This is a genomic window from Caenimonas sedimenti, from assembly GCF_007833165.1.
In the GTDB taxonomy this organism is placed as follows: domain Bacteria; phylum Pseudomonadota; class Gammaproteobacteria; order Burkholderiales; family Burkholderiaceae_C; genus Ramlibacter; species Ramlibacter sedimenti.
The window spans coordinates 1-57,004 of record NZ_VOBQ01000004.1 but is presented as its reverse complement, the minus strand read 5'-3'; the positions used below and the strand labels follow the sequence as shown (position 1 = coordinate 57,004).

Sequence of the window (57,004 nt, the reverse complement as noted above, 5' to 3'; positions counted from 1 at the left end):
GTTTCAGGCCGGCGATGTCGCTTTCGTTGCGCGTCATGTTCGCCTTGAGCTCGGCGACGCGGTCCAGGTACTTCTGGTGGTTGCGGTGCTCGGGGCCCATTTTCTCGGGCTCGCCGTTGTTCCACTCCTTCAGCAGCTCTTCCTGGCGGGCTTCCGCCTTCTTGAGTTCGGCTTCGAGGATGGTGCGGGCTTCGCCGTCGCGCGTGCGCTGCTCGGTGGAGTCGATGCGCGGCGGGGCCGCGGCCACGCGCACACCGGGCGCGGCGGCCGGGGGCGCTGTGGTGGCGACCGGTGCGACGCGCGTGCCCGTGACGACAGTGACGTTGCCGCCTTCGACGAGCTTGCAATTCTTGGCGGTGGCTTCCGCCTGGTCGTTCGTGTAGGCGTTGCCGTTGCAGCGCCAGATCGGCTTCTGCGCGAAAGAACTTGCGGCGAACAAGAGCGCCGCGGCAGGGACAAGGTAAGCGAGTTTCAAAAGCGTTCTCCTAGCATCATGGATGCGCAGGACGGTCTTGCAGTATGACCCAATCTCTCCGGAATGCCAATTAACCCATTGATTTAAAAAGGAAAGGGGCGAAAAATTCGCCCCTTGGATACGCTACCGCTGTATTTTTTTACAGTCGAATGACGCGTGTCGCCGCAGGGCGACCGCGTGATCGTCCGTTACAGCGAGTAGTACATGTCGTATTCGACCGGGTGCGTCGCCATGCGGAAGCGCGTGACTTCGCCCATCTTCAGCTCGATGTAGGCATCGATCATGGAGTCGGTGAACACGCCGCCCTTGGTCAGGAAACCACGGCCCTTGTCCAGGTAGTCCAGGGCCTGGTCGAGGCTGTGGCAGACGGTCGGGATCTTCGCGTCTTCTTCCGGCGGCAGGTGGTACAGGTCCTTGGTGGCGGCTTCGCCCGGGTGGATCTTGTTTTCCACGCCGTCCAGGCCCGCCATCAGCAGGGCCGAGAAGCCCAGGTACGGGTTGCACAGGGGATCCGGGAAGCGCGCTTCGATGCGGCGGCCCTTCGGGTTGGACACGAAGGGGATGCGGATCGAGGCGGAGCGGTTCTTGGCCGAGTACGCCAGCTTCACCGGGGCTTCGAAGCCGGGCACCAGGCGCTTGTAGCTGTTGGTGCCGGGGTTGGTGATGGCGTTCAGCGCGCGGGCATGCTTGATGATGCCGCCGATGTAGTACAGCGCGAACTCCGACAGGCCGGCATAGCCTTCACCGGCAAACAGGTTCTTGCCGTCTTTCCACACCGACTGGTGCACGTGCATGCCCGAGCCGTTGTCGCCGACGATGGGCTTGGGCATGAAGGTCGCGGTCTTGCCGTAGGCGTTGGCGACGTTCTGCACCACGTACTTGAGCAGCAGCGTCCAGTCGGCGCGCTGCACCAGCGTGCTGAACTTGGTGCCGATCTCGTTCTGGCCGGCGCCGGCCACTTCGTGGTGGAACACTTCGACCGGAATGCCCAGCGATTCGAGGATCAGCGCCATTTCGGCGCGCATGTCCTGCGTGCTGTCCACCGGGGGCACGGGGAAGTAGCCGCCCTTGACGGTCGGGCGATGGCCCTTGTTGCCGCCTTCGATCTTCTTGCCGCTGTTCCACGGCGCTTCGTACTCGTCGACCTTGAAAAACGAGCCGGACATGTCGTTGCCCCAGCGCACGTCGTCGAAGATGAAGAATTCCGGCTCCGGGCCGAAGAAGGCCTGGTCACCCAGGCCGGAAGCCTTCAGGTAGGCCTCGGCACGGCGGGCGATGGAGCGAGGGTCGCGGTCGTAGGCCTTGCCGTCGGTGGGATCCAGCACGTCGCACGAGAGAAACAGCGTCGTTTCCTCGTAGAACGGGTCGATGTTGGCGGTGTTCGGGTCCGGCATCAGCAGCATGTCGGAGGCTTCGATGCCTTTCCAGCCGGCGATGGACGAACCGTCGAACGCGTGGCCGGAAGTGAACTTGTCCTCGTCGAAGTGCGACACGGGCACGGTGACGTGCTGTTCCTTGCCGCGGGTGTCGGTGAAGCGGAAGTCGACGAACTTGACTTCGTTTTCCTTCACCATCTTCAACACGTCTGCGACGCTCTTGGCTGCTGCCATCAGGTTTCTCCTGGGGGATGGTTGTTGATCAATAAGGCGTTTGCTGGAATGCAGTTTCTGTGCCAAAGCTGGTGCATGGACTGCGGCGCAAAGCCCGGCGATTGTCGGCGAAAGTTCGCTGCTTTCCCTACCGGAGCCTTGCGTTTTCGGATGAGCACGGCACCATCCTGGTGCAAACCAGGATTTGCACCTGATCGGTGCAATGCTAATTCCGCACCAATTCAGGGCCTAACTTGACCCCGAGGGCCAGCAGTCCGGCCCGCAGGACGGGGAACGCGGCCTCCACATCCGCCGGCGCGCCTTTGACCCCGAGATCGATGTGGCGTCCGTATTCCGGATGGTCGACGCTGGGCAGGCTGAAGACCTTCACGCCCGGGTAGGCGCGCTCCATGTCCTCCATCAGCGGCGTGAGGGTGGCTTCCATCGACCCGAAGACGATCACCGACTTCTCGACGTAGGCGCCGCGCTGGAACAGGTGCGCATGGCGTTCGTCCAGCGTGTTCTCGATCATCGGCCACGCCATCACCGGGAAGCCCGGGACGAAGTGGACCGTGCCCACGGTGAAGCCGGGAATCTTGTTGTAGGGGTTGCGGATGATGTCCGCACCCTGCGGGAACACGCCCATGTTGAGGCGGTGGATGTTGTCCGGGCGGTCCGGCTCGTAGGTGGTCCCCTGCTCCCGGGCGACGTCCTGCATGCGTTCGCGGATCAGCGCTTCCGCGAGCGGATGCAGCGCGAGATCCCGTCCCAGCGCCCGCGCCGCGCATTGCCGGGTGTGGTCGTCCGGCGTGGCGCCGATGCCGCCGCACGAGAACACCACGTCGCCGGAGCCGAATGCGCGCTTCAGCACGGCGGTGATGCGGTCCGGCGAATCGCCGACGTACTCGGCCCAGGCCAGTTGCAGGCCGCGCGCCGTGAGCAGTTCGATCACCTTCGGCATGTGCTTGTCGGCGCGCTTGCCGGAAAGGATCTCGTCGCCGACGATCACGAGGCCAAAGTCAGGGCGGGCTTGGGGGGTGGTCATGCGGCAATGCTAGCCGCACCGGGGCCCAAGCGTCAGGCGCCCGCGACTTCGCGCTACGCGCGCCCGAACAGCCGCTTCACTCCCAGCCACTGCTGCGACCAGAAGCCGCGGCCGTAGTCGCGCGCACCCTCCACCTGGTCGCGCACGCCGGTCGGGTCGTACCGGTCCTCGAAATTCGCGGTGCCGAACAGCACGTCCCACCAGGGCAGCAGCACGCCGAAGTTGTGGCCGCCCAGCGCCGGGCTGCGGCCACGCCGCAGGAGTTCACCCTGCGGCTGGGTTTCGTGGCCCAGGCCGATGCTGTGGTGCAGCCGGTGGAAGCGCGGGCTGATCCAAAGACGCTCGCCGAACCGGCCGAACGCCAGCTTGAGGTTGGCGTGCTGCAGGCTCTCGCTCAGCTGCGTGATGGCGACGATGGCCACGAACTGCCCGGGCCCGACGCCGATCATCTGGCCGACGACCACCAGGACCGCGTCACGCAGCAGGTCGTCCAGCAGGTGGTTGCGGTTGTCGCTCCACATCGTCATCTGCCGCTGCGAATGGTGCAGGGAATGCAGGCTCCACCACCAGTCGAAGGCGTGCTGGCCGCGGTGCATCCAGTAGTCGACGAAGTCGAAGATGACGAGGTAGATCAGGAAGCTGACCCAGGGCAGGTCGGTGACGCCAGTCCAGACCTGGTCGAGGTGCCAGGTGCCGACGCCCGCGACCCGCAACACGCTGAACAGCTCGTCGAACAGCGGCTCGACACTGAAGAACAGTGCCACGCGGAAGAGTCCGAGCCGGTGGATCAGCGTGTAGAGCACGTCGGTGCGGATGGTGGCGCGGTCGACCACCGGCTCCACCGGGCGCCAGCGCTGCAAGGGACCGATGATGGCCAGCAGCACGGCGATCTGGAGCACGCCCACGATCAGCCAGCCCGTGGCCGTGTAGCCGTCTTCCAGCAGGTGGCCCTGGCCCAGGGCGAACATCACCGGCTGCACGGCCGCCTCGAACAGCCATTGCTGCACGCGCGAAAAGAATTCTTCGATCCAGTCCATCTCGAGTTACTTCGTCTGCGCGATCCAGGCGCGCCATTCAGGATGATCCCGCAAGGTGGCGAAGCAGAAGCCGCGCTCCTTCAGCCCCGCGATCAGCGGCTCCAGCACGGCTGGCGCCCACGGATCCTTGCGCGACCAGATGCCGAGATGCGCGACCAGGATGTCGCCGGTGCGGATGTCACGCAGGGCCTTGGCCAGCAGTTGCTGGTTGCTCACGGACTCGCTGGGCAACTCGTCGCCCAGGAAGCCGGCGGGCGCCCACCCGACGTGGCGCCAGCCGCAGGCGCGAGTGGCCGCGAGGAAGCGCGGTGAGGTCTTGCCGCCCGGCGCGCGGAACAGCGGCAGGGGCTTGCGACCCGTGAATTCCTGCAGGCGGTCCGCCGCCTTGGCGATCTCGGCGCAGTATTCGGCGGCGGTCCAGGTACGGTCCTGGCCGGCGGCCGGGCCCGAGGAGGCCCGCACGCGGAATCGCACGGGCTCGCCCGGCAGGTCGGCGCGCCAATAGGTGTGGTCCCAGGTGTGGGAAGCGAACTCGTGGCCCTCGGCCGCGCGCGCCTTCCACCAGCCGGCCCAATGCGCACCCAGGCTGCCGTCACCCTCCTTGGTTTTTTCATTCGCCGCGAAGAAGGTCACTCTGACCTGCTGGCGCTGCAGCACCTCGGCCACCAGCGGCGCCACTTCCATGTGGCCGGTGTCGAAGGTCAGGTACACCGGCTTGGTGCAGGCCGGCTGCGCCAACGCGGCGGGCACGGCCACCGCGAGCAGCAGCGTCGCGATCAGGCGCTTTCCCATGGCCTTCAGCGCGGCGCGTGGTCCAGCGTCCAGACCCCGTGCGGCGATTTGCCGACCTTCACCTGCCGCACGACCTGCTTGGTCTCGAGGTCGATGACGGTCAGCTTCTTGGCCCAGCGTGAGGTGGTCAGCAGCAGCTTGCCGCCGGCCAGGATTTCCATGCAGTCAGGACCACCGGGCGCCAGGTACGTGTCCACCACCTGCAGGGACTGCAGGTCGAGCTTGCTGATGGTGTTGGCCACGCGGTTGCTCACATAGACGAAACGCTTGTCGGCGGCCGCCCGGAAGGCGTGCGCGCCCAGGCCGGTCTTGATCTTGCGCACCGGGCGGGCCGGGCCGTCGCTCACGTCGAAAACCTCGACGCTGTCGCTGCCCGTCAGCCCCACCATCACCAGGCGGTCGTCCGCGGTGCCATAGACGTCGGCCGGGAGAGCGCCGGTCTTGACGCGCCACTTGAGCTGCTGGCTCGCGAGATCGACGGCGACCAGTTCGTCGCTGTCCTGCATCGTGATGTAGGCCGTGGTGCTTTTGCTGTCGATCCAGATGTGGCTGGGCGTCTTGCCGGTGGGAATGCGCTTGGCGAGTGTGATGTCCTTGCCGTCCCAGCGGTACAGGTCGACGTGGTGCAGCCGGTTGCCCGCCGTCACCAGCCATTTCATGTCGGGTGAAAAGCGCAGGTGATACGGGTCGAGGATGCCGCGGATCGTGCGCTGGATCTCGGCCGTGCGCGGATCGATGAAGGTCAGGGAGTCGGCGCCGGCATTGGCCACGATGACGGACTTCTCGTCGGGCGTCAGGTATAGGTGGTGCGGTTCCTTGCCGGTGGGCAGGCGCCGCACCTCGCGCCAGCTCACCGGGTCGATCACGCTGACATCCGCGTCGAGCGAATTCAGGACGAGGATGGGTGCCGCACCCGGCGCGGGAGCCGGGGCGGCGGGCTGGCCGTACCCCGCCAGGGGAACGGTGAGCAGGAGGCCGGCCAGCAGCCAGGGCTGGCGGAGGAAGGAGAGATTCACGGAGACGGATATTCCTGGGAGAAACGGGTTCGGCGGCTGCGCTCGCCACTGGGTAACATGCCGCGATGGAGCGCCTGTTGGTACGCGGTGTCCGGCTCGAAGTTCAACGCATCGCCCTTCCGGGTGGAGGACGCGGCGCACCGCTTATTTTCCTTCATGAGGGGCTCGGTTCCGTGGCGATGTGGCGCGATTGGCCGCAAAAGATGTGCGAAGCGACGGGACGAGACGGTTTTGTCTACTCCCGGCGGGGCTACGGCGGCTCGGAGCCGGTGCCGGAGGTGCGCGGCACGGGGCGGCTGCGGGCGGATTACCTGCACCGCGAAGCCTTCGACGTGCTGCCGGAGCTGCTGAGGCAGCTGGGCGTGGCGCGGCCCGTGCTGGTGGGCCACTCGGACGGCGGCAGCATCGCCCTGCTCCATGCCAGCCGGTTCCCCGTGACCGCCTGCGTCGTGATGGCGCCGCACGTGATCGTGGAAGATGTGTCGGTGCGCTCCATCGCCCAGGCCCGGGAGGCCTATGAAACCGGCGGGCTGCGCGCCCGGCTGGAGCGCTACCACGCCGACGTGGACGTGGCCTTCTGGCAGTGGAACGACATCTGGCTCAGCCATGAATTCGGCAGCTTCGACATCCGTCCCGATTGCAAGTCGATTTCGGCGCCCGTTCTGGCCCTCCAGGGAGAGGACGACCCCTACGGGACGCTGCGGCAGATCGATGAGATCGGGCCCACGCAGGGCCCGTTCGAGCGGGAGGTGTTGCCGCAGTGCGGTCATTCGCCGCATCGCGACCAGCCCGGGCGCACGACCGCGCGCATCGCCGCGTTCCTGCAGCCGTTGCCCTGAAGGTTCAACGCTTCGCGACCGCCGCGAGTTCCTCCGGCGTCAGCCAGCGCCACTGGCCCGGCTGAAGCTCCGGCGGCAACGGCAGGCTGCCGATGCGCGACCGGTGCAGGCCCTCGACACGGTTGCCCACCGCCGCCAGCATGCGCTTGACCTGGTGGTACTTGCCTTCGGTCAGAGTCAGTTGCAATGAATGCTCACCGGTGGCGGTGCAAGCAGCCGCGCGGACGGGGCGAGGATCATCGTCGAGCACGACGCCCTCCAACAGGCGGCGCACCTGGGTGTCGTCCACCGGGTCGGCGGTCGTCACCTCGTAGACCTTGGGCACGTGGTGCTTGGGAGACGCCATGCGATGGATGAAGGCGCCGTCGTCGCTCAGCAGGAGCATGCCGGTGGTGTCCTGGTCGAGCCGGCCGATGGCCTGCACGCCCGGCTGGATGCTCTTGTGCGGCCGCTGCCGCAGCGGCGCCGGCAGCAAGGTGTAGATGCTGGGCCAGGCCGACGGCTTTTGCGAGCACTCGGTGCCGGCCGGCTTGTGCAGCACCAGGTACGCCTTGGCGTGGAATGCCCAATCCTGGCCGTCCACGGTGAACTCCAGGCCTTCGGGCTCGAACTCGGCGTAGGGGTCGGTGACGGGTTGGCCCTGGACCGTGACGTGCCCAAGCTGGACCAGGCCCAGGCAGACGCGGCGGTTGCCGAAGCCCTGGGAATAGAGGATGTCGTGCAGTTCCATGGGGCGCGCAGTATCGCACCGCGGCCCATGGCCCTGGGATGAATGGTGGAGCTGGCGGGAATTGAACCCGCGTCCGCAAGCCTTCGCCGAACAGTTCTACATGTTTAGCGGTCTGATTTGGATCTCGCCAACCGGGTCGCGCAGTCGCACGCTACCTGGCCAGCCAGTGCCCTATTTTCTCGTCCCGACCCAAGGCACCCGGATCCGGACCAGCCGATGAAGATAACTCTACAGTTCGGGGCTTGCGCCCCTCACCCGGCCCATCGGCCTGCCGTTGTAGAGCTCACGCGCAATTAAGCGGCGAGGGCGTACGAAGAATCGTTCGCAGTTGGTTTGTTTCAGATGGATTTACGAGGTGACTGATCCTCGACATGCCCTGCTGCGGGTCCGAACCCACGTCGAAACCGGTGCAGCCCCAGGAACACGTATCTTACGCCTGCGGCCGGAAATTCAAGAGGGGCAGCAATTCGAGCGGTGCGCCGATGTGGGTATCCGCGCCCCAGCGGCCCACGTCGCTCTTGCCGAGGTAGCCATACGTCGCGGCCACGGTCGGCATCCCGGCCGCCTTGCCGGCCGTGATGTCGCGCTCGTCGTCGCCGACGTAGATGCAGTCTTGCGGCGGCACACCCAGTTGCCGCGCGGCTTCGAGCAGCGGATCCGGGAACGGTTTCGCCCGCGGCGTTGAATCGCCGCCCACGATGGCCCTCGCCGTCGCGAAGAGCGGCATGCCCTGCGTCAGCGGCCGCGTGAAGCGCATGGCCTTGTTGGTCACGACCCCCCAAGGCAGGCCGCGCTCCGCCAGCCCCTGCAGCAGCTCGACGACACCATGGAAGATGACGGTCTTCTGCGTCATGCAGCGCTCGTAGTTGACGAAGAATTCCTCCCGGAGCTCCGGAAACTTCGGATCCTCCGGCGTCACGCCAAAGGCGATGCCGAGCATTCCACGCGCGCCGGCACCGGCCATGGGCCGGTACTGGATCAGCGGCAACGGCGCCAGGCCGCGGTCGGTCCGCATCTTGTCCGCGGCGGCGCCGAGGTCGGGTGCGCTGTCGATCAGGGTGCCATCGAGATCGAACAGCACAGCTTTTGCCTTGGAGAACATCAGACCTTGCGGGTGCCCATCAGATAGTTAACGCTGGTATCGCCACTCAGCCAATAGCGGCGGGTCAGCGGGTTGTATTCCATGCCGCGCGCCTGCACCAGCTGCAGTCCCGCGGACCTCGACCATGCCGCCAATTCGCTGGGGCGGATCAGCTTGAGGTATTCGTGGGTGCCGCGCGGCAGCAGGTTCAGCAAATATTCCGCGCCCACGATGCCGTAGAGAAACGCCTTCGGATTGCGGTTGATCGTGGAGAAGAACACCCAGCCGCCCGGCTTGACCAGCCGCGCGCAGGCCTGGACCACCGATGACGGGTCGGGGACGTGCTCCAGCATTTCCATGCACGTGACCACGTCGAACGATTCCGGCTGGGCGGCGGCCAGCGTTTCCGCGCTGGAGAGCCGGTACTCGACGTTCTCGGTGCCGGCTTCCATCGCATGCAGTTGCGCGACGCGCAAGGCCTTGTCGGCCAGATCGATCCCGAGCACCTGTGCGCCTTTGCGGGCCATCGAGTCCGCCAGGATGCCGCCGCCGCATCCGACATCCAGCACCTGCTTGCCGGCGAGCCCGGCCAGGCCGTCGATCCATTGCAGCCGCAACGGATTGATGTGGTGCAGCGGCCCGAATTCGCTGTCCGGGTCCCACCAGCGGTGGGCCTGCTCGGAAAACTTGGCCAGTTCGGCCGGGTCGGCGTTGACGGTTTGGCTCATGGGGCCTGGATTGTCGCGCGCCGAAATGAAAAAAGCCGCGCAGGGCGCGGCTTTTTTACTCACCGTTGCCGGTGCTCCAGGCTGGAGATCAGCGGTTGGCGCGGGTACCGACCACTTCGATTTCCACGCGGCGGTTCTTCGCGCGGCCTTCGGCGGTCTTGTTGTCGGCGACGGGCTGCTTCTCGCCCTTGCCTTCGGTGTACACGCGGTTCTTCTCGATGCCCTTGGTCACCAGGTAAGCCTTGACGGATTCGGCGCGGCGAACCGACAGGCGCTGGTTGTAGGCGTCCGTGCCCACGGCGTCGGTGTGGCCGACGGCGATGATCACTTCGAGGTTGATGTCCTTGATCTTGCCGACCAGGTCATCCAGCTTGGCACGGCCTTCGGCCTTCAGGACCGACTTGTCGAAGTCGAAGAAGGCGTCAGCGGCGTACGTCACCTTCGTGGTGGACGGGCCAGCAGCGGCGGGTGCCGGCGCGGGCGGACGGGCGGCCGGTGCGGCGGCCGGGGGAGCGGCCGGACGGGGCGCGGCAGCCGGGGCGGGCGCCGGAGCAGCCGTCACCAGGGCACCGTCGCAACCGACGGCCGCAGTGGCGGGCGTCCAGTTGGCATCACGCCAGCAAAGCTCGTTCGTGCCGTTGCGCCACACGTACTCGCCGGTGCCGTTCTGCCAGTTGTCGATCACGTTGCCACCGTTGGCAGCGGTCACGCGGGTCTGCGCGCCCGCGGCCGTTGCCAGCGCAGCGGTGGCGAACATCAGCGCCACTTTGTTCAGTTTCTTCATGGTTCTCCTCTTGGGGAAAAAGCCGCAGCTGCGCTGCGTCAACACTACGTCTTAGGTGACCAATTCACCAAATACGTCCAAAGGATTGTGCCACACGTCCTTACACAAGCAACCGTTGGCCCAGCGGCACCACGTAGGACGAAACCGCATTACCCGCTTCTGTTGCTTGATCGCGACAGGGCTGCGCGAAAGTAAAATCTTGGGTTTCGCCTCGCGCCAAGACCGACCGGGATGACTGGACCTGCATGACCTCCTTCGCCAAAGAAACCCTGCCCGTCAGCCTTGAAGAGGAGATGCGCCGCAGCTACCTCGACTACGCCATGAGCGTCATCGTGGGCCGCGCACTGCCCGATGCGCGCGACGGCCTGAAGCCCGTGCACCGCCGCGTCCTGTACGCGATGCACGAGCTGAGCAACGACTGGAACCGCCCGTACAAGAAGTCCGCGCGCATCGTGGGCGACGTGATCGGCAAGTACCACCCGCATGGCGACCAGTCGGTGTACGACACCATCGTGCGGCTGGCGCAGGACTTCTCCATGCGCCACATGCTGGTGGACGGCCAGGGCAACTTCGGATCGGTCGACGGCGACAACGCGGCGGCCATGCGCTACACCGAGATCCGCCTGTCCAAGATCGCCCACGAGATGATCGCCGACCTCGACAAGGAGACGGTCGACTTCGGGCCCAACTACGACGGCAGCGAGAAAGAGCCGCTGGTCCTGCCCAGCAAGCTGCCCAACCTGCTGGTCAACGGCTCCGGCGGCATCGCGGTGGGCATGGCCACCAACATCCCGCCGCACAACCTGAACGAGGTGGTGGACGCCTGCCTGCACCTGCTGAAGAACCCGGAAGCGTCGATCGACGAGCTGATGGAGATCATCCCCGCGCCCGACTTCCCCACCGCCGGCATCATCTACGGCGTCTCAGGCGTGAAAGAAGGCTACCGCACCGGCCGCGGCCGGGTCGTGATGCGGGCCAAGTGCCACTTCGAGGACATCGACAAGGGCCAGCGGCAGGCCATCATCGTCGACGAGCTGCCCTACCAGGTCAACAAGAAGACGCTGCAGGAGCGCATGGCCGAACTGGTCAACGAGAAGAAGATCGAGGGCATCAGCCACATCCAGGACGAGAGCGACAAGTCCGGCATGCGCCTCGTGATCGAGCTGAAGCGCGGTGAAGTGCCCGAGGTGGTGCTGAACAACCTGTACAAGCAGACCCAGCTGCAGGACACCTTCGGCATCAACATGGTCGCGCTGATCGACGGCCAGCCGCGCCTGTGCAACCTGAAGATGCTGATCCAGGTGTTCCTGCAGCACCGCCGCGAGGTGGTGACCCGCAGGACGGTCTTCAACCTGCGCAAGGCCCGCGAGCGCGGCCACGTGCTCGAAGGCCTGGCCGTGGCCCTGGCCAACATCGACGAGTTCATCCGCATCATCCGCGAGTCGCCCACGCCGCCGGTGGCGAAGGCCGAGCTGATGAGCCGGCCCTGGGATTCGAAGCTGGTGCGCGAGATGCTGACGCGCACCCGCGCGGATGGCGGCGTCGTCAATGCCGACGACTATCGCCCGGAAGGCATGGAGCGGCAGTACGGCATGCATTCGGACGGCCTCTACCGGCTCTCCGACACGCAGGCCCAGGAAATCCTGCAGATGCGCCTGCAACGCCTGACGGGGCTGGAGCAGGACAAGATCGTCGCCGAATACAAGGAAGTGATGGCCGAGATCGACGACCTGCTCGACATCCTGGCCCGGCCCGAGCGCGTCTCGACCATCATCACCGAGGAACTCACGGCGCTGCGCCACGAATTCGGCCAGACCAAGCTGGGCGCGCGCCGCTCGGAGATCGAGCACAACGCGCAGGACCTCGCCACCGAAGACCTGATCACGCCCACCGACATGGTGGTGACGCTCTCGCATTCGGGCTACATCAAGAGCCAGCCCCTGGGCGAATACCGCGCGCAGAAGCGCGGCGGCCGCGGCAAGCAGGCCACCCAGACCAAGGAAGACGACTGGATCGACCAGCTCTTCATCGCCAACACGCACGACTACCTGCTGGCGTTCTCCAACCGCGGCCGCCTCTACTGGCTCAAGGTATGGGAGGTGCCGGCGGGCTCGCGCGGCGCCCGCGGCCGCCCGATCGTCAACATGTTCCCCTTGCAGGAGGGCGAGAAGATCAACGTGGTGCTGCCGCTGACCGGCGAGTTCCGCAGCTTCCCGGCGGACCACTTCGTGTTCATGGCCACCAGCATGGGCACGGTGAAGAAGACCGCGCTGGACGAATTCAACAACCCGCGCAAGGCCGGCATCATCGCCGTGGACCTCGACCAGGGCGACTACCTGATCGGGGCGGCGCTGACCGACGGCAAGCACGACGTGATGCTGTTCTCCGACGGCGGCAAGGCCGTGCGCTTCGACGAGAACGACGTTCGCCCCATGGGCCGCAACGCGCGCGGCGTGCGCGGCATGATGCTCGACGAGGGCCAGGGCGTGATCGCCATGCTGGTTGCGGAAGACGAGGAGCAGAGCGTGCTGACCGCCACCGCGAACGGCTACGGCAAGCGCACGCCGATCGGCGAATACACGCGCCATGGCCGCGGCACCAAGGGCATGATCGCCATCCAGCAGAGCGAGCGCAACGGCAAGGTGGTGGCGGCCACGCTGGTGCACGCCGACGACGAGATCATGCTCATCACCGACCGCGGCGTGCTGGTGCGCACCCGGGTGAGCGAGATCCGCGAACTCGGCCGGGCCACCCAGGGCGTGACCCTGATCGGCCTGGACGAAGGCGCCAAGCTGAGCGGATTGCAGCGCATCGTGGAGAATGACGCCGGGCCCGCCGAGGGCGAGGACTCCCCGTCCGGCGAAGCCACCCCCACATGACCAAGACCCTTGCCGAACTGCGCGCCGCCATCGATGCCGTCGACCGCGAGCTGCTGGCCGCGCTGAACCACCGGGCGGCGCTCGCCAATGAAGTCGGGGACCTGAAGCGCGCCGAAGGAACACCGGTGTTCCGTCCGGAGCGCGAGGCGGCCGTGATCAACGGCCTGCAGAACGCCAACCCCGGCCCGCTGAAGGAAAACAACGTCGCGAACATCTGGCGCGAGATCATGTCGGCCTGCCGCGCGCTGGAGGCGCCGCAACGCGTGGCCTTCCTGGGCCCGGCCGGCACCTTCAGCGAACAGGCGGCGGTGCAGTTCTTCGGCTCCAGCATCGAGCGCGTGCCCTGCATCAGCATCGACGAGGTGTTCCGCGCCACCGCGGCCGGCACCGCGCAGTTCGGCGTGGTCCCGGTGGAAAACTCGACCGAGGGGGTCGTGGCCCGCTCGCTCGACCTGTTCCTCAACACGCCGTTGCACATCGTCGGCGAGACCAGCCTGCTGGTGCGGCACAACCTGCTGCGCCAGGCCAATTCGCTGAAGGACATCGAAGCCGTGCTGGCCCATCCGCAGGCGCTGGCCCAGTGCCAGGGCTGGCTGAACGCGCACCTGCCCGACGTCGAGCGGCGGGCCGTCTCCAGCAACGCCGAAGGTGCCCGCCTCGCCAGCACCAACCCGGCCTGGGCCGGCATCGCCAGCGACCGCGCGGCCACCGAGTTCGGCCTGCACATCGCCGCCCACGCGATCCAGGACGACGCCTTCAACCGCACGCGCTTCGCGGTGGTCTGCCTGCCCCAGACGCTGAACGCGCCGGAAGCCTCAGGCAAGGATTGCGTGAGCCTGATCGTTTCCGTCCCGAACCGCCCGGGCGCGGTCCACGACATCCTCGTTCCGTTGAAAAAACACGGTGTTTCCATGACCCGTTTCGAGTCGCGCCCCGCGCGCTCGGGCCAATGGGAATATTATTTCTACATCGACCTGCAGGGCCACCCCTCGCAGCCGCAAGTGACGGCCGCGCTGGAAGACCTGCGCGGCCTGTGTGCGTTCTACAAGGTGCTGGGCACCTATCCTCTCGGCGAATAGGCGGCACCCTCATGTTTGAGCAGTTGGGATTGATCGGATGCGGCCTGATGGGCGGCTCCTTCGCGCTCGCGCTCAAACGCGCCGGGCTGGTGAAGCGGGTCGTGGGCTACAGCAAGTCGCCCTCCACCACCGAGCGCGCCCGCCAGATGGGCGTGATCGACGTCGAGGCGCCCTCCGCGCTCCTGGCCGTCTCGGGCGCCGACATCGTCCTGCTGGCCGTGCCGGTGTCCGCGACCGAGGCGACCTTCAAGGCGATCCGCCACCTCATCACCGACAACATGCTGATCATGGACGTCGGCTCGACCAAGCGCGACGTCGTCGATGCCGCGCGGCGCGTGCTGCGCGACCACGTGGGCACCTTCGTGCCCGCCCACCCGATCGCGGGCAAGGAAGTGTCGGGCGTCGAGCATGCCGACCCGGACCTGTATTCGGGCAAGCAGGTCATCCTCACGCCGATCGACCGCACGCTGGTCGGCCACCTGAAGCGCGCCAACGACGTGTGGGACGCGATCGGCTGCAAGGTCCTCCAGATGACGCCTGAGGCGCACGATGCGGCCTTCGCCGCCGTCAGCCACCTGCCGCACCTGGTGGCGTTCGCGTTGATGCACGGCATCGCCAACCAGCCGCAAGGCAAGGATTTCCTGGCGCTGGCCGGCCCCGGGTTTCGCGATTTCACGCGCATTGCCGCCAGCGACCCCAAGATGTGGCGCGACGTCCTGATGGCCAATCGGCACGAGATCATCGAGCAGGCCAAGGTGTTCCAGCGCAGCCTGCACAACATGTTGCAGCACATCGAGGACAGCAACTCGGAGCCGCTCGAAGGGATGATCGAGATGGCGAGCCACACGCGCGCCCACTGGCGCATGGGCCAGAAGAAGTAGCCCAGCCCCCCATGTTCGCGACAGCTTTTCTCGACCTCCCGCCCCTGGAGAGCGCGGGCGGCACGGTGATGCTGCCGGGCTCCAAGAGCATTTCCAACCGCGTGCTGCTGCTGGCCGCGTTGAGCGAAGGCACCACGCGCATCGAGGACCTGCTCGACTCCGACGACACGCGCGTCATGCTGGACGCCCTGCGCGCGCTGGGGTGCAGCGTCGTCCACCAGGGGGGCGCGCTCGAGGTCACTGGCCTGGGCGGCAAGGCCCCGGCCGCCCACGCCCGCTTGTTCCTGGGCAACGCCGGCACCGCCATGCGGCCCCTCAGCGCGGCGCTGGCGCTGATGGGCGGCGAATTCGAGCTGAGCGGCGTGGCCCGCATGCACGAACGCCCGATCGGCGACCTCGTCGACGCGCTGCGCCAACTCGGTTGCCGCATCGACTACCTGGGCACGGAAGGCTTCCCGCCCCTCAAGATCCACCCGGCCCCGGCGCTCCGGCTGGCCGCTCCCATCCAGGTGCGTGGCGACGTCTCCAGCCAGTTCCTGACTGCCCTGCTGATGGCGCTGCCTTTGGTCGCCCGCCAGGACATCGTGATCGAAGTCGTGGGCGAGCTGATCTCCAAGCCGTACATCGGCATCACGCTGAACATGCTGGAACGCTTCGGCATTGCCGTGCGGCGCGAAGGCTGGCAGCGCTTCACCATCCCGGCCGGCAGCCGCTACCAGTCGCCAGGCAAGATCCACGTGGAGGCCGATGCCTCGTCGGCCAGCTACTTCGTGGCACTGGGCACGCTGGCCGCCGTCGGCGAGCCGCTGCGCATCACCGGGGTGGGCGAGGACTCCGTGCAAGGCGACATCCGCTTCATCGACGCGGCGCGGCGGATGGGCGCGCGCGTCACCGGTGGGGCCAACCGGCTGGAGGTCGCGCGCGGCGCGTGGCCGCTGAAGGCGATCGACCTCGACTGCAACCACATCCCGGACGCCGCCATGACGCTCGCGGTGATGGCGCTGTATGCCGACGGCCCCAGCACCCTGCGCAACATCGCCAGCTGGCGGGTGAAGGAAACCGACCGGCTCGCGGCCATGGCCACCGAGCTGCGCAAGCTGGGGGCCGTCGTCGAGGAAGGCGCGGATTTCCTGCGGGTGACGCCGCCCACCCGATGGCAGGCGGCCTCCATCCACACCTACGACGACCACCGCGTCGCGATGTGCTTCTCCCTGGCGGCGTTCAACCCGGCGGGCCTTCCCGTGCGGATCGAAGACCCGAAATGTGTCGCCAAGACCTTCCCCGATTACTTCGAGGCCCTCTTTTCAGTGGTGCGCACCCCGCCGCAGCGCATCCCCGTCATCTGCGTCGACGGGCCCACGGCCTCCGGCAAGGGCACGCTGGCCGCGGAACTGGCGCACCGCCTGGGCTACCACTACCTCGACTCCGGGGCGCTGTACCGCATCACGGCCTATGCCGCGATCCGCGCGGGCCTGCAGCCGGAGCCGGCCCATGAAGCGGCCATCGCCGGCATGGCGGCGACGCTGGCGGTGCGCTTCTCCGGCGGCCGCGTGCTGCTGGACGAGCTCGACGTCACCGACGCGATCCGCACCGAAGAAGCCGGCATGAACGCTTCGCGCGTGTCCGCCCTGCCCGCCGTGCGCACCGCGCTCGTGGCCCTGCAGCACAGCTTCCGCCGCCTGCCCGGCCTGGTGGCGGACGGGCGCGACATGGGCACGGTGATCTTCCCCGGCGCCACCTTGAAGGTCTACCTCACGGCGAGCGCCGCCCAGCGCGCCGAACGGCGCCATAAGCAGTTGATTTCAAAGGGGATTTCGGCTACACTCCCGGCTCTTCGCGCCGACCTGGAGGCGCGCGATGCGCGGGATTCGTCCCGCGAAGTCGCGCCCTTGAAGCCGGCCGACGACGCTCTCCTGCTGGACAACTCCGGGCAGACGGTCGAAGAGTCCGTTTCCCAGGTGCTCCAGTGGTGGAACGGGAAGCAGGCTTTCAGGTCTTCCTGAAAGCCAGAAGGCCCACCCGGCTCCCCCCGCGCGCCAGCGCACCGGCCAGGTGGTTCAACCACTCAACCCCGCGGCCCCTGCCGCAAAGTCCACATCAATGTCTGAATCTTTTGCCGCCCTGTTCGAAGAATCGTTGCAGCGCTCGGAAATGCGCGCCGGTGAAGTCATCACCGCTGAAGTTGTCCGCGTCGAGCACAACCACGTGGTGGTCAACGCCGGCCTGAAGTCGGAAGCCTACATCCCGATCGACGAATTCAAGAACGACCAGGGCGAAGTCGAAGTCCGGGAAGGCGATTTCGTCTCCGTGGCCATCGACGCCATCGAAAACGGCTACGGCGACACCATCCTGTCGCGCGACAAGGCCAAGCGCCTGGCTTCCTGGATGAGCCTCGAGAAGGCCCTGGAATCCGGCGAATTCGTCACCGGCACCACCACCGGCAAGGTCAAGGGCGGCCTCACCGTCCTGGTCAACGGCATCCGCGCCTTCCTGCCCGGTTCGCTGATCGACACGCGTCCCATCAAGGACCTGTCGCCCTACGAGAACAAGACCCTGGAATTCAAGGTCATCAAGCTGGACCGCAAGCGCAACAACGTGGTGCTGTCGCGCCGCGCCGTCGTCGAAGCGTCGATGGGCGAAGAGCGCGCCAAGCTGATGGAAACCCTGAAGGAAGGCTCCATCGTCCGCGGCGTCGTCAAGAACATCACCGAGTACGGCGCGTTCGTCGACCTCGGCGGCATCGACGGCCTGCTGCACATCACCGACATGGCCTGGCGCCGTGTCCGCCACCCGTCCGAAGTGGTTCAGGCCGGCCAGGAAATCACCGCCAAGATCCTCAAGTTCGACACCGAGAAGAACCGTGTCTCGCTGGGTCTCAAGCAGATGGGCGACGACCCGTGGCTGGGCGTTTCGCGCCGCTACCCCCCGGGCACCCGCATGTTCGGCAAGGTCACCAACATCGCCGACTACGGCGCGTTCGTGGAACTCGAACCCGGCATCGAAGGCCTGGTGCACGTGTCCGAAATGGACTGGACCAACAAGAACGTGGCCCCGTCCAAGGTCGTGTCGCTGGGTGACGAAGTCGAAGTCATGGTCCTCGAGATCGACGAAGACAAGCGCCGCATCAGCCTGGGCATGAAGCAGTGCAAGGCCAACCCCTGGCAGGAATTCGCGCAGAACACCAAGCGCGGCGACCGCGTCAAGGGCCCGATCAAGTCGATCACCGACTTCGGCGTGTTCGTCGGCCTGGCCGCCGGCATCGACGGCCTGGTGCACCTGTCCGACCTGTCCTGGAGCGAAACCGGCGAAGCCGCCGTGCGCAACTACAAGAAGGGCCAGGAAGTCGAAGCCATCGTCCTCGGTGTCGACGTCGACCGCGAGCGCATCAGCCTGGGCATCAAGCAGCTCGATGGCGATCCGTTCTCCACGTTCACCTCCGTGCACGACAAGGGCGCCACGGTGACGGGCAAGGTCAAGACGGTCGACCCGAAGGGCGCCGAGATCGACCTGGGCCAGGACATCATCGGCTACCTGCGTGCCTCCGAAATCAGCCGCGACCGCGTGGAAGACGCGCGCAACGTGCTGAAGGAAGGCGACGAAGTGTCCGCCGTGGTCGTCAACATCGACCGCAAGACGCGCAACATCCAGCTGTCGATCAAGGCCAAGGACATGATCGACGAGCAGGGCGCCATGCAGAACCTGAGCCAGCAGTCCGCGCGTGAGAACGCCGGCACGACGAGCCTGGGTGCGCTGCTGCGCGCGAAGCTGGATAACTCGAGCGACAGCAAGTAAGCCAGGGAGAGCTGTCATTGCGGGCTTGACCCGCAATCCATGGTGGTCCACACGCCACCGTGGATCCCGGGTCAAGCCCGGGATGACACCCTTTTCGCGCACACGAACCCAATGACCCGCAGCGATCTCGTCGAAGAGCTGGCCTCCCGCTTCAGCCAACTCACCCACCGCGACGCGGAATACGCGGTCAAGACCATTCTTGACGCGATGGGCGAGGCGCTGGTGCGCGGCCACCGCATCGAGATCCGCGGCTTCGGCAGCTTCTCCATCAATCGCAGGCCGCCCCGCATGGGGCGCAACCCGCGTTCCGGCGAGAGCGTGCACATCCCTGAAAAGCGGGTGCCGCATTTCAAGCCGGGCAAGGCCTTGCGCGAGGCCGTGGACGAGCGCACGCAGGAACTCGAGGCCGGCAAATAGGCAGGCCCTAGAATCCGGTCGGGACGCCGATGAAATACCTCACGTGGCTGCTCAAGGCAGCCATTTTTTTTACCCTCTTCGCTTTCGCCCTGAACAACCAGCAGGACGCGACGGTGCATTTCTTCTTCGGCACGCAGTGGCGCGCGCCGATGGTGCTGGTCGTGCTGACCGCATTCGCCGTCGGGCTCGCCATCGGGGCGCTGGGCATGGTGCCGCGCTGGCTGCAGCACCGTGCGGCGGCGCTGCGCGCCAAGCCGCAGCCATTGCCCACCGCGCCGGCACCAGCCGCCGCCGAACCGCCGCCTGCCGGCCCCCCGCATGGACTTTGACCTCACCTGGCTGCTGTGGGGCCTGCCGGTCGCCTTCGGCCTCGGCTGGCTGGCGTCGCGGCTGGACCTGCGCCAGCTGCGGATCGAGAACCGCCTGGCGCCCAAGGCCTACTTCCGCGGCCTCAACTTCCTGCTGAACGAGCAGCAGGACCAGGCCATCGACGCGTTCATCGAGGCCGTGCAGAACGATCCGGACACCTCCGAACTGCATTTCGCCCTGGGCAACCTGTTCCGCCGGCGCGGCGAGTACGAGCGCGCGGTCCGCGTGCATGAACACCTGCTGTCGCGGGGCGACCTGACGCGGGCCGACCGGCATCGGGCCCAGCACGCACTGGCGCTGGACTACCTGAAGGCGGGACTGCTGGACCGCGCGGAAGAGGCGCTGCGCAAGCTCGAAGGCACGGCCTACCAGGAGCAGGCCCTGCTCGCGCTGCTCGCCATCTACGAGCGTTCGCGCGACTGGGCGCAGGCCTCCGAGATCGCGCGCAAGCTCGACGCCGCCGGCTCCGCGCAGTTCGGCGGCCGGCAGGCGCACTACCTCTGCGAGGAAGCCACCGCGGCCCCGCCGGAGGAAGCCGAGCGGCTGCTGCGGCAGGCCATGCAGGAGGCGCCCCAGGCGCCGCGCCCGCAGATCGAACTGGCAGCGCTCAAGCGGCGCGCGGGCGATGCGGAAGGTGCGTTCGCCCTGCTCTCCCGCCTGGCCCATGCGGTGCCGCTCGCCATTCCCCTGATGGCCCGGCCGCTGGCCGAGGCGGCGCTCGCCTGCGGCAAGCGCGACGAGGCACTGGAGATCCTGCAGGGCAGCTACGAACTCACGCCTTCGCTGGACGTGCTCGACGGCATCGCCGGCCTGGAGGCGGATCCCGCCGTCGCCCGCGCCTGGTACGTGCGGCACCTGGAGCGGGAGCCTTCGCTGGTGGCTGCCGCCAAATGGATCGCGGGAGAGAAGCTGGAGCACGAGCAGTTCCACCCCGACGTGCAGCGCGCACTCGATCACGCGGTGAAGCCGCTCACGCGTTACCGCTGCGCCGCCTGCGGCTTTGAAGCCAAGCAGCACTTCTGGCATTGCCCCGGGTGCCAGGCCTGGGACAGCTATCCCGCACGCCGGGTGGAAGAACTGTGATGACACTGACCAAGCAGCAACTCGCCCGTGCGCGGGTCCTCGTGGTGGGCGACGCCATGCTCGACCGCTACTGGCATGGCGCCGTGGACCGCATCTCGCCCGAGGCACCGGTGCCGGTGGTCAAGGTCACTCGCGAGGAAGAGCGCATCGGCGCCGCCGCCAACGTGGCCTACAACGTCTCCACGCTGGGCGCGCGCGCCAGCTTCCTGGGCGTCATCGGGGACGACGAGCCCGGCCACAAGCTGGAAAGGCTGCTGAAGGAAGCCGGCATCGCCGCCCACCTGAAGCGCGACCCCGGCCTGACCACCACCGTCAAGCTGCGCGTCATCGGCCGGCAGCAGCAGCTGCTGCGCATGGATTTCGAGAACGAGCCCGACCACGAGGTGCTCTCGTTGCAGAACGACTCATTCGCCGCCCTGGCGCCGGACCAGGACGCCGTGCTGTTCTCCGACTACGGCAAGGGCGGCCTCGCGCACATCCCGGCCATGATCGCCTCCGCGCGGAGCGCCGGAAAGGCCGTCCTGGTCGACCCGAAGGGCTCGGACTACCAGCGCTACCGCGGCGCCACCGTCATCACGCCCAACCGGGCCGAACTCCAGCAGGTCGTGGGCGCGTGGCACAGCGAGGAAGAACTGCGCACCAAGGCGCAGAACCTGCGTGAGGCACTCGGCCTGCAGGCCCTGCTGGTCACGCGCAGCGAAGAAGGCATGACGCTCTTCGACACCGCAGGCGAGCTGCATGTGAAGGCGCAGGCCCGCGAAGTGTTTGACGTCACCGGCGCGGGCGACACGGTGATCGCGACGCTCGCGGCCATGGTCGCGGCCGGGCTGTCCCTGCGCGACGCGGTGCCCATCGCCAATCGGGCCGGCGGCATCGTGGTGGGCAAGTTCGGCACCGCCACCGTCACTTACGAGGAGCTTTTCGCATGACCCGAGTCGTGGTCACCGGCGCCGCCGGGTTCATTGGTTCGAACATCATCCAGGGTTTGAACGCTCGCGGCATCGACAACATCATCGCCGTCGACGACCTGACGCAGGGCGACAAGTTCCGCAACCTGGCGGACCTGCGGATCGACGATTACATCGACGCCGACGAGTTCTATTCCATCTTCGCCGACGGCGGCTTCGGCAAGGTCGAAGCGGTGTTCCATGAAGGCGCCTGCAGCGACACCATGGAAACCGACGGCAAGTACATGATGGACAACAACTACGGCGTGTCGTGCACGCTGTTCGAGTCGTGCCAGCAGCGCGGCACGCGGCTGCTGTACGCCTCGTCGGCGGCGGTCTATGGCGGATCGGACACCTTCCGCGAGACGCCCGAGTTCGAACAGCCGCTCAACGTCTACGGCTACAGCAAGCTGCTGTTCGACCAGCGGATGCGCCGCGAGTGCGGCAAGGACTTCAAGCGCATCAAGCGCCAGGTGGCGGGTTTCCGCTACTTCAACGTCTACGGTCCGCGCGAGCAGCACAAGGGGCGCATGGCCAGCGTGGCCTTCCACCAGTTCAACCAGTTCAGCGCCGAAGGCAAGGTCAAGCTGTTCGGCGAGTACGGCGGCTATGGCCCGGGCGAGCAGAAGCGCGACTTCGTGTTCGTCGACGACGTGGTGGCGGTCAACCTGTGGTTCTTCGACCACCCGGAAAAGTCGGGCATCTTCAACCTGGGCACGGGGCGGGCGCAGCCGTTCAACGACGTGGCGACGGCGGTGGTGAATGCCTTGCGCGAAGGCCCGGCGCTCGACACGGCGGGCGCGGCCGCCGCGGGTCTCGTCGAGTACATCCCCTTCCCCGAAGCGCTGCGCGGCAAGTACCAGTGCTACACCCAGGCGGACCTGACGGCGCTGCGCGAAGCGGGGTGCGACCACGTCTTCGCCGACGTTGCTGCCGGTGTGGCGAGCTACATGAAAGTCCTGCAATCCGTCACCACGGGTTCTTGATCACTGTCGTTCCCACCGGCCCCGTCACGCAGGGCTTGTGACATCTGAACCCATGGGTTCCCTTCCCGCACGCGAGTGCATAGAGTCCGTTTGCCGACGATCCCGCGGCGAACAAATCACTCACACGAGGAAGAGAGGAACATCATGATCAAGCAACTCCTGGCCGTCCTGGCTTTGACCTTTGCCGGCAGCGCCTTCGCCGCCGCCGACGTGAACAAGGCCTCGGCCGCCGAACTCGACGGCATCAAGGGCATCGGCCCCGCGCTGTCGGGCCGCATCCTGGACGAGCGCAAGAAGGGCGCGTTCAAGGACTGGAACGACCTGATGGCCCGCGTGAAGGGCGTGAAGGAAGGCGCGGCCGCCAAATACTCGAAGGAAGGCCTCACCGTCAATGGTGAAGCCTTCAAGACGGCGGCGGCGGGGAACGAGAAGCCGGCGAAGGCGGGCGAGAAGCCGGCCGCGAAGAAATAGTCTTCGTAGGCTGGGGTGACCGCGCCAGCGGAACCCCAGCGGTTTCGTGAAGCGCTCGAAAGCTGGGGTTCGACTGCGCCGCTCACCCCAGCCTACGAACCGAACCCCCCGCCTCCCGGCGTGTGGATCTCGAAGATGTCCCCTGGTGCCATTTCGGCCTGGCCGATGTGGTCCAGGGCTTCGGTGCTCCCATCGGACCGCACCACGCGATTGATGCCCACCTGCCCCGGCTGGCCACCGGCCATGCCGAAAGCGCCGTGCTTGCGGCCGTTCGACAGGATGCTGGCCGTCATCTGCTCCAGGAAGCGCACGCGGCGCACGCCGCCGTTGCCGCCCTTCCAGCGCCCCGCGCCACCCGAGCCTTTCCGGATCTCATAGCTTTCCAGCCGCACCGGAAACCTGAACTCCAGGATTTCCGGGTCGGTCAGCCGCGAATTGGTCATGTGCGCCTGAACCACGCTGGTGCCGTCGAAGCCGCCGGTCAATTCACCCTTGTCGTCGTACACGCCGCCAGCGCCGCTGCCACCGGAGATGGTCTCGTAGTACTGGTAGCGTGCGTTGCCGAAGGTGAAGTTGTTCATCGTGCACTGCCCGGCGGCCATCACGCCCAGGGCGCCATACAGCGCATTGGTGATGCAGGTGGACGTCTCGACGTTGCCTGCCACCACCGAGGCTGGCGGATTCGGGTTCAGCATCGAGCCTGCCGGGATGATCACCTTCAGCGGCTTCAGGCAGCCGGCGTTGAGCGGGATGTCGTCGGCCACCAGCGTGCGGAACACGTACAACACCGCCGCCATGCAGACCGCGCGCGGCGCGTTGAAGTTGTTCTCCTGCTGCGGCGAGGTGCCGCTGAAGTCGATCTCGGCGCTGCGCTGCGCCGCGTTCACGCGGATCGCCACCTTGATCTGTGCGCCGTTGTCCAGGGAAAGGGTGAACTGGCCATCCTTCAAGCGCGTGATCACGCGCCGGACCGATTCCTCGGCGTTGTCCTGCACGTGCCGCATGTAGGCCTGGACGACATCGAGACCGAAGGTTTCGGTCATCTTGCGCAGTTCCTGCACGCCCTTCTCGTTGGCCGCGATCTGCGCCTTCAGGTCCGCCATGTTCTGCTCGGGGTTGCGGCTGGGGTGCTTCGCGCCGTTCGGCCCGTCACCGCGCAGCAGGGCCAGCATCTCCTTTTCGCGCAATACGCCGCGATCCACCAGTTTCACGTTGTTGATCTCGACGCCTTCTTCCTCGATGCGGGTCGAGAACGGGGGCATCGAGCCGGGCGTGATGCCGCCGATGTCGGCGTGATGACCGCGAGAACCCACGTAGAAAAGCGGGCGATCCGTCGCCGAGGTGCCCAGGTAGACCGGCGTGATGACCGTCACGTCGGGCAGGTGCGTGCCGCCGTGGTACGGGTCGTTCAGCACATAGACGTCGCCCGGCGACATGCGGCCCTGGTTCTCGCGGATCACGGTCTTGATGCTCTCGCCCATGCTGCCCAGGTGCACGGGCATGTGGGGCGCGTTGGCGATCAGGTTGCCGTCCGCGTCGAACAGCGCGCACGAGAAGTCGAGGCGCTCCTTGATGTTCACCGAGTAGGCCGTGTTCTGCAGCTGCAGGCCCATCTGCTCGGCGATGTTCATGAAGAGGTTGTTGAAGACCTCCAGCAGCACCGGATCCACTCGAGTCCCGGCCGCGAACTTCACGGCGCGCGCCACGCGGCGGTCCAGCACGATGTGGTCCAGTGCCGTGAGCTGCGCCTCCCAGCCGGGCTCGACGACCGTGGTGGCGTTCTTCTCCGCGATGATCGCGGGGCCGGGAATCACGTCGCCCGGCCGCAGGTCCTCGCGCACCACCAGCGCGGCCTCGTGCCACTGGCCGCCGGAATACATGCGCACCGTCTCCCGGCGCGGGACTTCACGCGCGGGCTGCACGTCGAACCGGGGCTCGGCCGGCGCGTCGCCGGCGACGATCGCCTCGACCGACACGGCCTCGACCATCATGGCCTTGCCCTGCATCAGGAAAGAGAAGCGCTGGCGATAAGCCGCCTCGAAGCCGGCGATCACGGTGCGCAGGTCACCGAAAGGCACGACGAGCGCGGAGTCGCTGCCTTCGTAGCGCACGTGGACGCGGTGCCGCACCTGCACCTCGTTGGCGCTCACCTGCTGGCGCTGCAGCTCGGCTTGCGCGGCCGCGCCCAGGGTTTCCAGCTTCTCGGCGACCAGGGGCAGGTTCTGCTGCGACAGCAGCAATTCCACCGCCTGTTCGCGGATCACCGTCTGGTCGGCCAGGCCCATCCCATAGGCGGACAGCACACCCGCCAGCGGATGCACGAACACGCGCGTCATGCCCAGCGCATCGGCCACCAGGCAGGCATGCTGCCCTCCCGCGCCGCCGAAGCACTGCAAGGTGTAGCGCGTGACGTCGTAGCCACGTGCGACGGAGATCTTCTTGATGGCGTTCGCCATCTGCTGCACGGCGATGTTGATGAAGCCTTCAGCGACCACTTCCGCGCTGCGTCCGGTCTTGCCTGCCAGTTCGTTGAACTTCGCTTCGACGGTTTCATGGCTCAACGCTTCGTTGGCCTTGGGTCCGAAGACCTTGGGGAAAAAGCGCGGCTGGATCTTGCCGACCATCACGTTGGCATCCGTCACGGCCAGCGGGCCGCCGCGGCGATAGCTGGCCGGGCCCGGATTGGCACCGGCGCTCTGCGGCCCGACGCGGAAGCGCGAGCCGTCGAACTGCAGGATGGACCCACCGCCAGCCGCGACGGTATGGATGCTCATCATCGGCGCGCGCATGCGCACGCCGGCCACCTGCGTCTCGAACTCCCGCTCGAACTCGCCGGCATAGTGCGAGACGTCGGTGGACGTCCCGCCCATGTCGAAGCCGATGACCTTTTCGTGCCCGCCCAACGACGCGGTGCGGGCCATGCCGACGATGCCGCCGGCCGGGCCCGAGAGGATGGCATCCTTGCCCTGGAACGCGTGCGCATCCGTCAAGCCGCCAGAGGACTGCATGAAGAAGATCTGCACGCCCGGCATCTCGCCGGCCACCTGCTCCACGTAGCGGCGCAGGATGGGCGACAGGTAGGCGTCGACCACCGTCGTGTCGCCGCGGCTCACGAACTTCATCATCGGGCTGGTGCCGTGCGAAGTGCTGATCTGCGTGAATCCGATCTGGAAAGCGATATCGCGCGCCGCTTGCTCATGCGCGGTGAAGCGGTAGCCATGCATGAACACAATGGCCACGCTGCGCAGGCCCTTGGCGTACGCGGCCTGCAGGGCCTGGCGCAGATGCCCTTCGTCCAGCGGCTGCACCACCTCGCCCTGCGCACCCACGCGTTCGATCGCCTCGATCACGTCGCTGTACAGCAGTTCCGGCAGTACGACGTGGCGGTCGAACAGGCGGGGGCGGTTCTGGTAAGCGATGCGCAGCGCGTCGCGGAAGCCGCGCGTGGTGACCAGCAGCGTGGCTTCGCCCTTGCGTTCCAGCAACGCGTTGGTGGCCACGGTCGTCCCCATCTTCACGCACTCGACCTGCTCGGGCGTGATCGGCTCGTCCGGCTTCAGCCCCAGCAGGTGCCGGATGCCGGCCACCGCCGCGTCCTTGTACTGCTCGGGGTTCTCCGACAGCAGTTTGTGCGTCACGAGCGTGCCATCGGGGCGCTTGCCGACCACGTCGGTGAAGGTGCCGCCCCGGTCGATCCAGAACTGCCAACGCGGAGAAGAAGTGCTCGAAGTCATTTCAGGTCGTAGAAGGGAATGAAGATTTCATTGGCCGCGTTGCCCACCGAGGCCACCCATTCGCGAGAGAACTTCTCGCCCAGGCGCTTCAGGTCGCGGCTCAGCTCGAAGGGCACCGGCTCCACCTTGATGCCGTTGCGGCGCAGTTCGACGGTGGCGCTGTGCGCGGCTTCCTGGCTCAGGGCGAAACCGCGCGCCTCCGCGCGGGCGGCGCTTTCGAGCACCACCTTGCGCGTGGCGGCGGGCAGCGCGTCGAAGGCTTTGGCGTTCACGAACACGATGTTCTTCGGGAACCAGGCATTGAGCTCATAGTAATGCGTCAGGCCGCCCCACACCTTGTTTTCGACGCCGGTCACGGCCGAGGTGATCATCGCGTCCATGCGGCCCTCCTTGAGCGCCGTCCCGACCTGCACCATGGCCACGTCGACCGGGACGGAGCCCAGCAGTTCGGCGATGCGAACCGTCGTCGGGTTGTAGGTGCGCATCTTCAGGCCCTGCAGGTCCCGCGCCTCGCGGATCGGCTTGTTGGTGTACAGCCCCTGCGGCGGCCACGGCACCGCATACAGCGGCTTCAGGCCGCGTTTGGCGAAGTCGCGTTCGATGCCGGGCCGCTGCAGCGTCCACATGCGCTGCACGGCCTCGTAGGTCCCCACCACGAACGGCACGCCGTCGGCCCCGGCCAGCGGCACGTCCTTGCCCATGCCCGACATGATGGCTTCGCCGGCCTGCACCTTGCCCGCGGCCACCGCCGCCGGGATCTCCGGCAGCTTCACCAGGCTGTTGTTGGGCGCCACCTCGATCTTCAGCTGGCCCCTGGTGGCGCTGGCGACCTCGCTGGCGAACGCTTCGATGTTCTGCGTGTGGAACGATTCGGCGCGGTAGCCCGTGGCGAGTTTCCACTGGATGGAGGGTTGGGCCAGGCAAGGCGAGGCCACCACGGCTGCCAGCGCAGCCGCGCACAGGATGCTTTTCATGGGAAGTCCTCTAAGGAAGGTGGCGCGCCGTCATTTGGCTTTGCCCATCAGAGCGTCCGGCACGACGGTGACGATCTGGGGGAACACGGTGATCAGCGCGATGCAGACCACCAGGCACAGGAAGAACGGGATGGCGGCACGGGCGATGAGGTTGCTGTCCTTGCCCGTCATGTTCTGCAGCACGAAGAGGTTGAAGCCCACCGGCGGGGTCACCTCGGCGATCTCCACCAGCAGGATCACGAAGATGCCGAACCACACCAGGTCGAAACCGGCCTTCTGGATCATGGGAAGCACGACCGCCGCCGTCAGCACGATCATGCTGATGCCGTCCAGCGCGGTGCCCAAGACCAAGTACACCACCACCAGGCAGCCGATCAGCGCATACGGCGACAGCTGCATCGCGTTGACCCATTCGGCCAGCTCGCGCGGGATGCCGGTGAAGGCCATCGTCTTGGTCAGGAAGGCCGCGCCCGCCAGGATGAACATGATCATGCAGCTGGTGCGCGCCGCGCCGGCCAGGCTGGACTGGAAGTTTGCCCAGTTGAGCGAGCGGCTCCAGGCGGCCAAGGCGAGCGCACCGACCACGCCATAGGCCGCGCATTCCGTGGCGGTGGCCCATCCGGCGACCAGCGACCAGCAGACGAAGGCGATCAGCAGCGCGCAGGGCACCAGGTTGCGTGACAGCTTGATCTTCTCGATCAGCGTGGTGGCCGCTTCGCGCGGCGGCATCTTGTGCTTGTGGCGCAGCGCCCACCAAGCGATGTAGCCGGAGAACAGGGCCATCAGCAGCAGCCCCGGCAGGAAGCCCGCCAGGAAGATGCGGATGATGGACGCGTCGGCCGCTACCGCGTAGACCACCATGGTGATCGACGGCGGGATCAGGATGCCCAGGGTTCCGGCGGTGGCCAGCGAGCCCAGTGCGATGTTCTCGTCGTAGCCGCGCTTCTTGAGCTCCGGCAATGACACCTTGGCGATGGTCGCGCAGGTGGCGGCCGAAGAGCCGGAAACCGAACCGAAGATGCCGCAACCCAGGATGGTGGTGTGAAACAGCCGGCCGGGCACGCGGTTCAGCCAGGGGGCGAGGCCACTGAACATCTCCTCGCTCAACTTGGTACGGAACAGGATCTCGCCCATCCAGATGAACAGGGGCAAGGCAGCCAGTTCCCAGGAGGCATTGCTCTCCCAGAAGGCGGAGAACAGGTTGAGGCCGGGCGGGCTGTTGGTGAAGAAGGCCTGGCCCACCCAGCCGCAGATGGCGAGCGTCATGGCGATCCACACGCCGCCGGCCAGCATCAGCAGCATGAGGCCCAGCAGGATGGCGCCGGAAATCAGGGTGTCCATGGTGGATGCCTCTCAGACGTCGGAAGAGAAATCGCCCTGCGCGTGCCGCTCTTCGACGAGGCGGACAAACGTGGGGACCCCGCCGCGCAGCACGATCACCAGCTCGTCGATGGCGGCAACCAGGAACAACAAGGCGCCGAAGGCGAAGCTGAGCTGCGGAATCCAGATGGGCACCGCCCAAAGGCCCTGCGCCACTTCCTTCATCTCCCAGCTCTGGTACGTGAAACGGCAAGCCCAATACGCCAGATAGCCGAGCGCGACAGTGGCGATGGCCAGGCACGCCACCTCGAAGCGCCTACGCACCGCGGGCGGTGCCCGCTCCAGCAGCAGAGTGACCCGGACGAAGTCACCATGCTTGAAGGCGTGCGCCATCGTCAGGAACGCAGCCGCGGCGCACAACCAGGACACCACGTCGTTGATGGCCCCGGTGGGAAAACCCAGTTGCCGCCCCAGCGATTGGAAGATCATCAGGGCGCAGATGAGCGCGATGCAGGCCGCGCCGAGCACCGCCGCACCGACGTAGAGCCGGTCGAGCGCTGTGCGCAGGACGGCACCGGCCGAGCGCCGCGGCGATGCCGTGGGCAGGACGGTAGAAGTGACGGTGGCGGTGTTCATGGCGGGCCTGCTTCGCTCTCTCACTTCGCGTGGAAAGCGTCGATGACCGCCTTGCCTTCCGCCCCGGCAGTCTTGACCCAATCGGCCGTCATCTGCTCGCCAAGGGTGCGCAGTTCCTTCTTGAGGTTGTCGGCGCTGGCATCGATCTTCATCCCCTTGGCCGCGAGTTCCTTCAGGTATTCGCCGTCCCTTTGCTCGCTGATGCTCCAGCCGCGCTTTTCGGCGGCCGCCGCTTCACGCAGGACGGCGTCCTGGGCCGCCTTGTCGAGGCTGTCGAAAGCCTTCTGGTTCACCACCACGGCATTGCGCGGCAGCCAGGCGGCGACGGCATAGAAGTACTTGACGCTCTCGTGCAGCTTGCTGTCGACGCCGCTCGCGCTGGACGTGAGGAAGTTGTCGACGCCGCCGGTGGCCAGGGCCGCCGGCAGTTCCGCCAGCTGGATCGTCACCGGCTGCGCGCCGAGTGCGCTGGCGATGTGCGAGGTGGCCGGGTTGTAGGCGCGCATCTTGGTGCCCCGCAGGTCCTTCAGGGCAGTCACCGGCTTGGCCGAGTACAGGCTCTGCGGGGGCCACGGCACGGTGTAGAGCAGCTTCACGCCCTGGGCCGCGAGCGTCTTCACCAGCACCGGACGGGAAGCGTCATCCAGCCGCTTGGAATCGGCATAGCTGGTGGCCAGGAAGGGGATGGAATCGACACCGAAGATCGGCGCCTCATTGGACGCGCCCGAGAGAATGAATTCCCCCGCCGGCACCTGCGCCGACTGCACGGCGCGCTTGATCTCGTTCGCCTTGAACAGCGAAGCGTTCGGGTGCACCGTGATCTTCAGCTTGCCGGCCGTGGCCTTGTCCACGCCTTCGGCGAACTGCTGGAGGTTCTGCACCTGGAAGGTGTTGGCACCGTAGCCGGACGGCAGGTCCCACTTGGTTTGGGCGGCGGCGGGCAAAGCGCTGCCCAGCGCGACGACGGCCGCGCAAATCAGACTCTTCATGAAAAGGGCTCCTAGAAGCTGGCTAGCTCGTGGTTGAGAAGATCGGTGATCAGCATCGCGCCGGGGGCGTGCGTGATGCAGAACTCGGGCCGCGCCTGGGTGATGGCCGCCTGCGGCGTGACGCCGCAGGCCCAGAACACAGGCAACTCGCCGGGGCCCACGTCGACGGCATCGCCGTAGTCGGGCCTGGCCAGATCGGCGATGCCGATCAGCGAGGGGTCGCCGATGTGCACGGGCGCGCCGTGCACGTCGGGGAATCGCGAGGTGACCTGGATGGCACGGATGACCGCGCCCGCCAGCATGGGGCGCATGGTCACGACCAGCGGTCCGTTGAATGGCCCGGCGGGAACGGTGGCGATGTTCGTGCGATACATCGGCACGTTGCGGCCCTGCTCGATGTGGCGCACGGGCAGGCCGGCGTCCAGCAGCGCCTGCTCGAAGGAAAACGAGCAGCCGATGATGAAAGTCACCAGGTCGTCGCGCCAGAGCTCGCGGATCTCCGTGGGCTCGGACACCAGCTCGCCGTGACGCCACACGCGGTAGCGCGGCACGTCGGTGCGGATGTCGATGCCGGCGCCCAGCGTGGGCAGGCTGGCATGGCCGGGCTCGGACACGGCCAGCACGGGGCACGGCTTGGGGTTGCGCTGGCAATAGCGCAGGAAGTGGTCGGCCTGCGCCGCGGGCAGGATCACCACGTTGCCCTGCACATGGCCTTCGGCCAGGCCGCTGGTGTGGCCCGTCCACTCGCCGGCGCGGATGGCCAGGCGGGCCCGGGCCGCCGGCGGAAGGGGTTCGAGAACTGCATTCATGGAGCGGATTCTGGAAGGTGCAACGCCCACTTACAAATTCAAAATCTTCCGATCACGTCATCGATTTTTTCGATGATCCCTCGGAACCTGCGGGTAAGTCCCTAAAACGCGGCTGCGAAGGCCGAGGCCGATTTCAGCACGCGTTCCGCGTTGGTGGTCGACGGGTCGACGCGGAAGTTGGCGTGGATGGGCAGCGGCGGCAGGGGCTGCTCGCAACGCAGCACCTTCAGGCCCGCCGTGTCCGGCAGCCGCTTCGCCGCCGCCAGTGGCAGCGTCGCGACGCCGAAGCCGCTCTGGACCAGCTGCACCATGGCGGAGATCGACGAGATCGCGTGCACCTTCCTGGGTTGCACGCCGGCGGCCTTCAGCTGGTCCAGCAGCGCCAGGTGCGGATGCGAACCGCGCTGGAACGTCATGAGGTCCATTTCGGCGAAGTCACTCATGCGGTACACGCGCTTGCGGTGCAGGCGTGCATTGCCCAGGAAGGTCATCTCCATGGTGGGCATCGCCTTGGTACGGACACCTTCGGCGTTCGCAGGCGAGGCCGTGAAGACGATATCGAGCGCGCCGCGCCGCACCAGTTCGATCAGCACCGGCGTGGTTTCCACCGACAGCTCCAGTTCCAGCGCGGGAAATTCGGCCCGCAAGCTTTCCACCCAGGGGATCAGCCAGGAATGCAGCACCGATTCGATGGCGCCGATGCGCACCTGCAGGCCCGGCGGTACCTCACCGCCCATCTCCAGCTTGATTTCGCGCTGGAGTTCCAGCAGGCGTCCGGCGTGCTTGAGGAAGCGTTGCCCCGCCATCGTCAGGCGGAATTGCTTGTCGCGCCGGTCCAGCAGCACCGTGCCCAGCTCCTCCTCCAGCGACGCGATGCGCGCCGACATGGCGGATTGGGTGATGAACAGCTTCTCCGCGGCGCGCGACACCGACTGGAGTGTGGCGACCCAGTAGAAAGCTTCGACAAAGCGCAGGTTCATGGGTGTACGGATGGGCTCTCCGCAATAATGCCTCATGCGCAAATTCCTCGACCGGATATATCTGGCGGCCGCCGGCCTCGCCGCCCTCTGTGTGCTCGCGATCTGCGTTCTCATGATCGGCCAGAGCATCCTCCGTGAATTCGGCGTCGCCACCGGCGCCACCAACGACTTCGTCGCCTGGCTGTGCGCCGCGGCCGCATTCCTGGCGATGGCGCATGCGTTCAAGCACGGCGACTTCGTGCGGGTCACGCTTCTCCTGGAAAAGCTGGCGCCCGGCCCCCGCCGCGCCTTCGAAGTGGTCTCCCTCGTCATCGCGTGCTTCGCCATTGGCTACCTGGCCTTCTGGGCCACCCGCTTCACGTACGAGAGCTGGCAGTTCAAGGACATGTCCAACGGGCTTGTCGCCGTTCCGCTCTGGATCCCGCAAGTCACCTTCGTCGTGGGCGCCTGGCTGTTCTTCATCGCGGTGCTCGACGAAATGGTGCTGGTGCTGAGGGGGAACCGGCCCACCTACGTGACCTCGGTGGAGGAACGCCACGCGCACGGCGACTTCTCCGCCGATCTCTGAAAGGCCGCCGCCATGACCACCCTGGCCATCGGCCTCTTCCTGCTCGTGATCATGCTCGTGCTGCTGGCGGGCGGCGTCTGGATCGCCATGACGCTGGCCATCTGCGGCTGGATCGGCCAGGCCTTCTTCGTCAGCACGCAGCCGGGCAAGAACCTGTTCTCCGCGTTCTGGGAAAGCAGCGCGTCCTGGGAACTGGCCGCCCTGCCCCTCTTCATCTGGATGGGTGAGATCCTTTTCCGCACCAAGCTCAGCGAGGAGATGTTCGAAGGCCTGCGGCCCTGGCTGAACCGGATTCCCGGGCGCCTGATGCACACCACGGTGCTGGGTTGCGGCATCTTCGGCTCGGTCTCCGGCTCGTCCTCGGCCACCTGCGCCACGATCTCCAAGGTGGCCCTGCCGGAACTGCGCAAGCGCGGCTACGACGAGCAACTGGCCCTCGGCTCGCTCGCCACCGCCGGGACGCTCGGCCTGCTGATCCCGCCCTCCATCACGATGGTCGTCTATGCGGTGGCGGCCGACGCCTCGATCATCCGCATCTTCCTGGCCGGATTCATTCCGGGCGCCCTGTTGATGGCGCTCTTCATGGGCTACATCGCCTGGTGGTCCATCCGTCACCCGGACAAGGTGCCCGCGGCCGATCCGCCGTCGACCTTCGCCGAGAAGCTGCGCAAGAGCGGCAGCCTGATCCCCTGCGGCCTGCTCATCGTATTCATCGTGTGGGTGCTGGTGGCTGGCTGGGCGACGGCCACGGAGTGCGCGGCGTACGGCGTGGCCGGCTCGCTCGCCATCGCGGGCTACGGCCGCTCGCTCACGTGGAAGAATTTCTGGGACGGCCTGATGGGCGCCACCCGCACCAGCTGCATGATCATGTTCATCCTGGCGGGCGCGGCCTTCCTGACCAAGACCATGGCCTTCACCGGCGTGCCGCGCGAACTAGCCGAGTGGGTCAATGCCATGCAGCTCTCGCCCTACGCCCTGATCGCCTGCCTGGTGGTCGTCTACCTCGTGCTGGGCACCGCCCTGGACGGCATCAGCATGATCGTCCTGACGGCGGCGGTCGTGCTGCCGATGATCCAGAAGGCCGGGTTCGACCTCATCTGGTTCGGTATCTTCATCGTGCTGCTGGTCGAGATCGCGGAGGTGACACCGCCCGTGGGCTTCAACCTGTTCGTGCTGCAGAACATGACCGGCAAGGACAGCAACACCATCGCCCGCGCGGCGATCCCGTTCTTCGGCTGCCTGGTGCTGTGCATCGCCCTGGTGACCGTCTTCCCGCAGATCGTGACTTTCCTGCCCGACCTGGTGATGGGCGCGGAGAAGAAGTAGCGACTGCTCAGGCGTGGGCGGCAGCCCGCGCCAACTGCGCCGTGATGTCGCCAGCGATCCGCCGCGCGCCGGCGTCGTAGTCGCCGTCCACAGCCAGCAGGTGGTCCATGCCCGCGATCACGCACAGTTCCGCCTCCGGATGCGCGGCTTGCAGCAGGCGTGCCTGGTCGGCGGGCACCTGGGTGTCGGCGGCGCCGTGCAGCAGCATGATGGGCACGGCCAGGTTCGCCAGCACCTCCGCCGGCGAATGACGGAACCACGACATCAGGTAGGGCTGCACGGTCGGGCGGAACAGCACGGCCAGCGTATCCGGGACGTCGGTGGCAGGTGTCTGCCGTTCGAGTGCGTCGAGGGCGCGCACAGCCGGCGACGCCAGGTCGGCCGGCAGGGTCTGGACGATCTGCCGGCGCATCAGATCCGAAGCGCGCTCGCCGGCCCCCGAAGCGCAGACCAGCAACTCCGGTGGCGTGGCATTCGCAGCGAGCGCGGCCACCAGCGCGCCCTCGCTGTGGCCGAACAGGACGAGGTCCGAAAAGCGCTCGTCGGCGCGCAGCAGCCGGGCCAGTGCCACGGCATCGTCGACCAGGTCATCGAAGCGCAAGGCGCTTTCGGACAGCCCGGCGATCACGCTCCGTCCCACGCCACGCTTGTCGTAGCGCAGGCTCGCGAGGCCGCGTGCGGACAGTGCACCGGCCAGCCGCCGGAAACTGCTGCACGGCTCGGGAAGCAGCGGATTGTTGCCATCCCGGTCCGTCGCGCCCGAGCCCCCGATCACAAGCACGACGGGCCACGGACCAAGCCCTTCCGGCGTGGCAAGCGTACCGGACAGGCGGCCGCCTGCGATGGGGTGATCGAGCGTGGTTTCAACCATGGGCCAACCAATCTACCAGCTCACGCGCGTCCAGCAGGCTGCGCGGATGCCACCCCGTAGCGTCGGACACCGCCCCGGCGTATGGGGGCAGGTTCGTGCACTCCAGCACGACGGTGCGCAGTCCGGGGGCGCGCGCCTGAAGCATCCCCGCGGCGGCCACGACTTCGGCCTGCGCCTGGGCCAGGTCCATGCGCGCGCGGTTGCCGAGGATGGCGCCGGTGAATTCGCCATCGGCCTTCATTCCTTGCACGATCACGTCCGCCAGCCGCGCCGGCGGAACACCCGCCGCCAGCAGGAACTCCTGGCCCAGATGCTCCGCACTGATCGTCAGAACGCCCACCTGCGGTTCAGCTTGCAGCAACGCGGGCAATTGCAGCAGGCTGGAACTGACCAGGGGCACCGACACCGCCGCCTGCAGCTGCGCCTGCATGAGCACCAGGAAGCCGCAACTGGTGGTGATCGCTCGCGCGCCCTCCTGTTCCAGCTGGCGGGCGGCATCGATGAAGCGCTGTTGCAGGCCCGAGGCGAGCAGGCTCTCCGCCGATCGCACCACTTCGCGCGGGAAAGCCCCCTGCACGACCAGCTGCCGCACGGGTACGCCGAAGGCCTGGGGATGGCCGACGTCGCCGGGTGGACGGGGAAAACGCGTGTCCAGCATCAGCACCCCCAGGAAGCCCGGCGGCCGCGCTTGGGGTAACACCGCATCTGCTGGCCCGGGAATTGCAGCTAAGCTGATGACACTGGTTGAGCTGGACAGATCGTTCTTCTCCACTTCCCCATTCTCTCTTTCCCCGGAGTTCGCATGAAACTGAAGTTCGCATTGGCCGCGGTGGCCTTCACCGCGCTGGCCGGCCCGCTGGCCGCCCAGACCAAGTGGGACCTGCCCGCCGCCTACCCGGCCGGCAACTTCCACACCGAGAACCTGGTGCAGTTCGCCAACGACGTCGACAAGGCCAGTGGCGGCAAGCTCAAGATCCAGGTGCACGCCAACGCGTCGCTCTTCAAGGCGCCCGAGATCAAGCGCGCCGTGCAAGGCGGCCAGGCCCAGATCGGCGAGATCCTGCTGGTGAACTTCCAGAACGAATGGCAGGTCTTCGGCGCCGACGGCCTGCCCTTCCTGGCCGACAGCTACGACTCGGCCATGAAGCTCTGGCAGGTGCAGAAGCCGCTTCTCGACAAGAAGCTCGGTGAGCAGGGAATGATGGCGCTCTATGCGGTGGCTTGGCCGCCGCAGGGCATCTACAGCAAGCGGCCGATCGCCTCCGCCGCTGACATGAAGGGCCTCAAGTGGCGCGCTTACAGCCCCGCCACGGCGCGCATCGCCGAACTGGTCGGCGCGGTGCCGGTCACCGTGCAGGCTGCCGAACTGTCGCAGGCGCTGGCCACCGGCGTGGTCGACTCGTACATGTCCTCCGGCTCGACCGGCGTGGACAGCAAGACCTACGAGCACATCAAGAACTGGTACGACACGCAGGCCTGGCTGCCCAAGAACGCCGTGATCGTGAACAAGGCCGCGTACGACGCGCTGGACGCGCCGACCAAGCAGGCGGTGCTGAAAGCCGCGGCGGACGCCGAGGTCCGCGGCTGGGCCGCGAGCCGCCGCGTCAACGGCGAATCGCTGGAGAAGCTCAAGGCCGGCGGCATGACCATCCATGCGCCCACCCCCGCGCTCAAGGCCGACATGAAGAAGATCGGCGACACGATGATCAAGGAATGGCTGGAGAAGGCCGGCCCAGAAGGTCAGCAGCTGGTGGACGCGTTCCGCAAGTGATGCGCGCCGGGCGGCTCCGCGGCGGCTGCGGAACCGTCCGGCGAACAGCATGGTCATGACCGCGCAAATGATCCTGGTGGCCGGGCCCTACCGCTCCGGCACAAACGACGACCCAGTGCTGATTGCCAGCAACGTAGCGGCGATGACCGAGGCCTCGCTTCGCCTCTTCCGGATGGGCCACCTGCCGGTCATGGGCGAGTGGTTCGCGCTCCCGCTCATCGAACACGGGGGATCCAAGGCCATCGGCGATCCGGTGTTCACCGAGATCTTCCACCCCATCTCACGGCGGCTGGTCGCCAGGTGCGACGGCTGCCTGCGCATCGGCGGCCCATCCGCGGGCGCGGATGAAATGGTGGCCCTGGCCGAACAGCATGGCAAGCCGGTGTACCGCTCGCTCGAGGAAATCCCGGCCGCGACATGAATGAATGGCTGCTGGGCGCGCCGTACGACCATGCGGTGGCCTGCCTGGCCCGGGCCGGCGGCGATCTTGAAGCCTTGCCCGTGGAAGTCCAGACCCTGCTGGTCGTGGAATCCGCCCAGACGATGATCGAGACGGGCGGCCTGGCGTACTTCTACGAGACCGATTTCCCCAACAACCCGCCCTACGCCCTTTACGTGGACGCCTACCGGCGCATCGGCGCCGAGGCGGCCGCTGCCGACCTGGAAGCATCGCTGAACATGTTCCCCTTCGCCGAGCCGCACCTGTTCGAGCCCCTGCGCCAGCTCTGGCTGGAGAAGCTCGCGGCAGACCCCGAAGGCGCCTTCAATCGTCTGGGCACGCGGATCGCCGGTGACGAAACCGTCTGGGTGAAGCTGCAAGAGTACGTGGAACGCAACGCTGATGCCTTCCGGGCCGTTTCGCGATAGCCTTGCGGCATGCGCCTGCACTCGCCCAGCCTGTCCGAACGCGTCATCTGCGCGCTGGTCGCCGCCGTTTTCGGCGCGGTCCTCGGCGCCGTGGTCGCGTGGCTGCTCGGTGTCTTTTCCGCGACGCTGGGCACCGCGTTCATGGACGTGTCGTTCTCGAAGTGCATCGCCGCCGGCGCCATGGCCTTCGCCTTGCTGGGCGCCATCCTCGGCACCTCGATGGGCACCTTCGTCGGCCACGCCATTTCCGCGATTTTCCATTTCGAGCGCCTCGAATCGAGCACCGGTCCCTGGTGGGCGTTCGCCATCCTGCTCGTGGTCGCGGGGATGCTCACGATCATGCTGCACCAGGCGGGTCCATGATGGGCAATCCCGTTGGCGTTCGTGCGCCGGACTGAAGCAAGACATGCAGGGAACGCAGATTTGAACGACGAAGCCGCTCGCGCGTCCGGCGACGATCCCGTGCCCACGGTTCCTGCCGGCCTGGAGCGGGCAGGCGACGTGTTCCTCCCCGAACCGCCGTCCAGGAAGCCCTGGCTGGTCCTGACCGCCATCGCAGTGGGGACGGCCGCGGCGGGAACGATCCTCTGGTCGGTCCTGCAGTCCCAGCGGCACGCAGTGGAAATCGAACAGCTGCGCGCAAGAAGTGAACGCGAGCGCGCCAGCCAGGAAACCCGGCAACGGGCCGAGGTGGAGGCCCGCAGCCAGGGCGAGAGCGCGCTCGCCATGCTGGGCAGCGCCTTGTACGCACCGGCGGCCGCGGCGCTGGCCCGGCTGGGCCCGGCGGCCCAGTCGCTCGACGGCGGCGTCTATGCGCAGGCCGCGCGGTTCCTGGTGCCTCGGCTGGTCACTTTCGACGAGGCTGCGAAGTCCTTGCTGCCCGGCGACGCCGCACGCTGGCGCGACAGCAACCTGGTGCGCGGGCTCGACGGCGCGCTGCAGGAGGTGCCGGGCCGCCCCATCGCCGCGCACCTGTTCTCCCCGGCAGGCTCGGAGCTGCTGATCGTCGATGCCGACCAGCAGGCCTGGGTCTACCGGTGGCCTTCGCTGGCCACGGCGGGGCCGCACGCGCTCGGCGCCGTCTGCGTCGACAGCCTCGACATCCTGCCGGACGGGAGGTTTGCCGTGGACACGGGCGCGCTGCGCAGCACCGGAGACGCGGAACCCTCCGCGCCCCCGCCCGCCGGATCCGCCGTGCGCATCGTCCTCGGGCTGGATGGCCGCCCCAGCGCTCCGGTGGCGCGGGAGACGAGCGCCGTCTCTCGCTGCGCGGCGAGTTCGGGCAAGCGCGGCCAGGAGACCGCGGTTCGCGCGGCGCCGCTGCGCCGCCTGCAGTTCCCCCGCCTGCGCGACGAAGCCGCCTTCTGGCGCCCTTCACCGCGCCGCGACGCGCCCACGGAGCTGCCCGCCGTCCTGCCGCTGGACATCCGGCCCCGCGCGCCTTATGGCGAACTCGATCCCGCGGCCTTGCCCGGCACGGCCGAAGAACGAACGGCGATCCAGCGGCATCTTGGCGACGAAGCGCTCACGACAGGGCTCGTGCGGGCCGAAGGCCGGTCCATCGCGCTGAGCCTGCACATCACGTCCACCCAGGCCACAGCGCTCAACCTCTGCGAGTTCGAGCCGGCATCGCGCAAACTCACCGCGTGCGGCATGGTCGCCATGCCGGCAGGCGCCGTCCCGCTCTTCTCACCCGACCACCGGCGGGCGCTGCTGACCACGGACACGCGGGACGACCCGTTCCGCCTGTTCAACATCGTCCGGCTGGGCGAGCGCTGCAAGGTGGCGCAGCCACCGGGCGAGCGCGTCGACACCGCCGCTTTCAACACCGCGGGCGACCGGCTGGCCGTGGTGACCATGAGCCACGAGTTGTGGTCGTATGAAGTGACGGCGGCGTGCGAAGTCCGCCTCGTGCTGCGCCAGGCGCTCCCCGCGCTGCGGGAAGGCACGCGCAGCTCACTCGCCTGGATCGACCCCGCCACGGTCATCTGGGTCGCGGGCCAGGGCGAAGTCTTCGCGCTCGATGCGCGCAGCGGCTTGCTGCGCTGGTCCCAGCATTCGCTCTGGCCCCTGGCGGGGCGCGGCGTCCAGGTGCGGGCGTCGGCCGACGGCAAACTGGTCGTGTTGTTCGATCATCGCCACGTGCAACTCGCGTCGGCCGCCAATGGCGTCGCGCTATCCGGCCTGCTGGAGGTGCGGACGCTGAAGTCCGCCGAGCAGAAGGCTGGCGGCGACATCTGCGACGCGGAGCTCGCCAACACGGGAGAAATCCGGCTGCGGGTGCAGGCCGGAACCTGTTCCGAGACGGCGGCGCAAGGTGAGGCGCGGACCGACTGGCGGCGGCTCGCGCCCGACGATCCGCAACTGGGTTTGGACACGAAGCCGGGCCTGTGGCGGCGCACGGCGATCTCGGAGGGCGACGGCCGCGCGGCCGTGCCGTTGCAGGAACTGCTGCGCTAACACGCCTATCAGGGCGTGAAGAAAGGCGCGACGGCTTGGTAGAGGCCTGCGAAGCGTGCCGCGCGCTCCTGCATGCGCGCTCGGCCGGCGGGCCGGGGTTCGAACGCGTCCGTCGTCTCCGGCGCCCGGAAGATGCGGGCTTCTTCGCCCGGAGCGGCGCCCAGCCACGCGAGCCGCGCGGCGCCCAGCGAGGGGCCAACCTCGGCGTCCGCATGGCGAACCACCGGCAAGCCGATGGCATCGGCCAGCATCTGGGCCCAGTAGGCATTGCGCGAGCCGCCGCCGATGAGGCTCACGCGGGCCAGGCCGGGTTGGACCGCCTGGAGCGCGGCGATCCCCTGCGCCATGCCGAGGCACACGCCCTCGAGTGTGGCGTTCACGAGATCCTCCCGCTGCGTGCCGGCGTGCATGCCGAAGAACACGGCTTTGGCATGCGGATTGTTGTGCGGTGTGCGTTCACCGTTGAGGTACGGCAGGAACTGCGGCGTGTCCTCGCGCAAACCCCGCTGTTCGGCCCCCGCCAGCAGCGCGCCCACGTCGCGCTCGCCGAGCAGCCCCGCGGTGAACTCCAGGCAAGACGCCGCCGACAGCATCACGGACATCAGGTGCCAGGATTGCGGCAGCGCGTGGCAGAAGCTGTGCACCGCCTGCTGCGGATTCGCGACGAACGAGCCGGTGGCCACGAACACGACTCCGGATGTCCCCAGCGACAGCATCGCATCGCCCGGCTTCACCACACCGGCGCCGAGCGCGCCCGCGGCGTTGTCGCTGGCCCCCGCGACCACCGGTACTTGCCGCAGGCCCCAGTGCTGCGCGATCTCGCGCGACAGGACACCGGTGGCTTCCGGACCTTCGTGCAACCTGGGCATGTGCCCGGTGGAGAGGCCGCATGCCGCCAGCAGCTCGGCGCTCCACTCGCGCCTTCCCACGTCCACCCACAGCGTGCCGGAGGCGTCGGACAGGTCGGTCGCATAGTCACGGGTCAGGCGCCAGCGCAGCCAGTCCTTGGGCAACAGCACACGCCGGACCCGGTCGAACAACCGGGGCTCGTGCCGGGCCACCCACAGCAGCTTGGGTGCCGTGAAGCCGGGCATCATCAGGTTGCCGGTGATCTGACGCGAGCGCGGCACCGCCCGCTCCAGTTCCCCGCACTCCGCGGCGGCCCGGCCGTCGTTCCAGAGGATGGCCGGCCGCAGGACCTCATCGTGCGCGTCCAGCAGGGTTGCGCCGTGCATCTGGCCGGTCAGGCCGACAGCCTCGATCCCGCCGGCGGTGCGGCCGCAGTTCCGCAATTGGTCCAGTGCGGCGCCGACGGCGGCATCGCACGCGCGCCACCACTCGGCGGGTTGCTGTTCGCGCCACAAAGGCTGGGGTGCGTCCACCGCCAGCGGCGCGGAGCCGCTGGCCACCAGCCGGTGACCACGGTCCAGCACCACCGCCTTGACCCCCGAGGTGCCGAGATCGATGCCCAGGAACATCGTTCAGTCCTCGAAGGACGTCCACTTGGCCGTGCTGGCCGCGGACTGCACCACCTTCTCGATGAACCGCACCCCGCGCGCACCGTCTTCGAGGCGCGGATAGTCGGCGTCCAGCGGATCCGCCGCGCGGCCGGCCTGGATCGCCCGGATGTGCGCGGCCACGCCGAGATAGACATTGGCGAAGGCCTCGATGAAGGCCTCCGGATGCCCTGTCGGCAAGCGCGTCGCGCGGCGCGCCGCCTCCCCGAGCCAGGGCGAACCGCGCGTCAGCACACGCAGCGGCCCGTCGATGGGGGCGTGCAGCAGGCGATTGGGTTCCTCCTGGTGCCATTCCAGCGTGCCCGTGGTGCCGAACACGCGCAGGCGCAAGTCGTTCTCGCAGCCCACTTCGATCTGGGACGCGATCAGGACGCCCTTCGCGCCGTTCGTGAACCGCAGCAGCACGTTGCCGTCGTCGTCGAGGCGCCGTCCCGGCACGAAGATGGTGAGGTCGGCGCAGATGCTCTCGAGCTCGAGGCCCGTCACGGTCGTCGCCAGGTTTTCCGCGTGCGAGCCGATGTCGCCGATGGCACCGGCCAGGCCGCTGCGCGCGGGGTCGGTCCGCCAATCGGCCTGCTTCTGCCCGCTCGCCTCCAGGTGCGTGGCGAGCCACCCCTGGTTGTATTCGACGATGACCTTGCGCACCGCGCCGATCGCGCCGCGCGAGACCATGTCGCGCGCCTCGCGCACCATGGGATAGCCCGTGTAGTTGTAGGTCACGCCGAACACGGAGCCGCTGCGCTGGACGACCCGCATGAGCTCTGCGGCCTCTTCGCTGGAGTGGACGAGCGGCTTGTCGCAAACCACGTGGATGCCTGCCTCGGCGAACGCGCGAGCGACGGGAAAATGCATGTGGTTGGGTGTGACGATGGAGACGAAGTCGATGCGCTCGTCATCGTTGCCGCGCAGTTCGTCGGCCAGCAGGTCCTGCCACCGGCCATGGCTGCGGTCCTCCCGCAAACCGAGCTCGCGCCCGGACGCGCGCGCGCGCTCCGGGTCGGAGGAGAGCGCGCCCGCCACGAGTTCGATTTGCCCGTCCAGCGCCATGGCCTTGCGGTGCACGGCGCCAATGAACGCACCCTGCCCGCCACCCACCATGGCATAGCGCAGCTTTTTCATGAACCGGCCATCCCGCCTTGCTTCGCCTTGTCGAACACCGCGTCGAACGCGCCCGCGGCCGGCTTGAAGTCCAGCCGCTTGCTGTAGGCCGCGCTTTCGGTGGCGCCGTGCACGCGGTCCATGCGGCTGTCTTCCCACTCCACGCTCAAGGGCCCGTCGTAGCCGATGTCGTTGAGCGCGACGATGATGGACTCGAAGTCGATCTGCCCGCGGCCCACGCTGCGAAAGTCCCAGTGGCGGCGCGCATCGCCAAAACTGGTGTGGCCGCCGAAGACTCCCACCGTGCCGTCGCCCCGGCCCCACCACACATCCTTCATGTGCACGTGGTAGATGCGGTCGCTGAAGGTGCGGATGAACTTCACGTAGTCCACGCCCTGGTAGCCCAGGTGGCTGGGATCGAAGTTGAATCCGAAGCGCTTGTGGCCGCCCACGGCCGCGATGGCGCGCTGGGTCGAGGCGATGTCGAACGCGATCTCGGTCGGGTGCACTTCCAGCCCGAAGTTCACGCCCACCTGGTCGAACACGTCGAGGATGGGCGTCCACCGCTGGGCGAAATCAGCGAAGCCCTTGTCCCAGTATTCCTGGGAGGTGGGCGGGAATGCGTACAGCGAATGCCAGATGGAGGAGCCGGTGAAGCCGGTGACCACCTTCACGCCCAGCTTGGCGGCGGCCCGCGCGGTGTCCTGCATCTCCCGCGCGGCGCGCTGCCGCACCCTTTCCGGATCGCCATCGCCCCACACCTGCGGTGACAGGATGGCCTGGTGGCGCTCGTCGATGAGGTCGCAGACGGCCTGGCCCACCAGGTGGTTGCCGATGGCGAAGCAGCGCAGGCCGTGCTGCTCCAGCAGGTCGCGCTTGTCCTGCAGGTAGCGGTCGCTGGCCAGCGCCTCCTGCACATTGAAATGGTCGCCCCAGCACGCCAGTTCCAGGCCGTCATAGCCCATGCTGCGTGCCAGGGGTGCGAGCTCCTTGAGCGGCAGGTCCGCCCATTGCCCCGTGAATAGCGTGACTGGTCTTGCCATGATGTTTTGGTCAGTTGGGGACAGAGCAAAAATTGCTGCGCAATTTCTTGGTCTGTCCCACAAGGTTTCAGAAAGGCGAATCGGGGAAGTAGTACTGCTTGGCGTTTTCCTTGGTCACCAGCACCGAAGGAATGATGGTGGACGCGGGCAGCTTCTCACCCTTCACCCGTGCCGCGGCAGTGAGCTTCATCGCGTCGGCAATCATGGCCGGTGAATAGGTGACATCGGCGGTGACGGTCTTGTCGCCGTCCATGACTTTCTTGATGTAGTCCTTGGACCCGGCGCCGCCCAGCACGAGCTTGATGTCGGTGCGCTTGGCCTGCTCGATCGCCTTCTGCACGCCCACCGCCATGTCGTCATCGGAAGCCCAGACGGCGTCGATCTGCTTGAAGCGGGTCAGGTAGTCCTGCATGACCTTGAACGCATCGTCACGGTTCCAGTTGCCGTGCTTGGCATCCAGGACCTTGATGCCGGGGTGGCTCTTCATGACCGCGTTGAACGCGTCCACGCGCTGGTTGTCGATCACCGTCGGGATGCCGCGCAGCACGACGACGTTGCCCTTGCCGCCCATGGCCTTCGCCATGTACTCGGCCGCCACCTTGCCGAAGCCGGGGTTGTCGCCGGCCACATAGGCATCCTGGGCGTTTGTGTCGGTCAGCCCGCGGTCCACGACCGTGACGTAGACGCCCTTGCCCTTGACCTGCGCGACCGGTTGCGTGAGCGGCGCCGATTCGAAGGGCAGGATCACCAGGGTGTCGATCTTGCTGGCCGTGTGCAGGTCCTGCACCTGGTTCGCCTGCTCCGAGGCCGACCCGGCCGTCTTGACGGTGACCTTCAGCCCGGGATACTGCTTCTCCAGCTCCGCCTTGGTGCGGTTGGCCCAGTACACGACGCCGCCGGTCCAGCCGTGCGTGGCCGCGGGGATCGAGACGCCGATGTGGGGCTTGTTCTGCGCGAAGGCGGTGGGTGCGGCACCCAACGCCGCGAGGGCGGTGGCGAGGACAGCCACCAGACGGATCGATGATTTCATGCTTTGTCTCCTTACGTTGTGAAAAACGGCAGCCTTGCCACCTGCTGGGAACCGGTTACTTGCGGCCGCGCTGGAAGAACGCGACGGCGATGATCACGAAGCCTTGCACCGCCGCGTTCAGGTACACGCTGATGATGCTGGTCAGGTTGAGGATGTTGCTGATGACCGAGAGCAGGACGGCGCCGATGACGGTGCCGGTGATGCCGCCGGCGCCGCCACGCAGCGCGGTGCCGCCGATGATCACGGCGGCGATGGCCTCCAGCTCCCAGAGCAGCCCGGTGGACGGCGAAGCCGAGCCCAGGCGCGGGATGTACAGCACGGTGGCGATGCCCACGCAAGTGCCCAGCAACATGTACGTGAGCACCTTGACGCGGTCCACGTCGACGGCGGCGTAGCGCGCCACCTGCTCGTTGGAGCCGATGGCCTGGACATAGCGGCCGAAGGCGGTGCGGTTCAGGATCAGGCTGCCCAGCAAGGCGACCCCGATGAAGACCCACACGGGCACCGGCACGCCGATCCAGCTGCCGTAGTAGACCGGGCTGTAGACATCGACCAGCGAGCCGCCAAGCGTGATGGCGCCACCATTGGAGAAATAGGTGAGGTAGGCGCGGAAGATCCCCAGCGTGCCGAGCGTCACGATGAAGGGCTCGATCCGCCCCTTGCTGATGAGAAGCCCGTGGCCGAGCCCGAAGAGAGCGCCCAGTGCGATGGCGAAGACCATGCCGGCCACCACGGCCGCCATCGGGCTCCAGCCGGCGCCGGCCGCGGCGTTCATCAGCAGGATCGTGGTGCCCGCGATCAGTGCGGCCATGGATCCCACCGAGAGGTCGATGCCGCCGGAGATGATGACGAAGCACATCCCCACCGCGATGATCCCGATGAAGGCCGTGCGGGTGAGCACGTTCATCGCGTTGTCGAGGGTCGCGAAGTTCTCATTGAGGAAGGCGCCCACGATGCAGACCAGCGCCAGGCCCGCGAGCGGCCCGGCCCCCGCGAAGGAGGGCCACTTGCGCAGCACCGGCCGGGCGGCAGCCACTTCGACGGCGGCGGGATCAGTGCGTTCCAGTTGCATGGGCGATCAACAGTTCTTCGGACAGCTGGTCCTGCGGAAGTTCGGCAACGAGGCGGCCTTGCCGCATCACCAACACGCGATGGCAAAGGCCGATCAGTTCGAGCAGCTCGGAGGACACGACAATGACCGCGCGGCCTTCGCTGGCCAGCCGCTGGATCAGGAAATAGATGTCGCGCTTGGCCCCCACATCGACGCCGCGCGTCGGCTCGTCCAGCACGACGACCTTGGGGTCCGGCTGCAGCACCCGTGCGAGCGCCAGCTTCTGCTGGTTGCCGCCGGACAGGGCGGAAGCGGGCACATCGGCATCTTGCGTGCGGATGCCGAAGGCCGTGGTCGCGGCCGCCAGGGCCGCCTGTTCGCGCCGCGGTTCCAACAGCGGCCGCGCGTACCGCTCCAGTGCCATCAGCGTGAGGTTCTGCGCCAGGCCCATGCGCAGGTGCAGGCCGCGCGTCTTGCGGTCCTCGCTGAGGTAGGTGAGACCGAGCCGCGCCGCGGAACGCGGGTTGCGGCGCGTCCACGCCTGGCCCGCCACTCGCGCCGACTTCGCGCTGGAGGGTCGCAAGCCGAGCAGGCCCTCGAACAACTCGGTCCGTCCCGCCCCAACCAGCCCCGCGAAACCCAGGATCTCGCCGGCGCGCACCTGGAAGCTCGCGTCGTGGCACCAACCGGGAACGGCCAGGCCCTCCACGTCCAGCAGGACGGGCGCGTCGGCCGCCACGGCATGCCGCGGCGGGAAGAGATCGGCCAGTTCGCGCCCCACCATCAAGCTGGCCATCTGCTGGCGCGTCACGCTGCCCGTCGGCCGGCGGGCCACGAGGCGCCCGTCGCGCAGGACGACCACTTCATCGGTGATGCGTTCGACCTCGTCCAGCTTGTGGGAGATATAGAGGATGGTCGAGCCCGCCGCCTTCAACTGCGCGATGAGGGCGAAGAGGCGCTCCGTCTCCGAGGGCGTGAGCGTCGCCGTCGGTTCGTCCATCACCAGGACGCGGGCGCGCCGGCTGAGCGCGCGTGCGATCTCCACCAGCTGCTTCTCCGCCACGATGAGGTCGCCGACGCGGCGCGTAGGGCTGCAGTCGAGCCCGACCTGGCGCAGCGCGGCGCCAGCCTCGGCGGCCATCCGTTCGTCGTCCAGCAACCCGAAGCGCTTGCGCTCGTGCCCGAGGAAGATGTTCTGCGCGATGCTCAGGTCGTCCGCCAGGTTGAACTCCTGGTGGATCATCACGACACCGGCGGTTTCTGCCTCGCGCGGCCCCTTGAAACGCACGGCCTGCCCGTCCAGTTCCACCACGCCTTCGCTGGCCGCTTCATAGCCGGCCAGGATTTTCATCAGCGTCGATTTGCCGGCCCCGTTCTCGCCGAGCACCCCGATCACCCGGCCCGGCGCGAGCTCGAAACTGACGCCATGCAGGACCTGCACGGGGCCGAACCGCTTGCTCACGTCCTTGAAACCGACCGTCAGGCTCACGGAAATACTCCTGCGTCCGGTGCTTCAGGCCACGCCCGCGAAGATCGCGGCATTGACCCGGTTTTCCAGCCACTCCTGGCGGCCGCTGACCGGCTTCGGCTGGAGGTCGTGGACGAACGCGTGTTCGGCCAGTTCGCTCAGGCTCATGCCGCCTTCGATGATGCGTTGCCCCAGCTCGCCATCCCAGTTCGCGTAGCGCTGCCGGCGGAATTGCTCGAGCTCGCGCGATTCGACCAGCCGGGCGGCGCTCTTCAGTGCCAGTGCCAATGCGTCGATGGCGCCCACGTGCCCGTGCAGGATGTCGACGGCGTCCATGCTCTGCCGCCGCACTTTCGCGTCGAAGTTGAACCCGCCGCTGCCGATGCCGCCGGCGCGCAGGATTTCGTAGAGCGCCAGCGTGAGGTCTTCGACGCTGTTGGGGAACTGGTCGGTGTCCCAGCCGTTTTGCGGGTCGCCGCGGTTGGCGTCGATGCTGCCGAAGATCCCGAGCGAGGCAGCTGTGGCGATCTCGTGCTGGAAGCTGTGGCCCGCCAGCGTGGCGTGGTTGGCCTCGATGTTCAGCTTGATCTCCTTCTCCAGGCCGAACTCCTTCAGGAAGCCGTAGACCGTGGCGCTGTCGAAGTCGTACTGATGTTTGGTGGGCTCCAGCGGCTTGGGCTCGATGAGCAGCTGCCCCTTGAAGCCGATCTTGTGCTTGTGGTTCACCACCATCTGCATGAAGCGCCCCAGTTGGCGGCGCTCGCGCGGCAAGTCGGTGTTCAGCAGGGTGTCGTAGCCTTCGCGGCCGCCCCACATGACGTAGTTGGCGCCACCCAGCTGCTGCGTCGCGTTCAGCGCGCTGAAGACCTGCGTCGCTGCGTACGCGAAAACTTCCGGGTCCGGATTGCTGGCCGCGCCGGCCGCGTAGCGCGGATGGCCGAACAGGTTGGCCGTGCCCCAGAGCAGCGAGATCCCGGTCTCCTTCTGCTTCTGCGCGAGCACGTCCACCATCGCGGACAGGTTGCTCCGGTACTCGGCCAGGTTCGCACCCTCGGGCGCCACGTCGGTGTCATGGAAGGTGTAGAACGGGACGCCCAGCCGGGCAATCAGTCCGAAGGCCGCATCCGCCTTCCTGCGCGCCAGCGTCAATTCATCTCCGCCGGCGTGCCAGGGCCGGCCGAAGGTTCCCTGGCCGAAGACGTCGCTGCCGGGCCACACGAAAGTGTGCCAGTAGCAGACCGCCAGCCGCAGGTGCTCCGCCATCGTCTTGCCCAGCACGAGCGCGCCGGCGTCGTAGTGGCGGTACGCCAAGGGCGCCGTGGCCTGGGGGCCTTCGTAGCGCACGGGTGCGATGGATTCGAGAAAACTCATGGGTTTGTCTGTGGCTACTTCCGATGGCGCGATCCTAGGACCGCGCTTCCGCGCCCGCGATTGCGAAATTTGCGAGCGCGGCTTGCGAAATTGCTTTCTGCAGCGCAGCAATCCGGTGGATATGCCAAGATCAGAGTGATCGACAAGCCGGACCATGGAAGCACCCTCCCGCCAGACTGGCCCCACCGTGTTGCGCGTGGCTTTGCTCTTTCATGCGAGCAAGGTGTATGACCGCGAAATCATCACGGGCATCGGCGACTACGTGAACCAGACCCGGGTCGCCTGGGATCTTTTCCTCGAGGAGGATTTCCGCTTCCGGCTCGATGGCATCCACGACTGGGAGGGCGACGGCATCATCGCGGACTACGACGATCCGACCGTGGCGCGTGCGCTTGCCGGCGTGCGCGTGCCGGTCATCGCCGTCGGGGGTTCCTACGAAGACCCCGCGTGCTACCCCGCCGACGTGCCATATGTCGCCACCGACAACCGCGAACTCGTCGAGCGGGCGATGACCCACCTGGTGGAGTCGGGGCTTACGCGCTTTGCCTGCTACAGCCTGCCGGAGTCACCGCTGAACCGTTGGGCCCAGGAGCGTGAGAAGGCCTTCACCGCCTGGCTGGCCCGCGACGGCCTGACCGGCGACATCCACCGGGGCCTGGCGACCAGCGCGCCCACCTGGGGCAGCGCAACGCGGAAACTGCTTTCGTGGCTGCACAGCCTGCCCAAACCCATCGGCATCGTCGCCGTCACGGATGCGCGCGCGCGCCAGGTGCTGCAGGCCTGCATCGTCGGCGGCTTCGCGGTGCCCGACGAGGTCGCCATCATCGGGATCGACAACGACACGCTGGGCCAGCACCTGACCAGGATCCAGCTCAGCTCGGTGAGCCAGGGCACGCACGACATGGGCTATCGCGCGGCGCACCTCCTGCACCAGGCCCTCGGTGGATCGCCCGTGGGCGACATCCGGGTGGTCGTGCCGCCGGCCAGCGTGCATGCGCGCGCGTCCACCGCGCGCGACGTCGAACACAGCGCGCCCGTGATGCGCGCGCTGCACTACATCCGCCAGTACGCCTGCCAGGGCATCAAGACGGACCAGGTGGCGCAGACGGTCGGCTTGTCGCGCTCATCGCTGGAGATGTACTTCCGGCGGGAGCTGAAGCGTTCGGTCCACGACGAGATCCTGCAGCACAAGCTGCAGCGTTGCTTCCAGTTGCTGGGGAAGACGCAGATGGGCATCGCCGACATCGCGCTGGCGAGCGGTTTCCGCTCCGTCCAGTATCTGAACACGGTGTTCAGGCGAGAACTGGGTGCGACGCCGGCGTCATGGCGTGAGAGCCGCCGCCCGGGCGGCGGCTCGGCCGCGTCCCCATAGCCCCCCGACGCGCACGCCTCGGACCGGGCCACCGCGCGCATCTTCGCGCCGCACCGCCTGTCGCGTATCCTTGGCCTGTGCGCCGCCAGGCGCCTGCAGGAGTGTCCATGTCCAGCGTCATCCCGCGTGTAGCAGACACCCCACCTGCGGCCCCGGCGCCGCTACGCCGGGTGGCTGATCTGCCGGCGCCGCCCGGCTGGCCGGTGCTGGGCAACCTGCCACAGTTGCGGCCGGCCGGGATGCACTTGCAGCTGGCCGCATGGGCCCGGCAGTACGGCCGCATCTTCCGCTTGCGGATGGGTCCCCAGAATGTGCTGGTGGTGGCCGACCACGAAGCCGTTGCCACGGTGTTGCGCGATCGGCCGGATGGATTCCGCCGGACCGAACGGCAACAGCTGATCGGGATGGAGATGGGCCTGAAGGCGGGGCTGTTCGGCTCCAATGGCGACGAGTGGCGGCGCCAGCGCCGGATGGTGATGGCCGCCTTCGACCCTGGCCATGTGAAAGCCTATTACCCCTCGCTGGTCAAGTGCGGCGAGCGGCTGGCCGGCCGCTGGGCGAAAGCTGCGGGCAGCGGCAGGGCCATCGACTTGCAAGCCGACCTGATGCGCTTCACGGTGGACGCCATCGCCGGCCTGGCCTTCGGCACCGACGTCAACACCCTCGAGTCCGACGAGAACATCATCCAGCGCCACCTGGACAAGATCTTCCCCAAGCTGTTCACCCGCATGGTGAGCGCCGTGCCGTACTGGCGCTGGTTCGAACTGCCGTCCGACAAGGCCCTGGCCCGCGCGCTGGCGGCGGTCGACCAGGCGATCGATGGCTTCATCGCAGATGCCCGCATCCGGCTGGCCGACCCCGCGCGCCGCGCAGCGCCACAGAACCTGCTGGAGGCCATGCTCGTGGCCGCCGACGAACCCGGCAGCGGCATCACCGATTCCCAGGTGGCCGGCAATGTCATGACCATGTTGCTGGCCGGCGAGGACACCACCGCCAACACCCTGGCCTGGGCCATCTGGTTGCTGCACGGGCACCCCGCTGCGTTGGCGCGCGCGCAGACCGAGGCCCGCCGTGTCATGGCCGGGGGCGGCCCGGTCACCCTGGACCACCTGGCGCAGCTGGACTACGTCGAAGCCTGCATGCACGAGACCATGCGCCTGCGGCCGGTGGCGCCCCTGATGGGGCTGCAGGCACTGAAGGAAGCCGTGGTGGGCGACGTGGCCGTGCCCACCGGCACCGTGGTGATGGTGTTGATGCGCCACGACAGCATCGACGACCAGCATGTGCCCGAGGCCGCGCTGTTCAAGCCCGAGCGCTGGCTGGGCGAGGACGGCTTGTCGCCAGCCGCCCCCCGGCGTGTCTCCATGCCTTTCGGCGCCGGTCCCCGCATGTGTCCGGGTCGCTACCTGGCATTGCAGGAAATGAAGATGGTGATGCTGACGCTCCTGGTGAACTTCGACATCGCTTCGGTCGGCACCGAACACGGCGGCGAGCCGGCCGAACGCCTGATGTTCGCGATGGCACCGGTGGGATTGCGGATGACGTTGCGCAAGAGTGTGGCGGCACACGCCGCCGGTGCGGCCGTTTGAGCGCGCCGGCCGGTGGCGGCCGTTTGACCGCGCCGGCCGGTGGCTGCCGCGCGAACGCGCTGGAAGCCGCGCTGTGTGCGCCGCCGCTTCAGCTGCGCGCCACGCTGCAGACGATCCCGGCTTCCGCCTGATTGGGCAGGATTGACTGCGCGTTCTTCGCCTGCGCCACTTCCATGTCGCGCGGCAGGGTGACGCCGTTCTTCGCGGCGAGGATCTCCGCCATCACGCTCACCGCGATCTCCGGCGGCGTCTTGCTGCCGATGTAGACGCCGATGGGCCCGCGCAGGCGCTGGAGGTCGGCGGCGGTCATGCCGAAGTGCTCGATCATCCGCTGATGCCGCGCCTCGTTGTTGCGGCGGCTGCCGATGGCGCCGACGTAAAAGGCGTCCGTCTTCAGCGCTTCCAGCAAGGCCAGATCGTCGAGCTTGGGATCGTGCGTGAGCGCCACCACGCAGCTGCGGCGGTCCGGCTTGAACGCAAGCACCAGGTCGTCGGGCATGTCGCTCACCAGCTTCGCGCCGGCGACGCTCCAGGCACCGCGGTACTCCTCGCGCGGGTCGCAGACGGTGACGGCGAAGCCGCTGAAGAGCGCCATGGTGGCGAGATATTCGGTGAGTTGACCGGCGCCGATCAGGAGCATGCGGTACTCGGGGCCGAAGATGTTGACCAGCAGGTTGTCGCGCAGGCTCAGCTCCTCGGGCGCCTGGGCTTCGCTCAGCGAGACCTGGCCGTCGTCCAGCCGCACGCTGCGCCGCATCAGGCGGCCCGCCTCCAAGGCGCGGACCAGCGCCGCGAGGGTGTCGGGATCAGGGTCGTATTCGAGCAGCAGCTCCAGCGTGCCACCGCAGGGCAGGCCAAAGCGATGCGCTTCGTCGGCCGTCACGCCGTACTTGACGAACGATGGCGGGCCGGACGGAATCTGGTGGCCGGGTTCGCCCTTGCCGGCATAGGCCTGCGTGTGCCGGTAGACCAGGTCGTCTTCGATGCAGCCGCCGGAGACCGAGCCCACCACCGAACCGTCTTCGGCCAAGGCCATGATCGAGCCGATGGGCCGCGGCGACGAGCCCCAGGTGCGCACCACCGTCGCCAGCATGGCGCGCTTGCCGGCCTGCCGCCAGTCACGCAGTGCACGCAGGACGGTCACGTCGAGGTTTTCCATTTGCTTCCTTCAGAAGGCGTAGCTGGCGTTCACGCCCGCCAGCCAGGTGCGGCCCGGCGCCGGCTCGAAGAACCGGCGGTTGCCTTCATTCACGATCACCGAGCCTACCGTCTTGCGCCCCGCCACGTTGTCGACGCGCAGGAATTCCCGCACCGTCCAACGGCCCACTTGCTGTGCCAGCCCGAGGCGCACGCTGAACAGGTTGGCGCGCGGCGCGCTGTCGGTGTTGCGGTCGTCGGTCGCGATCTCGCCCTGGTGCCGCCATTCGAGGGCGGTCTCGAGCCCCCAGGGTCGGTGCCGCCACGCCAGCTCCGCGAACACATTGGTGCGAGGAATGCCGGGGATGCGGTTGCCGGCCGCGACCAGCGCATTGGGCGTGGTGCACGGCGCGCTGGTGCACGTGAGGAAGTCCGACGCGTAGATCGCGTCCAGCCAGGTCGCCGCGAGATGGAAAGACCAGCCTTCGCCCCAGCGCCCATCCAGCGCCGCCTCGAATCCACGGCGCCGCGTGCTGCCCGCATTCTGGAACGTGCTGCGCCCGCCCGCGTTGCTGAGCACGACGATCTCGTCGCTGGTGCGCGCCTGGAACAGCGCCGCGTTGACGCGCCAGCGCGGCAAAGGCTCGGCCTTCACGCCCAGTTCCCATTGGCGGCTGGTAGCGCTGCGCAGGTCAAAGTTCAGGCCTGGCTGGCCGCTGGCACGATAGGCCAGCTCGTTGAACGTCGGCGTCTCGAAACCGCGGCCTGCCGCCGCGTAAAGGTTGACGGTGTCGCTCAGGTGCCAGACCGCGCCCAGCACCGGCGTGGTGGCATTGAAACTGGTCTTGCCACTGTCGTCCCCGTTACCGGTGGCGATGTAGTTGTCGCGCGAATCGAAGCGCACCTTCGAATGGCGCAGGCCGGCCGTCAGGCTGAAGCGCTCGCCGTTCCAGACGCCTTGCAGGTACTGGTCGAAGCTGCGGACCTGGTTGTCTTCGTCGCGCCGCTTCGCGCCCATCACGCCGAGCGTGCTGCCGCTGAAGTTCTGGAAGCCCTGGCGCCGTTCCACCAGCTCGTCGGCGTAGAGGCCGGCCGTGACGGTCCAGGCACCGCCCGCCACATTGCCCTTGCGCAGCCATTGTGCGTCGATGCCCCGGTAGTCGCGGTCCAGCACGATCACGCCACCTGGGTGGGTGGCCGGCGTCTGCGTCCCGACGGGAATGGCCTGGAACTGCTCGGTGCCGCGCGCGCCGCGCCAGGCGGTGAGCTTGAGCGACTGCGCGGCGTCCAACCGATGTTCGATGATCGCGCCCAGCTGCATCTGGTCCACCGACTTGCGGGTGTTGAACTGCAGCGCGGCGGGGCTCGCCTGGCGCGGGTTGGCTTCGTATTCGGCGCGGGTGAGGCCCAGTGGATCCTGCACGTCCGGCATGTCCATCGCGTTCAGCACCAGCGTGACCTTGGTATCGGCGCTGGCCTGCAGGCGGAACTTGCCGTTGAATCCGGTGCGTTCGGCCGCGCTGTGCTCGCGCCAGCCATCGGTGGAGAAACGCAGGGCGCTGATGTTGTAGTTCCACGCGCCCTGCTCGCCGCTCAGGCGCAGGGTGTGGCGGCGCACACTGTCGCTGCCGAAGGCGGTGCCGGCTTCCACCGCATGGCCGGGCGCACCGTCGGCGGTGAAAAGGCTGATCACGCCGCCGGAGGAATTGCCGTACAGCGACGAGAAGGGGCCGCGCAACACTTCGAGGCGCCCGGCCGACGCCAGGTCGAAATGCGAGACCTGTCCCTGCCCGTCCGGCGCGGTGGCGGGGATGCCGTCCACGTAGAGGCGCAGCCCGCGCACGCCGAAGGTCGCGCGTGCACCGTAGCCACGCACCGAAACCTGGATGTCCTGCGCGTAGTTCTGGCGATTCAGCGCCACCACGCCCGGCACCCGCACCAGAGACTCCGAGAGGTTGATGCCCAACTGGCCATGGCGAAGCGTGGCGCCGTCGATGACATCGACGGAGGCCGGGGTGTCGAACGCAGGCTGCGCCACGCCCTGGCCGGGCGTGACCACGATGGGACGCAGGCTGGTCTCGCCCTGCGCGCGTGCGGCTTGCGGCAGCAGTGCCAGCGCCAGCAACGCGAAGCGTGTCACGCCCCGTTTCATGCTTCAGCGCCCGAACAGCAGGTAACCCACGATGACGGCAATGCCCAGGCCCACCCATACCCAAATCGGCGTGCCCGTGCCCGGCGCCGCGGATGCAGCGGCTGGCTGCGCCGGCAGCTCGGCAGCAGCTGCAGCTGCAGCGGCTTGCGGGTGCTGCCGTTGCATCTCGTTGTCGAAGCGCTTGAAGAAGTCCTCCGCCATCGACCTGGCGACGCCATCCACCAGCCGTTGGCCCACCTGCGCGATCTTGCCGCCCACCTGCGCGGTGGCGCTGTAGGTCAGCTCGCATCCGCCGCCTTCGACCGGCGGTGCCAGCGCCACCTTGGCGCTGCCCTTGCCGAAGCCGGCCGCGCCGCCCTGCCCCTCGAAGTTCAGCGTGTAGCTGTTCGGCGGCAGCACGTCGGCCAAGGCGATCTTGCCGTTGAAGCGGGCCGAGACGGGACCGATGCGCACCGCCATGACCATGGTGTAGTGGTTCTCGCCCGTCGCCTCGACCTTCTCGCAGCCGGGGATGCAGGTCTTCAGCACCTCGGGGTCGTTGAGTGCGTCCCAGGCCTGCTGCTGCGAGACCGCGAGCCGGCGGCTGCCTTGCATTTCCATGATCGATTTCTTCCGTTGTTTTGTTTCAGCGGCGCATGACCGCGGCCAGGCTGGCCGCGAGGTCTTCCAGCTTGCTGAGGTTGTGCACCGCAAGCATGCCATGGGCGTAGCGGTTGAGCACGGCCGCGCCCCGCGCCAGCGGCGAGTAGCCGTCGAAGCGCAGCAGCGGGTTGAGCCACAGCAGGCGGCGCGTGCGGTGCGTGAGCCAATCGAGTTCACGCGCCAGTTGTTCCGTGTCGCCCGTGTCCAGCCCGTCGGTGATCAGCAGGACCAGCGTGCGCCGGCCGACCAGCCGGCGCGCATGGCGCTCGCGCAGCGTGGCCAGGGATTCGCCCAGGCGCGTGCCGCCAGCAAAGTCGTCGATGGCTGCGCCGGCGGCGGCAAGCATGGCGTCGCTGTCCGCGATGCGGAAAACCGGCGTGAGGTCGGTCAGGTGCGTGCCGAACGCGAAGACGTCCCGCCGGCGGTGATGCCGGGTCGCCGCGTGCAGGAAGGCGAGCAGCAGCCGCGCATAGCGTTCCATGGAGCCGGACACGTCCACCAGCACCAGCAACGGCAGCGCTTGTTGCCCGTGGTGCAGGCGCGGCAGCTCCATCAGCTCGCCACCGGTGCGGCTGGCGTGGCGCAGGCTGCGGGACCAATCGAGCCGCGCGCCGCGCGCTCCAGGGCGCGGCCGTCGCGTCTGCATCTGCGGCACGGCCAGCACGATGTCGCGCGCCAGGCGCTCCACCAGGCGATATTCGCTGGCGCTCATCGCGTTGAAGTCCGCGTGTTTCAGGCGCTCGGCGTCGCTGGATGTCATCGCGGCGTCGAACTCGATTTCCTTTTCCTTGGGCTTCTGCGGGCCCGTGCCGAAAGCCTTCTGCGGCGCCAACGCTTCGTTCACGCGTGGCCGGCGCTTGGAGGGGGCCGCCTGCCCTTCGGCGGTCGGCAACATCTGCGCGAGCAGCTTGTGCGCGATCTCGGGGTCACGGAAGTAGGCGTCGTAGAGCTCGCGGAACACGAAGCGGTCCTGCTCGCGGCTGACCAGCACGGCCTCCATCGCGGCCCCCAGGTCTTCGCGGCCGGCCACGCCGACCAGCAGCGCCGCCTCCTGCGCCAGCGCGATGCGGGCGCTGTCGACGCGCAGGCCGGCGCGCCGCAAGGCCCGGCCGAAACCGGCGATGTTGTCGGCGAACTTGCCGGTGCGGGCGTCACCGAGTTGCATGCTGGTCTATTGCTCCTCCCCCCTTTGGGGGGAGGTTGGGAGGG

General features: G+C 67.6%; 51 protein-coding genes and 1 other RNA gene (1 of these 52 cut by a window edge). 21 read left to right on the top strand and 31 right to left on the bottom strand.

Annotation, left to right across the window (positions count from 1 at the left end; genetic code table 11):
* The 6 genes from FN976_RS04885 to FN976_RS04860 all read right to left on the bottom strand — a co-directional run.
* Positions 1–475: the 5' portion of a hypothetical protein gene (locus FN976_RS04885; protein WP_145891580.1), read on the bottom strand. It extends 23 nt beyond the left edge of the window; 475 of the gene's 498 nt are visible here — the first part of the coding sequence; its start codon is at positions 473–475; its stop codon lies off the left edge, out of view.
* Positions 476–663: 188 nt separating this feature from the next.
* A complete protein-coding gene (glnA, locus tag FN976_RS04880) occupies positions 664–2,085 on the bottom strand; it encodes a type I glutamate--ammonia ligase (RefSeq protein ID WP_145891578.1) in 1,422 nt (473 codons plus the stop codon).
* A 205-nt stretch (positions 2,086–2,290) separates the two neighbouring features.
* Positions 2,291–3,109, bottom strand: a complete 819-nt coding sequence (locus FN976_RS04875; RefSeq protein WP_145891576.1) for a competence/damage-inducible protein A — start codon at positions 3,107–3,109, stop codon at positions 2,291–2,293.
* 53 nt (positions 3,110–3,162) lie between these two features.
* Positions 3,163–4,146, bottom strand: coding sequence for a sterol desaturase family protein (locus FN976_RS04870; protein ID WP_145891574.1), 984 nt, complete (start codon positions 4,144–4,146; stop codon positions 3,163–3,165).
* 6 nt (positions 4,147–4,152) lie between these two features.
* On the bottom strand, positions 4,153–4,938 hold the full coding sequence (locus FN976_RS04865) for a polysaccharide deacetylase family protein (protein ID WP_145891572.1): 786 nt from the start codon (positions 4,936–4,938) through the stop codon (positions 4,153–4,155).
* Positions 4,939–4,943: 5 nt separating this feature from the next.
* On the bottom strand, positions 4,944–5,894 hold the full coding sequence (locus FN976_RS04860; protein ID WP_255440203.1) for a YncE family protein: 951 nt from the start codon (positions 5,892–5,894) through the stop codon (positions 4,944–4,946).
* A gap of 125 nt (positions 5,895–6,019) precedes the next feature.
* On the opposite strand from FN976_RS04860, the gene FN976_RS04855 reads away from it, so the two are divergent.
* Positions 6,020–6,793 carry an alpha/beta fold hydrolase gene (locus FN976_RS04855; RefSeq protein WP_145891570.1) on the top strand — a complete coding sequence of 258 codons (774 nt, stop codon included), beginning with the start codon at positions 6,020–6,022 and terminating at the stop codon, positions 6,791–6,793.
* A gap of 4 nt (positions 6,794–6,797) precedes the next feature.
* Here the strand turns inward: FN976_RS04855 and FN976_RS04850 are convergent, their stop codons facing one another.
* The 5 genes from FN976_RS04850 to ompA form a co-directional block, all read right to left on the bottom strand.
* On the bottom strand, positions 6,798–7,523 hold the full coding sequence (locus FN976_RS04850; protein WP_145891568.1) for a pseudouridine synthase: 726 nt from the start codon (positions 7,521–7,523) through the stop codon (positions 6,798–6,800).
* A gap of 43 nt (positions 7,524–7,566) precedes the next feature.
* Positions 7,567–7,940: a transfer-messenger RNA gene (ssrA, locus tag FN976_RS04845) on the bottom strand.
* Between the two features lie 13 nt (positions 7,941–7,953).
* Positions 7,954–8,625 carry an HAD-IA family hydrolase gene (locus tag FN976_RS04840; RefSeq protein ID WP_145891566.1) on the bottom strand — a complete coding sequence of 224 codons (672 nt, stop codon included), beginning with the start codon at positions 8,623–8,625 and terminating at the stop codon, positions 7,954–7,956.
* Positions 8,625–9,332, bottom strand: a complete 708-nt coding sequence (gene ubiG, locus FN976_RS04835) for a bifunctional 2-polyprenyl-6-hydroxyphenol methylase/3-demethylubiquinol 3-O-methyltransferase UbiG (RefSeq protein WP_145891564.1) — start codon at positions 9,330–9,332, stop codon at positions 8,625–8,627. The genes FN976_RS04840 and ubiG overlap by 1 nt, the downstream gene beginning before the upstream one ends.
* A gap of 88 nt (positions 9,333–9,420) precedes the next feature.
* Positions 9,421–10,116: an outer membrane protein OmpA gene (ompA, locus tag FN976_RS04830; RefSeq protein WP_145891562.1), complete on the bottom strand. Its 696-nt coding sequence runs from the start codon at positions 10,114–10,116 to the stop codon at positions 9,421–9,423.
* A 245-nt stretch (positions 10,117–10,361) separates the two neighbouring features.
* Between ompA and gyrA the strand changes: the two genes are divergently transcribed.
* From gyrA to FN976_RS04775, 11 genes are all read left to right on the top strand, one after another.
* Positions 10,362–12,995 (top strand): DNA gyrase subunit A, encoded by a 2,634-nt coding sequence (gyrA, locus tag FN976_RS04825; protein ID WP_145891560.1) that lies wholly within the window; start codon positions 10,362–10,364, stop codon positions 12,993–12,995.
* A complete protein-coding gene (gene pheA, locus FN976_RS04820) occupies positions 12,992–14,074 on the top strand; it encodes a prephenate dehydratase (protein WP_145891558.1) in 1,083 nt (360 codons plus the stop codon). The genes gyrA and pheA overlap by 4 nt, the downstream gene beginning before the upstream one ends.
* An 11-nt stretch (positions 14,075–14,085) precedes the next feature.
* Positions 14,086–14,955, top strand: coding sequence for a prephenate dehydrogenase (locus FN976_RS04815; protein ID WP_145891556.1), 870 nt, complete (start codon positions 14,086–14,088; stop codon positions 14,953–14,955).
* An 11-nt stretch (positions 14,956–14,966) separates the two neighbouring features.
* Complete coding sequence (locus FN976_RS04810) at positions 14,967–16,958, top strand: bifunctional 3-phosphoshikimate 1-carboxyvinyltransferase/cytidylate kinase (RefSeq protein ID WP_145891555.1); 1,992 nt, start codon at positions 14,967–14,969, stop codon at positions 16,956–16,958.
* Positions 16,959–17,055: 97 nt separating this feature from the next.
* Positions 17,056–18,747 carry a 30S ribosomal protein S1 gene (gene rpsA / locus FN976_RS04805; protein WP_145891553.1) on the top strand — a complete coding sequence of 564 codons (1,692 nt, stop codon included), beginning with the start codon at positions 17,056–17,058 and terminating at the stop codon, positions 18,745–18,747.
* A gap of 111 nt (positions 18,748–18,858) precedes the next feature.
* On the top strand, positions 18,859–19,164 hold the full coding sequence (locus FN976_RS04800) for an integration host factor subunit beta (RefSeq protein ID WP_145891551.1): 306 nt from the start codon (positions 18,859–18,861) through the stop codon (positions 19,162–19,164).
* A 29-nt stretch (positions 19,165–19,193) separates the two neighbouring features.
* Positions 19,194–19,493: a LapA family protein gene (locus FN976_RS04795; protein WP_145891548.1), complete on the top strand. Its 300-nt coding sequence runs from the start codon at positions 19,194–19,196 to the stop codon at positions 19,491–19,493.
* The gene (lapB, locus tag FN976_RS04790; protein WP_145891546.1) at positions 19,483–20,616 is read left to right on the top strand and encodes a lipopolysaccharide assembly protein LapB; all 1,134 of its coding nucleotides are present in this window, start codon (positions 19,483–19,485) and stop codon (positions 20,614–20,616) included. Before FN976_RS04795 ends, lapB begins: the two co-directional genes overlap by 11 nt.
* Positions 20,616–21,545, top strand: coding sequence for a D-glycero-beta-D-manno-heptose-7-phosphate kinase (gene rfaE1 / locus FN976_RS04785; RefSeq protein WP_145891544.1), 930 nt, complete (start codon positions 20,616–20,618; stop codon positions 21,543–21,545). Before lapB ends, rfaE1 begins: the two co-directional genes overlap by 1 nt.
* Positions 21,542–22,549, top strand: a complete 1,008-nt coding sequence (rfaD, locus tag FN976_RS04780; RefSeq protein ID WP_145891542.1) for an ADP-glyceromanno-heptose 6-epimerase — start codon at positions 21,542–21,544, stop codon at positions 22,547–22,549. The genes rfaE1 and rfaD overlap by 4 nt, the downstream gene beginning before the upstream one ends.
* 144 nt (positions 22,550–22,693) lie before the next feature.
* Entirely contained in the window at positions 22,694–23,020 is a 327-nt protein-coding gene (locus FN976_RS04775) for a ComEA family DNA-binding protein (protein WP_145891540.1), read from the top strand.
* 92 nt (positions 23,021–23,112) lie between these two features.
* Here the strand turns inward: FN976_RS04775 and FN976_RS04770 are convergent, their stop codons facing one another.
* The 7 genes from FN976_RS04770 to FN976_RS04740 all read right to left on the bottom strand — a co-directional run bounded on the left by FN976_RS04770 (position 23,113) and on the right by FN976_RS04740 (position 32,462).
* Entirely contained in the window at positions 23,113–26,754 is a 3,642-nt protein-coding gene (locus tag FN976_RS04770; protein WP_145891538.1) for a hydantoinase B/oxoprolinase family protein, read from the bottom strand.
* Positions 26,751–27,728, bottom strand: coding sequence for a TRAP transporter substrate-binding protein (locus FN976_RS04765; RefSeq protein WP_145891535.1), 978 nt, complete (start codon positions 27,726–27,728; stop codon positions 26,751–26,753). The genes FN976_RS04770 and FN976_RS04765 overlap by 4 nt, the downstream gene beginning before the upstream one ends.
* A gap of 30 nt (positions 27,729–27,758) precedes the next feature.
* Positions 27,759–29,069: a TRAP transporter large permease gene (locus FN976_RS04760; RefSeq protein WP_186510748.1), complete on the bottom strand. Its 1,311-nt coding sequence runs from the start codon at positions 29,067–29,069 to the stop codon at positions 27,759–27,761.
* Positions 29,070–29,081: 12 nt separating this feature from the next.
* On the bottom strand, positions 29,082–29,615 hold the full coding sequence (locus FN976_RS04755; protein ID WP_145892334.1) for a TRAP transporter small permease subunit: 534 nt from the start codon (positions 29,613–29,615) through the stop codon (positions 29,082–29,084).
* An 89-nt stretch (positions 29,616–29,704) separates the two neighbouring features.
* A complete protein-coding gene (locus FN976_RS04750) occupies positions 29,705–30,673 on the bottom strand; it encodes a TRAP transporter substrate-binding protein (RefSeq protein ID WP_145891533.1) in 969 nt (322 codons plus the stop codon).
* Between the two features lie 11 nt (positions 30,674–30,684).
* Positions 30,685–31,482 carry a putative hydro-lyase gene (locus tag FN976_RS04745; protein ID WP_145891531.1) on the bottom strand — a complete coding sequence of 266 codons (798 nt, stop codon included), beginning with the start codon at positions 31,480–31,482 and terminating at the stop codon, positions 30,685–30,687.
* Positions 31,483–31,583: 101 nt separating this feature from the next.
* The gene (locus FN976_RS04740; RefSeq protein ID WP_145891529.1) at positions 31,584–32,462 is read right to left on the bottom strand and encodes a LysR family transcriptional regulator; all 879 of its coding nucleotides are present in this window, start codon (positions 32,460–32,462) and stop codon (positions 31,584–31,586) included.
* A gap of 34 nt (positions 32,463–32,496) precedes the next feature.
* Here FN976_RS04740 and FN976_RS04735 point away from each other — a divergent pair, with 34 nt between their 5' ends.
* Together FN976_RS04735 and FN976_RS04730 are read left to right on the top strand one after the other, a co-directional pair.
* Positions 32,497–33,030, top strand: a complete 534-nt coding sequence (locus tag FN976_RS04735) for a TRAP transporter small permease (protein ID WP_145891527.1) — start codon at positions 32,497–32,499, stop codon at positions 33,028–33,030.
* Positions 33,031–33,042: 12 nt separating this feature from the next.
* Positions 33,043–34,356, top strand: coding sequence for a TRAP transporter large permease (locus tag FN976_RS04730; protein ID WP_145891525.1), 1,314 nt, complete (start codon positions 33,043–33,045; stop codon positions 34,354–34,356).
* Between the two features lie 7 nt (positions 34,357–34,363).
* On the opposite strand, the gene FN976_RS04725 is transcribed toward FN976_RS04730, so the two are convergent.
* Together FN976_RS04725 and FN976_RS04720 are read right to left on the bottom strand one after the other, a co-directional pair.
* Entirely contained in the window at positions 34,364–35,227 is an 864-nt protein-coding gene (locus FN976_RS04725; RefSeq protein ID WP_145891523.1) for an alpha/beta hydrolase family protein, read from the bottom strand.
* On the bottom strand, positions 35,220–35,927 hold the full coding sequence (locus FN976_RS04720; RefSeq protein WP_255440130.1) for an aspartate/glutamate racemase family protein: 708 nt from the start codon (positions 35,925–35,927) through the stop codon (positions 35,220–35,222). Before FN976_RS04720 ends, FN976_RS04725 begins: the two co-directional genes overlap by 8 nt.
* Before the next feature lie 102 nt (positions 35,928–36,029).
* Between FN976_RS04720 and FN976_RS04715 the strand changes: the two genes are divergently transcribed.
* The 5 genes from FN976_RS04715 to FN976_RS04695 are packed head-to-tail and all read left to right on the top strand — an operon-like array spanning position 36,030 to position 40,325.
* Positions 36,030–36,998 carry a TRAP transporter substrate-binding protein gene (locus FN976_RS04715; RefSeq protein WP_145891521.1) on the top strand — a complete coding sequence of 323 codons (969 nt, stop codon included), beginning with the start codon at positions 36,030–36,032 and terminating at the stop codon, positions 36,996–36,998.
* A 49-nt stretch (positions 36,999–37,047) separates the two neighbouring features.
* Entirely contained in the window at positions 37,048–37,419 is a 372-nt protein-coding gene (locus tag FN976_RS04710) for a DUF4406 domain-containing protein (protein ID WP_349291339.1), read from the top strand.
* A complete protein-coding gene (locus FN976_RS04705) occupies positions 37,416–37,865 on the top strand; it encodes a DMP19 family protein (RefSeq protein ID WP_145891519.1) in 450 nt (149 codons plus the stop codon). Before FN976_RS04710 ends, FN976_RS04705 begins: the two co-directional genes overlap by 4 nt.
* A 9-nt stretch (positions 37,866–37,874) precedes the next feature.
* Positions 37,875–38,228 (top strand): hypothetical protein, encoded by a 354-nt coding sequence (locus FN976_RS04700; protein ID WP_145891517.1) that lies wholly within the window; start codon positions 37,875–37,877, stop codon positions 38,226–38,228.
* A 60-nt stretch (positions 38,229–38,288) separates the two neighbouring features.
* A complete protein-coding gene (locus tag FN976_RS04695; protein ID WP_145891514.1) occupies positions 38,289–40,325 on the top strand; it encodes a hypothetical protein in 2,037 nt (678 codons plus the stop codon).
* 8 nt (positions 40,326–40,333) lie between these two features.
* Here the strand turns inward: FN976_RS04695 and xylB are convergent, their stop codons facing one another.
* The 7 genes from xylB to xylA form a co-directional block, all read right to left on the bottom strand.
* Positions 40,334–41,803, bottom strand: coding sequence for a xylulokinase (gene xylB, locus FN976_RS04690; protein WP_145891512.1), 1,470 nt, complete (start codon positions 41,801–41,803; stop codon positions 40,334–40,336).
* A 3-nt stretch (positions 41,804–41,806) separates the two neighbouring features.
* Positions 41,807–42,961: a Gfo/Idh/MocA family protein gene (locus FN976_RS04685; RefSeq protein ID WP_145891509.1), complete on the bottom strand. Its 1,155-nt coding sequence runs from the start codon at positions 42,959–42,961 to the stop codon at positions 41,807–41,809.
* Positions 42,958–43,983 (bottom strand): sugar phosphate isomerase/epimerase family protein, encoded by a 1,026-nt coding sequence (locus tag FN976_RS04680; RefSeq protein WP_145891507.1) that lies wholly within the window; start codon positions 43,981–43,983, stop codon positions 42,958–42,960. The genes FN976_RS04685 and FN976_RS04680 overlap by 4 nt, the downstream gene beginning before the upstream one ends.
* A 67-nt stretch (positions 43,984–44,050) precedes the next feature.
* Positions 44,051–45,013, bottom strand: a complete 963-nt coding sequence (locus FN976_RS04675) for an ABC transporter substrate-binding protein (protein ID WP_145891505.1) — start codon at positions 45,011–45,013, stop codon at positions 44,051–44,053.
* A 55-nt stretch (positions 45,014–45,068) separates the two neighbouring features.
* Positions 45,069–46,085 carry an ABC transporter permease gene (locus FN976_RS04670; RefSeq protein WP_145891503.1) on the bottom strand — a complete coding sequence of 339 codons (1,017 nt, stop codon included), beginning with the start codon at positions 46,083–46,085 and terminating at the stop codon, positions 45,069–45,071.
* Positions 46,066–47,553 carry a sugar ABC transporter ATP-binding protein gene (locus FN976_RS04665; protein WP_145891501.1) on the bottom strand — a complete coding sequence of 496 codons (1,488 nt, stop codon included), beginning with the start codon at positions 47,551–47,553 and terminating at the stop codon, positions 46,066–46,068. The genes FN976_RS04670 and FN976_RS04665 overlap by 20 nt, the downstream gene beginning before the upstream one ends.
* Before the next feature lie 24 nt (positions 47,554–47,577).
* Entirely contained in the window at positions 47,578–48,903 is a 1,326-nt protein-coding gene (gene xylA, locus FN976_RS04660; protein ID WP_145891499.1) for a xylose isomerase, read from the bottom strand.
* Positions 48,904–49,057: 154 nt separating this feature from the next.
* Here xylA and FN976_RS04655 point away from each other — a divergent pair, with 154 nt between their 5' ends.
* Together FN976_RS04655 and FN976_RS04650 are read left to right on the top strand one after the other, a co-directional pair.
* Positions 49,058–50,275 (top strand): XylR family transcriptional regulator, encoded by a 1,218-nt coding sequence (locus FN976_RS04655; protein ID WP_145891497.1) that lies wholly within the window; start codon positions 49,058–49,060, stop codon positions 50,273–50,275.
* Positions 50,276–50,382: 107 nt separating this feature from the next.
* The gene (locus tag FN976_RS04650) at positions 50,383–51,864 is read left to right on the top strand and encodes a cytochrome P450 (RefSeq protein WP_145891495.1); all 1,482 of its coding nucleotides are present in this window, start codon (positions 50,383–50,385) and stop codon (positions 51,862–51,864) included.
* An 88-nt stretch (positions 51,865–51,952) separates the two neighbouring features.
* On the opposite strand, the gene FN976_RS04645 is transcribed toward FN976_RS04650, so the two are convergent.
* From FN976_RS04645 to FN976_RS04630, 4 genes are read right to left on the bottom strand one after another with little or no spacing between them, the layout of a single operon-like run.
* Positions 51,953–53,023 (bottom strand): XdhC family protein, encoded by a 1,071-nt coding sequence (locus tag FN976_RS04645; RefSeq protein ID WP_145891493.1) that lies wholly within the window; start codon positions 53,021–53,023, stop codon positions 51,953–51,955.
* A gap of 9 nt (positions 53,024–53,032) precedes the next feature.
* Positions 53,033–55,141, bottom strand: coding sequence for a TonB-dependent receptor family protein (locus FN976_RS04640; protein ID WP_255440128.1), 2,109 nt, complete (start codon positions 55,139–55,141; stop codon positions 53,033–53,035).
* A gap of 15 nt (positions 55,142–55,156) precedes the next feature.
* The gene (locus FN976_RS04635) at positions 55,157–55,753 is read right to left on the bottom strand and encodes an SRPBCC family protein (protein WP_145891489.1); all 597 of its coding nucleotides are present in this window, start codon (positions 55,751–55,753) and stop codon (positions 55,157–55,159) included.
* A 25-nt stretch (positions 55,754–55,778) separates the two neighbouring features.
* Positions 55,779–56,960, bottom strand: coding sequence for a vWA domain-containing protein (locus FN976_RS04630; RefSeq protein WP_145891487.1), 1,182 nt, complete (start codon positions 56,958–56,960; stop codon positions 55,779–55,781).
* Positions 56,961–57,004: the final 44 nt, after the last annotated feature.

Coding starts and splice junctions, on each gene's coding strand:
- rfaE1 (WP_145891544.1), top strand. CDS start 20,616: ATGACACTGACCAAGCAGCAACTCGCCCGTGCGCGGGTCCTCGTGGTG.
- FN976_RS04740 (WP_145891529.1), bottom strand. CDS start 32,462: ATGAACCTGCGCTTTGTCGAAGCTTTCTACTGGGTCGCCACACTCCAG.
- FN976_RS04815 (WP_145891556.1), top strand. CDS start 14,086: ATGTTTGAGCAGTTGGGATTGATCGGATGCGGCCTGATGGGCGGCTCC.
- FN976_RS04800 (WP_145891551.1), top strand. CDS start 18,859: ATGACCCGCAGCGATCTCGTCGAAGAGCTGGCCTCCCGCTTCAGCCAA.
- FN976_RS04635 (WP_145891489.1), bottom strand. CDS start 55,753: ATGGAAATGCAAGGCAGCCGCCGGCTCGCGGTCTCGCAGCAGCAGGCC.
- rpsA (WP_145891553.1), top strand. CDS start 17,056: ATGTCTGAATCTTTTGCCGCCCTGTTCGAAGAATCGTTGCAGCGCTCG.
- FN976_RS04630 (WP_145891487.1), bottom strand. CDS start 56,960: ATGCAACTCGGTGACGCCCGCACCGGCAAGTTCGCCGACAACATCGCC.
- FN976_RS04645 (WP_145891493.1), bottom strand. CDS start 53,023: ATGGAAAACCTCGACGTGACCGTCCTGCGTGCACTGCGTGACTGGCGG.
- FN976_RS04840 (WP_145891566.1), bottom strand. CDS start 8,625: ATGTTCTCCAAGGCAAAAGCTGTGCTGTTCGATCTCGATGGCACCCTG.
- FN976_RS04850 (WP_145891568.1), bottom strand. CDS start 7,523: ATGGAACTGCACGACATCCTCTATTCCCAGGGCTTCGGCAACCGCCGC.
- rfaD (WP_145891542.1), top strand. CDS start 21,542: ATGACCCGAGTCGTGGTCACCGGCGCCGCCGGGTTCATTGGTTCGAAC.
- FN976_RS04700 (WP_145891517.1), top strand. CDS start 37,875: ATGCGCCTGCACTCGCCCAGCCTGTCCGAACGCGTCATCTGCGCGCTG.
- FN976_RS04735 (WP_145891527.1), top strand. CDS start 32,497: ATGCGCAAATTCCTCGACCGGATATATCTGGCGGCCGCCGGCCTCGCC.
- FN976_RS04655 (WP_145891497.1), top strand. CDS start 49,058: ATGGAAGCACCCTCCCGCCAGACTGGCCCCACCGTGTTGCGCGTGGCT.
- FN976_RS04760 (WP_186510748.1), bottom strand. CDS start 29,069: ATGGACACCCTGATTTCCGGCGCCATCCTGCTGGGCCTCATGCTGCTG.
- FN976_RS04725 (WP_145891523.1), bottom strand. CDS start 35,227: ATGGTTGAAACCACGCTCGATCACCCCATCGCAGGCGGCCGCCTGTCC.
- FN976_RS04705 (WP_145891519.1), top strand. CDS start 37,416: ATGAATGAATGGCTGCTGGGCGCGCCGTACGACCATGCGGTGGCCTGC.
- FN976_RS04685 (WP_145891509.1), bottom strand. CDS start 42,961: ATGAAAAAGCTGCGCTATGCCATGGTGGGTGGCGGGCAGGGTGCGTTC.
- FN976_RS04810 (WP_145891555.1), top strand. CDS start 14,967: ATGTTCGCGACAGCTTTTCTCGACCTCCCGCCCCTGGAGAGCGCGGGC.
- gyrA (WP_145891560.1), top strand. CDS start 10,362: ATGACCTCCTTCGCCAAAGAAACCCTGCCCGTCAGCCTTGAAGAGGAG.
- FN976_RS04750 (WP_145891533.1), bottom strand. CDS start 30,673: ATGAAGAGTCTGATTTGCGCGGCCGTCGTCGCGCTGGGCAGCGCTTTG.
- glnA (WP_145891578.1), bottom strand. CDS start 2,085: ATGGCAGCAGCCAAGAGCGTCGCAGACGTGTTGAAGATGGTGAAGGAA.
- FN976_RS04795 (WP_145891548.1), top strand. CDS start 19,194: ATGAAATACCTCACGTGGCTGCTCAAGGCAGCCATTTTTTTTACCCTC.
- FN976_RS04710 (WP_349291339.1), top strand. CDS start 37,048: ATGGTCATGACCGCGCAAATGATCCTGGTGGCCGGGCCCTACCGCTCC.
- lapB (WP_145891546.1), top strand. CDS start 19,483: ATGGACTTTGACCTCACCTGGCTGCTGTGGGGCCTGCCGGTCGCCTTC.
- FN976_RS04865 (WP_145891572.1), bottom strand. CDS start 4,938: ATGGGAAAGCGCCTGATCGCGACGCTGCTGCTCGCGGTGGCCGTGCCC.
- xylB (WP_145891512.1), bottom strand. CDS start 41,803: ATGTTCCTGGGCATCGATCTCGGCACCTCGGGGGTCAAGGCGGTGGTG.
- FN976_RS04745 (WP_145891531.1), bottom strand. CDS start 31,482: ATGAATGCAGTTCTCGAACCCCTTCCGCCGGCGGCCCGGGCCCGCCTG.
- FN976_RS04675 (WP_145891505.1), bottom strand. CDS start 45,013: ATGAAATCATCGATCCGTCTGGTGGCTGTCCTCGCCACCGCCCTCGCG.
- FN976_RS04870 (WP_145891574.1), bottom strand. CDS start 4,146: ATGGACTGGATCGAAGAATTCTTTTCGCGCGTGCAGCAATGGCTGTTC.
- FN976_RS04670 (WP_145891503.1), bottom strand. CDS start 46,085: ATGCAACTGGAACGCACTGATCCCGCCGCCGTCGAAGTGGCTGCCGCC.
- FN976_RS04875 (WP_145891576.1), bottom strand. CDS start 3,109: ATGACCACCCCCCAAGCCCGCCCTGACTTTGGCCTCGTGATCGTCGGC.
- xylA (WP_145891499.1), bottom strand. CDS start 48,903: ATGAGTTTTCTCGAATCCATCGCACCCGTGCGCTACGAAGGCCCCCAG.
- FN976_RS04770 (WP_145891538.1), bottom strand. CDS start 26,754: ATGACTTCGAGCACTTCTTCTCCGCGTTGGCAGTTCTGGATCGACCGG.
- FN976_RS04765 (WP_145891535.1), bottom strand. CDS start 27,728: ATGAAAAGCATCCTGTGCGCGGCTGCGCTGGCAGCCGTGGTGGCCTCG.
- FN976_RS04775 (WP_145891540.1), top strand. CDS start 22,694: ATGATCAAGCAACTCCTGGCCGTCCTGGCTTTGACCTTTGCCGGCAGC.
- FN976_RS04855 (WP_145891570.1), top strand. CDS start 6,020: ATGGAGCGCCTGTTGGTACGCGGTGTCCGGCTCGAAGTTCAACGCATC.
- FN976_RS04680 (WP_145891507.1), bottom strand. CDS start 43,983: ATGGCAAGACCAGTCACGCTATTCACGGGGCAATGGGCGGACCTGCCG.
- ompA (WP_145891562.1), bottom strand. CDS start 10,116: ATGAAGAAACTGAACAAAGTGGCGCTGATGTTCGCCACCGCTGCGCTG.
- FN976_RS04650 (WP_145891495.1), top strand. CDS start 50,383: ATGTCCAGCGTCATCCCGCGTGTAGCAGACACCCCACCTGCGGCCCCG.
- FN976_RS04715 (WP_145891521.1), top strand. CDS start 36,030: ATGAAACTGAAGTTCGCATTGGCCGCGGTGGCCTTCACCGCGCTGGCC.
- pheA (WP_145891558.1), top strand. CDS start 12,992: ATGACCAAGACCCTTGCCGAACTGCGCGCCGCCATCGATGCCGTCGAC.
- ubiG (WP_145891564.1), bottom strand. CDS start 9,332: ATGAGCCAAACCGTCAACGCCGACCCGGCCGAACTGGCCAAGTTTTCC.
- FN976_RS04730 (WP_145891525.1), top strand. CDS start 33,043: ATGACCACCCTGGCCATCGGCCTCTTCCTGCTCGTGATCATGCTCGTG.